Genomic DNA, 45,137 nt, shown 5'->3' with positions numbered 1-45,137 from the left:
GCTGGAATTTTGCGGGGAACATAACACCTCCAATTAAAGGGGGCTTATCATAACCAAACAAACTAAGGATTGCATGACCAGAATCGTTTTCCTTGATGCCGGCTCGATGGGTGACACAGATCTGACCCCGCTGCAATTGCCCGGTTGTCAACTGACCTGCCACGCCAGCACTGAGGCAGAGCAAATAATACCACGTTTAGTTAAAGCTGATATTGCTGTGGTCAATAAAGTAAAACTTACCGGCGATATTTTACGATCCCTGCCACAGCTGAAACTGATTTGCGTCGCGGCGACCGGTGTTAATAATATTGAACTGGCTGCAGCTGCGGCGCAGGATATTGCGGTCTGTAATGTCAGAGGCTATGCCGATACCGCAGTACCCCAGCATGCCATGGCATTACTTCTGGGTTTAACCAACCAGATCAGTCAATATCAACAGAGCCTGGCGCAGGGTGAATGGAGCCGCAGTCCGCATTTTTGTCTGCACAGCCACCGGTTAACAGAACTTGCCGGCAAACGTTTTGTGGTGGTCGGATACGGTGCGCTGGGGCAGGCAACCGCGCGGCTCGCTGCAGCCTTTGGCATGCAGGTTATCGTCAGTGAGCATAGAGGCCAGCAGCATTGCCGACCGGGCAGATTAACCTTTGAGCAGGCTTTACGTCAGGCTGACGTGCTGTCATTGCATTGTCCGCTAACCCCTGAAACGACCCACCTGCTTAACTCAGCGCATCTGGCACTGCTGCCAGATGGTGCCATAGTGTTGAATACGGCTCGTGGCGATCTGATCGATGAGACAGCGTTGCTGACTGAACTTGTCTCAGGCCGGCTGGCCGCCGGGCTGGATGTTCTTAGCAGCGAACCTCCTCCTGTTAACCACATGCTGTTACAGCAAGCACTGCCAAATTTGTTACTGACCCCGCACATTGGCTGGGCCAGTTCAGCCGCCAGAGACCGGATGGTAGTGCAGCTGGCTGAAAATATCAGTGCGTTCTTAGCAGGTAAAGTGCTGCGTCAGCTATAGCGCGTTAGCCGCTTTCGGGCTACACTGGCAGAAAAAAATGAGCTGTTAATCAATGAGATTAAACTGCAGTAAACCATTGCTCTGCATTCTGTTTTTCTGTTTGTTAGGAGCCTTTAACACAGCACGGGCAGACGAGTTGACGGCACGTTTGCGCCATGCGTCTGAAAACTATGAAGAGGTTATTACCAGGCAACTTGCCAGTACCACGGTTGCTGATTTTCCCCATTGGCTGACGCTCAGCCAGGCCTATCTGAGTGCCGATAACAAAGATGCGGCAATTCAGGCTTTACAGCAGGCCAGTATTCTGGCTGCTAATGATCTGCAACATGCTCATGTCGCACTACTCAGGGCAAAGGTCTATGGCATTTTGTTCCGGGATACCCGCCTTGCCATTAACTTTTTACAACAGGCCGAAACCTTACTGAGTGACAAGAACAGCAACACAGAGCAACAATTATATAGTGAAGTACTCACCAATTTTGCCCAGGCCTACAACCAGCTTGGCGAATTAGCCAAAGCCGAGTTTTTTGCAACTCAGAGTTTGAATATCGCAATCAGCCTTGCTGATCCAGCCAAAGAGCTGGCCGCACATATTATGCTCGGACGGATCGCCCTGCAAAATAATCGCTTTACCCAGGCACATCAGCATCTGCAACATGCCATGGTACTGGCTGAAAAACTGAATGATACCGAGTCTCGTGCCTCCATTCATTTCCGGCTGGGTATGGCATTTCGTAAAGTAGAAGAGCATGGTGCGGCGCTGGAGCATATGCAGCAGGCGGCAGCTCTCTATCAGAGCCTGAATAATCTGTCCAGCTACAGCTATGCTCTGGTATATATAGCTGAAAGTTATCTGGAAAGCCCGGAAGGTATTACCGAGGCTGAGCAATATCTGTTCAAAGCTCTGGCGATTAGTGAGCAAATTAACAATGTGATGCGCACCGCCATTATTAAGCAAAGTCTGGGCAGAGCCAGCAAGCTGCGCGGTGACCATACCCAGGCCGCACGATACTACAATGAGGCTTTACAGCAATTCCGGCAAATTGGTGTTCAGACCTATGTACAGGAGAGTGCACTGGCTTTAGCCGAGCTATTATTTTTACAGCAACAATTTGTGCAAAGTCAGCAAATCATCACAGAACTGAGTCCGGCAATCACCCAGGCCGCAAACTACCTGCAGGCCCGCTATTACGATCTCAGTGCCCGCCTGGCTGAGCAGCAACAGGACTGGCAGCAGGCTTATCGGCTTTATCAGCGGGCCAGCGAGCTGCAGTTTAACGAACTGAGCGCCTCGACTACGGAAAAACTGAATGATCTGAAAGAAAATCTCGCCCAGAGTAACACCCGGCAAGACAGCGCGGTTATGCATAAAACCGAACTTCACGCTATTCAGCGCTCACTGTTACACTGGCAAATTACGGCGCTGATACTGTTGGTACTGTTGGTTGTTGCCGCTTATTCATTCTGGCGGCAACGTGAACAATATCAACGGACACCACCGGCACTGATGAGCCGTCTGCTGTCAGCCAGCTGGAATCGCTTTTGTGAAAAGCTCCAGCAGGATAACCGAAATAAACTGCCTGTACAGATACTGGGTTTTGCTTTAGAAAATAGCCAGCAGCTTAAGCTTGATATCGGTGAAGCCCAATTACGGCGGCAAGTACAGCAGGTACTACAAAACATAACAGATCAACAGGTCATCACGTACTGCATCAACAGTGATGTATTGTGGCTCGGCTACCGGGCTGATCCCGGACAAGCGGCATGCTTTGCAGAACAACTCAAATGTGAAATACACCAGGCGCTGGCACCGTTATCAGCAACTGGCCGGCTGATCTGTTTACAGCTGGATGTATCTCAGCTACTGGGAGCTCGCTGGCAGGCGGGTGATCTGACGGCAATGCGCGAAGCGTTATGGCTCGGCTGGAAGCTTGCCACTATGTTTGATGAGCAGGCACCCGGCTGGCAGTTAGCGCTTAATGCCGAACAGCCAAGACCCTGTGAATGGCACAGCAGCAATGTTAGGCTGGATATGCTTAATGCCCTGCAGCTGGGTGCGCTTAAGCTGAGCGTAAATCAGCAGAACGTGCCGGCAACATTAACTGCGTTGCTGGCCGCTGAGACTGTTGAATCCGGCAAGTAATAACTCAGCAGGCAAGGTAACCAAGCGCTGATGGTGCTGCTGCGGACAGGTAAAACCAATAGCGCAGGCCTGTAATGCCAGGCCGCTCTGGTTTTTGTTATCTTCACCGTAGCGCGGGTCGCCCATCACCGGATGGCCAATAGCGGCGAAATGACGACGGATTTGATGTTTACGGCCACTAATCAAATCAATTTCCAGCCAACTGGTGTCTGACGCTGCATCATAGGCACGTTGCTTAAACCGGGTTAAGCAAGCCTTGCCGTCCAGCGGTGTGCTGAGCTCACCCACTGATAAAATATCCACGGCTATTTTGCCCTTAACCTGGACCAGATAAGTTTTACTTATTTGCTGCGCTGCAATAAGTCTGCTGAACGCGCTGGCCGCTGCTTTGGTATGAGCAATCAACATCAGACCGCTGGCCTCACGGTCGAGCCGGTGCAGCAGAAAAACCGGCCGGCTGGTAAAATGTTGTTCGGCAAACCGAAGAACGCTGAGATGGTCTCCCCATTCGTTACCCTGTGACAACATACCTGGCGGTTTAAACCAGACACTGTATGCACGGTAATCAGCAATCAGACGGGCTGGCGGGCAGCTGCGACTCAGAACATCTGAATCATAATTTAAGTGCAGTACCTGCCCAGATTGTAATGCATATTGGGCCCGACGTAATCGTTTAACCGGTCTGCCCAATAGCTGAACAGCGCCTTTATTCATGGCATCTTTCAGCCGTCCTTTGGCCAGTTCCGGTATCGCAGCAGCTAAAATAGCAATGGCCTGCCCCGCAGCCTGCACTTCAATCCGGCGTGACAACTTCATACCTTTACTTTCCCTTTACTGACAAGTTCAGCTGAAATTCAGCGCTGTGGCCTTTAATAGTAACAAATCTCAAGGAGATCTGCTTATGAAAACCCTATTGAAAACAGCAACTGGTTTACTGCTTCTATTACCTGTGTTTAGTTGGGCTGAAGCCATTAGCTCTGAACTTAGAAGCGGGCAACATACGCTAATCCAAAGTGGTAAAGTGCAAAGTCATGCGGTTAATCAGAGCTATCAGTCTGACGTCTGGTTTCAGCGGATTGATATCAGCCTGACGCGGGACGATAATGCTAACGGCTACTTTCACCGGTTGTATGTTGAATTTGATGCTGATACCGACTATGCATACCAGCAAGTATTTGCAGAGCTGAGTCTGACGCCTGATTTTGGCAGTGAACGGATTTACTATACCAGTTCGGTATTTGAATTGTTCAGTGACCGCAGCAGTGACTGGCTGGGTATTGAGACAGACCTGCAACAGCAGTATCCTGCAAACCTTTACCTGCTTACTATCAGGCTGTTTGATGCGCACACCGGCTATTTATTAGCAGAAGCCTCAGGCTATGATATAAGCGCGCTGGACGCGCTGACGCTGGAGGATTTTCAACGCGATCAAATCTTCAGCAGCAGTGTCGAAGTATCTGCCGGTAGTATTGGCCTGCTACTGATAATGGCACTAGGCTTATTACAGTGGCGACGGTTGGAGAGCGCGTGATTGAATAAAGTGATGTTACTGATGTTATTGTTTCCAGGGCTGCTGCCGGCAGCAACACTGGTGATGCATCAGCAAGTAGACAACACACAACGGCGGTTCAGTTACCAGTTACTGACCGCTGAGCAACAGTTCCGTTTTGCGTTTTCGCTGCAATCCGCCAGCATTGTCCGTAATGCCAATCTGGTACAGCGATATGTACCCGGCGTTCTGCGGCAGCAACTGGAACAGCAGTTACAGCAGCAGACCCGACAGGCAGGCCCTTACCGGGTAGTACCGGGCCCTGGACAAGACTGGCTGAATTTTGAACTTACCCACGCTTATCCGGCCGGTTCGCCCGAGGCGCAGCTGGCAGAGGCACAGCGGTTACAATTATTGAAGCAGCTGCAACGGCTCAGCCAGCAGTTTCAGCAACAGTATCTGGATACAACAGGCTATCAGCAGCTTTCCCTGCCTGATAACCGGCAGCTGATTATTGTCGATCACCAGAAAATCGTTGAACAGAGCCTGGCTGATATTGCTCCGCTCGCGCAGGCGCTGGTGAGCCAGCTGGAGCTGAGCGATCAGCGCCAGCTGATATCGGTTTTATTAAGCTGGATCCAGTTGATCCCATTACACCCGGCCGAACAGGCAGAATATGGCGCAAGTTATACTCCGCCATTGCAACTGTTGCGACAACATCAGGGCGACAGTGCCAGTAAAACGGTATTACTGGCGACTTTGCTCAAGATTATCCTGCCAAAGGTACGCCAGGCCATCTTGTACCTGCCAGAGCGAACCATGCTGGCACTGGCAATTCCAGCCGGGCCTGAGGATCTTACCGTCAGTTTGCAAAACATTGATTACCTGGTAGCAGACCCGTCAGGGCCTGAACTAATCCGGCTTGGCAAAGTAGCGAAACTACAGGAAGTATTTATTCGTAATCAGTTTTTTGACTTCCGGCAGTTTTAAGCTGACTGACTCTATCAAATAAATCCTGCCATCCGTCCGGGATATGCCTCACACCCGCCTGCTGATTCGCCAGCCGCTCAATGTGGGTTGACAACCGTTGTAACGGGCCAACAATCTTACGTTTATAGCGCCTTGCCAGCAACCAGGCCAGCACCAGCAAAACCACAATATAACTGAGCCAGTGTAGTATAAAAGTTCCAATACCAGCACTTAAGGCTGTACCACTTTTATCAATCAGCGCCAATGACCAGGGCAAACCGGCCAGTCTCTGGATCTGCAACGGGTATTGCTCAAGATTGTCGCCATTAATGAATTTAGAGCTGGCGACAATATTACCGGCCTGATCCAGCAGCAGAAAATAACGATCGGGATTATTCCGCTCCAGGTTTGCCAATAGAGGTGCCAGCTCCAGTGCCAGGACAAACCGGCCAATCTTGCGCTCGTTAACATAAAAAGGAACACTCATTGCAGCTTGCTCAAGAATAAAATCCCGGTAAAAAACCGGATTACGATCATAGCCATTGTCCGAGCGCTGATGACGTTGCAGCCAGGCAGTAAGTTGTTCGATGACATAATCAGACCATTTTTGCCGGCCGTTAAAGCCGTAGCCCTGTTCTGATATATAGTACAAGTCTTTCAGAGGACTGATACTGCCAGGCGCAATATCAAAATAAGGTTGCAGCTGCAGTAACATCTGCAGCTCCTGATTTAACGGTATAGCATCGACTGTTACCTGCTGGTGCAACACATCACCGGTCGTCAGCGACAATACCGGCACCTGGTTGGTCTCGGTAACAGGCATTTGTGAACTAAGCTGAGCCCGGTTGATCACAGCCTGAGCAAATTGTAACACCGGGTTTAGCTGAGCATCCATTTGCTGGGTAAACATCTCCAGTTGTCGCTGGCTGTGCTTCAGATTATTACTAAATTGCAGTAAAAACTGGATAAATGCGGCGGCAAAACTCAGTAGTATTATTATCAGTATCGAATATCTGACTGTGCTGTTATAAACAGCTAAAGCGGGACTGGACATGCAACTCCTTTGCATTTTGCTGAATTTTTAGTTTCGAAAATCCTAGACTATTTCCACTCAGAAGCAAACAGTGGCAGGGGCTTTTTTGCCCCCGCCGCAGCAAATTACAAATTAGCTTCAGCAAAAGAAGCCAGCCGACTGCGTACAACGCCATTGAGGTTGATGGTAGTACTCCCTTCAAAGTTTTTAAAACGCTCAACGATATAGGTTAAACCCGACGTTACAGCTGTCAGATAATTGCTGTCAATCTGTGACAAGTTTCCTGAGCAAATCAGTTTAGTGCCCTCACCACAGCGGGTAATAATGGTTTTTAACTGAGCCGCACTGAGATTCTGACATTCATCCAGAATGACAATGGCGTTCTGAATACTGCGACCACGCATAAAATTAACAGACTTAAACTGAATATTGGCTTTTTCCATAATGTAATTCACACTGGCATGGGGATGTTCATCCGTTTTATGCAACACTTCTAACGAGTCAGTGATTGCTGCCAGCCAGGGCGCCATTTTTTCCTCTTCCGTTCCGGGTAAAAAACCAATTGATTCAGCAATTTCAGGAGTATTACGGGTAACAATAACTTTATCGTACTGGCCCTTCTCAATGACCAGCTCAAGGGCAGCAGCCAGCGCGATCAGCGTTTTGCCGCAGCCCGCGGGTCCGGTAAGAATCACCAGATCCATTTGCGGGTCAAGCAAGGCCTGCAATGCCATTGCCTGATATATGTTCTTTGGATGAATGCCCCAGGCATGGCGGTGCATCAGCCGCTCATATCCAAAATCAAGGATCTTAATTTCGTGTTCAGTCAGTGCCAGCACCCTTCCGGCGAAGGTTTCAGCTTCATCAATCAGATATTCATTGATATAAGCGTTGGGTAGTACTTTACGACTGACGTAGTGCACCGTGTCACGGCCTTCGTTTTCAGTGCGGCATTCACCTACCTGACTCCAGAACTCACCGCTGAATTTAAAATAGCCCTTATACAAAAAGCGCACATCATCAATTAACTGATCGGTTCGGTAATCTTCAACCAGTTTTAAGCCCGCCCCTTTTGCTTTAAGCCGCATATTAATATCTTTGGTAACCAGAATAACCTTAACAGGGCCTTTTTCACGTTGCAGAAACAGTGCCGTGTTAATAATCAAATGATCGTTTTCACCGCCGGGCAACCCAGGTATTTCGTCCTTAATATGATGATCATTGATAATAAATAAATGGCCGCCAGTCAGGTTTTCATGCTGACGGGGCAAAGCTACCCCCTGCAGCATTTGTTCAGGCGAGGCGTCCCTGAGAATATCTTCCAGCGCCCGGATAGCAACCCGGGCGTCACGGCTGACGTCTTTATTGCGGTCTTTAATATGGTCCAGTTCTTCAAGGACGGTCATCGGAATGACAACATCGTGTTCTTCAAAATTCAGAAAGGCGAAAGGTTCATGCAGCAGGATATTGGTATCTAACACATATATTTTCTTTTCTTTGCTCTTTTTTCGCGCCATACGCAGCTCCTTCAGATAAAACTAAGGTGACCTGTTATCAACGGTATTATTATCAGCTTAACTAAGCATAGTGCACTTGGGTCATCCGGCGCTGAATTCTTGAATTAAAAATGTCATTTGCCGTTAATTTACTCTGCGACATGTCGATGACAAGGGCATGACATAATCCGGATTTAAAATAATGCCGCTGGCAGATGCAGTTTGTGTCATTTACTAGTACCATAGCGCCCCGATTTTATGATGGTAGCTGTGATATGAATTTTGCTCTGGGACAACGCTGGATTAGCGATACGGAATCTGACCTGGGTTTAGGTACTCTGGTGGCGATTGATGGTCGGATGTTAACCGTTTTGTTCCCCGCTTCAGGTGAAACCCGGCAGTATGCGCAGGCTGAAGCCCCCCTGACCAGGGTGATTTTTAATATTGGTGATGAAGTTAAAAGTGCTGAAGGCTTCAGTTTAATTGTTAGTGAAATAAAAACCTCACACCACACCCTGACCTACCTTGGTAAACGCACCGACAATGGCGAGTCAGCCGAACTGAAAGAAACCTTTCTCGACCACTTTATCAGCTTTAATAAGCCGCAAGACCGCTTATTTGCAGGGCAGATTGATCGTTTTGATAATTTCACTTTGCGTTTTCAGGCATGGCAGCAGCAAAACAGGCTGCAGCAAAGTCCGTTACGTGGTCTGCAAGGCGGGCGAATGAGTCTGATACCTCATCAGCTGCATATAGCGTCAGAAATTGCCAGCCGCCATGCACCAAGAGTATTACTGGCCGACGAAGTGGGTCTGGGTAAAACCATTGAAGCAGGTCTGATTATTCATCAGCAGCTACTGTCGGGTCTGGCCACCAGGGTACTGATTGTGGTACCTGAGTCACTGCAGCATCAGTGGCTGGTGGAAATGCTGCGCCGGTTCAACCTGCACTTTTCAGTTTTCGACGAAGAGCGTTGTCAACAGTCGCAACTGGATGTCAGTAATCCGTTTGATAGTGCGCAGCTGGTTCTTTGTAGTCTTGAATTTATCAGCAATAACAGAAAATGGCTGGAGCAGGCGCAAAGTAGTGACTGGGATCTGCTGGTTGTTGATGAAGCGCATCATTTAGCCTGGTCAGCTGACTTTGTCAGCAAGGAATACCGCAGTATCGAAAGCCTGGCTCAGGATACCGCCGGTGTTATCCTGCTGACAGCGACTCCTGACCAGCTGGGCCAGCAAAGTCATTTCGCCCGTTTACGGCTGCTCGATCCGGATCGCTTTTACGACTATCAGCGATTTATAGATGAGCAGCAGCAGTTTGCACAAATCGCGGTGACGGCTGCCAGGCTGCTTGAAACCACAGCGCTTGATAACGATTCAGGCACTGCCTTGCAGCAACTCATCCACGAAGAAGACATCAGTGAGCAACTGGCATTATTACGTCAGCCAGAACAAACGGCAGCAGTGGCAACTGCCCGGCAGCAGCTTCTCGCTAAACTGCTGGACCGCCATGGCACCGGCCGCATTTTATTTCGAAACAGCCGGGCCAGTATTCAGGGCTTTCCGGTACGGCAGGTTCAGCCTTGTGCGCTTGAATTACCAGAACAATATCAGAACGCACTTAAGGTCTTCCACAGCCTGAACCGGAACGGCCAGCCTGCCGAGCTGGCGCATGCAAATCTATTTCCCGAACAGGTATTTCAAGCATTTGAGGGCAGCAGCAGCCAGTGGTGGCAGTTTGATCCGCGGATTGACTATCTCACCACCCTGATAAAACAGCATAAACCGGCCAAATTTCTGGTTATTTGTGCCTCCGCAGCCACAGCTTTAGCGGTGGAAGAAGCGTTAAGGCACAGAGAAGGGATCCGGGCAGCGGTATTTCATGAGGGAATGTCGATTGTAGAGCGAGACAAAGCCGCAGCCTACTTTGCCCAGGAAGATTACAGTGCCCAGGTCCTGATTTGTTCTGAAATCGGCAGTGAAGGTCGTAATTTTCAGTTTGCCCATCATCTGGTGTTGTTTGACCTGCCGCTTAACCCCGACTTACTGGAGCAACGAATTGGCCGGCTGGACCGGATTGGCCAGCAGCATGATATTCAGTTACATCTGCCGTACTTTCAACATAGTGCTCAGCAAACATTACTGGAATGGTACCAGCACGGACTGAATGCGTTGGCTAAAACCTGTCAGACCGGACGCGTTATATATGAGCAACTGGGCGCTGAACTGCTGAGCCTGCTGGCGCCTCTGCAGGTGGATACCGGCAAAGTGGCCGAATTAATAACACAAACCCGGCAGCGGCATCAGCAGTTACTGCAACAGCTGGAAAACGGACGTGACAAGCTGCTGGAGCTAAACTCAGCTGGCGGGAAAAAAGCCCGGCAACTGGCGGCTGAACTTGCCAAAGCCGACGCCGATGTTCAGTTACCCATGTTGATGTTTCAGGCTTGGGATCTGCTGGGCGTTAATCAGGAGGACCGATCTGATACCAGCATAGTACTGACCCCTGCCGAGCATTTACGTTGCGCTTATCCAGGTCTTGATGATGAAGGCGTCACGGTGACCTTTGATCGGCAAACTGCTCTGGCACAGGAAGATATCCAGTTTTTAAGCTGGGATCATCCTATGGTCACAGGCACTCTGGATATCATACTGAATGATAATCTGGGCAATACAGCGGTGGCATTGCTGCCGAATAAAGCGCTGCCGGTGGGCAGCTATTTTATCGAACTGATATATATTGTGGAGGCAAGCGCTCCGGCCGGATTACAGATAGGTCGCTATTTACCTCCAACTCCCATCCGCTTGCTGCTGGACAAAACAGGTAAAGATTTAGCAGCCAAGGTACCGTTTGACAATTTTAACCGTCAGTTAAAGCCGGTTGGCCGGCAGACAGCGAGTAAACTGGTTAATGCATTACAAAACCTTATTCATCCGTTGCTGAATGACAGTGAAAATACAGCAACACAACAGCTGACCGTTCTGCGCCATAATGCAATGGCCAAAATGCAGCAGGCCCTGCAGGCTGAACAACAGCGAATGACTGCATTAAAGCAAATTAATCCGCTTATCAGGCAGCAGGAAATTGATATGATAAGCAGCAGGCAGCAGCAACTGGCAGATTATATTGATAAAGCCCGACTGAAACTGGATGCTATCCGGCTTATTGTGGTAAGTCACGATTAGTATGGCATTGTTTGATTATAGCCCCCCGCTGGTGCCCTATCTGGATATTATTTATCAGGATAATGACATTGTGGTGGTGAATAAACCAAGTGGCTTACTGTCAGTGCCGGGTAAAGCGCTTGCACACCGCGATTGCCTGGAATACCGGATTAAACTTGTGCTGCCGACAGCGCGAATTGTCCATCGGCTGGATATGGCAACCTCGGGCGTCATGGTGCTGGCATTGCATGCAGAGGCGCACCGCCAGCTCAACCGCCAGTTTCAGTTGCGCCAGACCCAAAAACACTATATTGCCAGAGTCACTGGCCGGATTGGTGCAGATCAGGGCACGGTGTGCCTGCCGCTGATTTGTGACTGGCCCAACCGGCCGAAACAAAAAGTCTGTTATCAGCATGGCAAAGCCTCTGTTACTCATTTTAAAGTGCTGGAACGCTCTGACGGCGTCAGCCGGGTGTTACTGACCCCGGTAACCGGCCGTTCTCATCAGCTTAGGGTTCATATGCAGATGATAGGGCATGCCATATTAGGCGATAAATTCTATGCAAATGAAGCAGCGTTTAATGCTGCGGACCGCCTGCAACTGCATGCCCAGACATTAACCCTTACTCATCCTGGCAACGGAACAATAAATACATTTTCAGTAAAATGTTCTTTTTGACTTCTTTTCACAAATATTAACCCCATATTCAGTTAACTGGATTATGATACGCAGTATGTTAGGTTGCTAAATAACAAATTACTGTACTATTTTTACTATTCAACGAAATTAATAACAAAACGGTTTTTAATAAAGATTGCATAGCGGTATGCTTATAACCAAACATTTTGCTACTACTATGCCGGATAAATCTAAGGAGAAATGGATGAAACTTAAAATAACCGCGCTTGCTGTGCTGACTGCCCTGCCTTTTATTAGCTCACAGGCTTTGGCTCAATCCCCGTCAGCAGCTGAATTAGAACGTAAAGTCTTTGGCTCACTGTTTGGTGAATATTACTGGTCCCACGAGAATAAATCATTATCAGCTGAGTGGGATAATGTTGAGCATGGCCCTGGGATTGGCGCAGAATTAGGTTACCGGGTAAATCAAACCTGGGGTGTCCGTTTAGAATATGCAAGACAACGGCTGGATTCTCTGACCGGCGGCGACGTTGGTGTTGATCGTTTTGGTGTTGATGCCATGTATCATCTGGCCAATACCAACTTTTATATTTTGGGTGGCTGGAAGCACTTTGAAGGTAATGTCAGTTCAGATGCATTAAACGTTGGTGTAGGTTACCGGCACTTTGTTCGCAATGATGTCGCGTTGTTTGCTGAAGCCAATCGCTATGAAGGTATTAATAATGGCTCCTGGTATGATGCGGGTATTAAACTGGGTGCAAGCTGGATTTTTGGTGCTGCTGCCGCAGCTGAACCAACGCCAGCACCAGCGCCAGCTCCGGCACAACCGGTTAAGCCCGCAGACAGTGATAACGATGGCGTCGTAGACAGCGATGATCGCTGCCCTAATACAGCCGCCAATCATCAGGTTGATCCACAAGGCTGTACTGTATTTAAAGAAGTCATGCAACGGGTTGGTGACGTCGATGTCGAAGTAAAATTCGATTTTGATTCGGCTAAAGTGTCTGCTGATCAGCGTTCTGAAATCATCCAGTTGGCGGCGTTTATGAAGCGCTTCCCTGAATCAGAAGTGGTGATTGAAGGTCATGCTTCCAAACCAGGTAACGATGACTACAACATGCTGCTGTCAAAACGTCGTGCAAAATCAGTCGCCGACATTCTGATGAGCGAAGGTGTTGAATCATCTCGTATTACTTCAGTGGGCTATGGTGAAAATCGTTTAAGAATCGATGCCAGTACGCCTGAAGCGAATGCAGCGAACCAGCGGATTGAAGCAAAAGTAACCGCAAAAGTGAAAGAACCTGTATTGCGTTAACTTTCTTATGCTTAACAAAAAACCGCCAATTTAGGCGGTTTTTTTTATTGCTGCTTACAGAACTTCCTGCTAGCTTTAATCGACTTTAAGCCGTTTGAGGAAGTACCTATGTCTATGCAAGCTATTGGTCGTTACTGTGCGTTAACCACAGTATTAGCCTGTATTACCTTTAATGTGCAGGCTGAGCAGTCTGTATCATTGCTGCAGGCAGCACATGTCTGTACCGATGAAAATGAGACCCAGCGGTTGGCGGTTAACGAACAACTGCGGGAAATGGCCAAAGCGCTGGCCGAGTTCAAGCCGACTACCTTTTGTTTTATTATGCAACCCTCCATTGCTGTTCAACTACTGGAACAGGGCGAGACCTATGTCAAGTTCAGTCACGATGGCAAGGTTTTATATACGTTCCCAGAGTATATCCATGATAACAATACAGCTAACGTATTGACCGGCTTGGCCGATAACAGTCAATAACAGAGGTTTGGTTAAAGCAGGTGGAGTTTGAACAGTAAAATATGTTTAGGAGTAACCTGGCTTTTTTTAACATCAGTGCTGCAGATTTCTGCTGTCGCCCAGCAATTGCCGAGCCAAGAGCAATTGTGGCAGCAGGATTTGCAGCGACAACTGCCCGATACAGAGTTTCTTGAACTTAACACTAAAAGCAGCAGCTTTACCGTGTTACAACGCGAAGCCTTGTCAAGCTTTAACAAAGGTACAGCCATTCTGGTACCGGACTGGACGGAACATCCTGCAAGCCCTGATTATCTGGACACGTTGCGCCAGCAACTTAATGACTATGGCTGGCACACCCTGGCTATTCTGCCGCCGCCACCTGTAGAATTTAATATCGAACAGAATGCCATCAGTTATCAGCAACAACTTGCAGAACGGATGGTTGCAGTTATTACTCAGGCGCAAAAACAAGGCGGTAATATTATTGTTATCGCCAAGGGCAGTAATGCAGCCTTATTAAACCGGCTTTACACCTCAGACCAATTGCCCCGCCCGGCTGCATTAATCATGTTGGGCGTTTATCTGGCTGATGTTCAGTTAAACCGTGAATTAGCCAGCCATATCGCCACTCAATCTGTCCCTACACTGGATATTATCCATCGACGTGATAACCGTTTTGCTAATGCAAACCTAAAACTAAGGCAGCAGTTGGTAGACCGTAATCTGAAAGCGCAATATCGTCAGCGACAGCTAAGCGGAACCTTCTACGCTTCTGACACTGATGCCTGGGTGCTGAAAGAAATAACAGGCTGGCTGCACAGTATTGGCTTGTAAGGCTGACAGCTTAACGGCGATTCTTCAGAAGTTCATAAGCAGCCTGAATTTCCTGGGTCCGTTTTTTAGCCACATCAAGCATGGCTGACGGCACACCTTTGGCCATCAATTTATCAGGATGGTGCTGGGCCATAAGTTTGCGATACGCCCGTTTTAATTCTTTGTCAGTGCAGTCAGGAGCAACACCAAGCACTTTATAGGCATCCTGCACTCCATTTGTGGCAGAGCGCTGAGTGCCGCGCTGATTAAAGCGCTGCTGCGCCCGGTAAGCAGCCAACAACTGTTCAAACTGTATCTGTGAGACCGACAGTTGCATCGCAACCTGCTGTAACAACGAATATTGTTCGCGACTCATTGCGCCATCAGCGTTTGCTATCCCCAGCTGTATTTCAATAAAATACCGAATAACATCATTCTGACGACCATACTGCTGATAAAAAGCCTGAAGCTGAGCCTTCAGCGGAAAATTACTGGCTTTACCATCGCGAAAAGCTGCCTGTGCCTCTTGCTGCTGCGCGGCATTCAGCCCAAGCTGCGCCATAAATTGGCGCGCCTGATGGATGTGTGCCGGCGTGACCACCCCGGTTGCTTTCGCTACATGGCCCATAGTGGCAAAAGTGGTATACATAAACAGCCCCTGCTGGTCGGCTGCCTCTTGAAACATTCCTTGAAAACGCGCCAGACTTGCGCCCATCTTGATATCAAACCAATGCCCCAGAATCAGGCCAATGAGCAGCCCGGGCAATCTTAACAAAGCCAGGCCAAACAATGCGCCAAGTATTTTACCCCACAAAGTATTTCCCTCATAAACTGCATTACGCGTTATTGGCCGCTGTGACATTCTGAAACCAGACCGCAACAGCAGTAGCTTGGCACTATATCGGATTAGCAGGAAATCTAAAATTGATTTATCATAGCGGGCTAATCTTATCAAAAAAACATCATAAATCTGGGGCAGAGAATACTGGATGAAAGTTTGGCTCACTGGAATAACTGTCACGGGCTTGCTCTGTAGCCAATTGCAGGCTGACGAGCCCGTAATACCGATGTGTTATCAGCCTTTAACCCAGCCTGCTATATTAAGTGAACTGGATCCGGATGATAACAGGGTGCGGATTATCTCTGACAGTGCTGATCTACGCGGTAATCAAATGGCGGTGTTCAAAGGTGATGTCAGAATAATTCATCGTGATACATTGTTAAGCGCGCCCAATGCCCGCTTCAGCCGCAGCGAGCAGCGACTCTTTGCTGATGGCGGTATAGAATACTTTGACAGCAGTTTAAAGGTCTCTGCCAGTTCATTCATTGCGGACACCAATGATAATACTGCGGCCATCAGTGATGCTCATTATCAGTTTATTGCTCAGGCTGGCAGAGGTTATGCGGAGCGTTTACAAGCCAGTCCGGCGCAGGTAAGACTGGATCAGGCCTTATTTACGACCTGCCCGAGGCAGGACGATAGCTGGGCGTTACATGCCAGCGATATTAAAATCAACGAAGGGGAAGGCTGGGGTTCAGCCAGCAATGCCATTTTCAGAATTAAAGACATACCGGTTCTGTATCTGCCATATTTAACTTTTCCGGTTAATGACCAGCGGAAAACCGGTCTGCTTTTGCCTAAAATAGGTAGTTCCCAGCTATTGGGATTGGATTTTGAGCTGCCCTACTATGTGAATCTGGCCGAAAATTACGATCTGACGCTAACACCAAGATATATGAGTAAACGCGGCACTCAACTCAAGTCAGAATTCCGTTACCTGACTCCGGCACATCAGGGCATTCTGCAGCTCGAATATCTGGGTTCAGATAATGAAAAGCCAGAAAACTTTGGCAGCCGCTATCTCAGTCATCTGAGTCATCGTTCTGACTTCACCAGCAACTGGCGGGGTCATATTGATTTTACCGATGTCAGTGACGATGCCTATCTGACTGAACTTGGCTCCGATTATACCAATCAGAGTGATACCCAGTTATACCGGGAAGCCACACTAGCCTACTATGGCGAGAATATTGACAGTACGATCAGGCTGCAGGGTTTTGAAATTCTTGGTAACTTTGCCGAGGCCTATAAAGCCTTACCGGAAATCGAGCTCAGCTCTGCCAAACCCATGCCGGTTTTCAGCCCACTGGAATTTATCTGGCAAGCCAGTTACGCTCATTTCAAAAACGATAATGCCGTTATTAATTCAGCCAACCGACTGCATCTGCAACCTACGCTACGTTTACCCTTTGTCACTCCGGCGCTGGAGTTTACTGCTGAAGCCAGTATGTTATATACCTACTATCAGCAGCAAAGCGACCTGGCTGAAGCCAATATTGATACTTCTGTGCAACGGGCTTTGCCTAAAATACGACTTTACAGCAGATTAAATCTGGAGCGGGAATACGACTGGTTTGGTGAGGCAGCGTTACAGACCTTTGAGCCACAAATTCAATATTTATATATTCCGTATCGTCAGCAAAATAACATCGGCCTGTATGACACTACCCGGCTGCAGGATGATTACCATGGTTTATTCAGGCAAAACAGGTTTTCAAGCATAGACCGGATAAACGAGGCTAATCAGTTAACTGTCGGTTGGACTACCCGCTTTTATGACAATATTGACAACGAGCTGTTTCGCTTCAGTCTCGGCCAGATTTTTTTTCTGGAAGATCCGGTAGAGACTGCTGATAACCTGACCGACAATCAAACTGCGACCGACTCTGTGCTGGCGTCTGAAATGATCTGGCACTGGTACAGCAAATGGGTTTTCAGTGCGGCTGCGCAATATGACACTGATGGTCAGCAAATTGTTAAAAGTAATGCCAGCCTTGACTACCGTGGGGGTGAGAATACGCTGCTGCAATTGAACCATCGGTACAGTCGCGCTGTCTCAGGCTTGGAAATTCAGCAGCTGGGCGTGTTGGGCACGGTACCACTTGTAAAAAACTGGCAGCTGGTTGCCAGTTACTATCGTGATGTTACAAATCATCGTATGATAGATGCCAATTTCGGGCTGCAATATGAGTCTTGCTGCTGGGCTGTCCGGCTGGTCGCAAGACGCTATATCGTGGCAAACCTCGATACCAGTATCGACAATGCGTTGCAGTTTGGTGAGCTGGATAGCGGGCTTAGTCTGCAATTTGTATTAAAGGGTTTTGGCGATAAAGCCGGGTTTGGCGTCTCAGACATGTTGTCAAATGGCATTTTTGGCTATCGCCGGCCATATTTACTAACTAATTAGTGTAGGAATTTATGAAGTTACAGCAAGTTATCTGTCTGGCTTTTATTGGCTGTTTAAGTTTTTCCAATATCGCAGCCGAAAAGGAGATTGATCGGATTGCCGCTATTGTTGATAACAGCGTCGTTCTGCAGAGCGATGTGGATGAGGTGGTTAACCGGGTTAAGCGTAACGCGCAATCACAGGGCCAAACCTTACCGTCCGATCAGGTACTGCGGACACAGGCATTGGAGCGGTTAATTTTAACTAGTCTGCAATTGCAGTTAGCCGAGCGGATGGGATTGCAAATCAGTGATGCGCAGTTAGATGATACTATCCGTAATATTGCCCAGAGTGAGAATCTCAGCATCGAAGCGTTCCGGCGTCAGGTTGAGGCAGAAGAAGGAGATTACCAGCGTTTCAGAGAGAACCTCCGCGAAGAAATTATTACCAATGAAGTGGTACGGGGCAGTGTCCAACGCCGTATTTATATCAGCCCCCAGGAAGTTGACAGCCTGCTGAAACTAATGGAAGAACAAGGTGCCGTCAGCGAAGAATACAATCTGGGGCATATCCTGATCGCGATTCCCAGTCAGGCCACACCCGATGAGATCAGCGCAGCAAAAGACCGTGCTGATAAAGTAATGGAATTGCTGGAAAACGGTAGTGACTTTAAGCGAATCGCCATTGCCTCATCTTCTGGTGCCAAAGCACTTGAAGGGGGTGAGCTTGGGTTTATGAATATAAACGAAATGCCAACGTTGTTCTCTGAAAGTATCCGCGGTAAGAAAAAAGGGGACTTAATTGGACCGATGCGTTCTGGCGCCGGTTTTCATATTTTGACTATTTTTGATATCCGCGGTGAAAATGTTGCTGAAATCCAGGAGATTAAATCCCGGCATATCCTGATTAAGCCGTCAATTATTGTCAGTGAAGAACGGGCGCGTAATATGCTCAGAGAGTTTGTAGCCAAACTCAGGGCCGGTGAGGCCGATTTTGCTGAATTAGCAAAAGCCCATTCAGAAGACCCCGGTTCAAAGATGAACGGCGGCGAGCTGGGTTGGAGTGAACCGCAGATATTTGTGCCTGCATTCCGGGATACCTTATTACGGCTGGAACCTAATGAAATCAGTGAGCCGTTCAGAACGGAGCATGGCTGGCACATCGCCCAGGTCCTGGATAAACGGGTAGTGGATGCGACTGCTGATAAAAAACGCGAGCAGGTATACCGGATGATTTACAACCGCCGTTTTAATGAGGAATCAGCTAATTTCCTGAAAGAAATTCGTGACGAGGCCTTTATCGACGTCTTACCGGAGAGCTAAATGACCCTGCGCATTGCGATAACACCCGGTGAACCTGCCGGTATAGGCCCTGATTTAGTCGTGGCGCTGGCCCGTCAGGACTGGCCGGCAGAACTAGTGATATGTGGCAGTGCAACCTTACTGGCTGAGCGGGCCAGCGCACTGGGCGCAAATTTATCGTTACTGCCTTATGACAAAAGCGTACCGGCAAAAGCGCAACGTGCCGGTACGCTGACGGTTGCCGACTTTGCGCTTGAAGAGCCGGTTCAACCCGGCATCCTTAACGTTGCCAATGGCCGGTATGTCGTCAATACCTTGCAGTTTGCCGGCGAAAACGCTATTTCCGGCAATTTTGCAGCGATTGTTACCGGGCCGGTTCACAAAGGGATCATCAATAAGGCGGGTATTCCGTTCAGTGGTCATACTGAATTTTTTGCCCATCAGTCTAATACACCTTATGTTGTGATGATGCTAGCGACTGAAGGTTTACGCGTTGCCCTTGCAACGACGCATATCCCGTTAGCCTATGTCGCTAAAGCCATAACCCGGGATCGGCTGTTAAAAGTTATCACTATTTTGCACCACGACCTCCAGCACAAATTTGCGATTGGCAAACCCAGGATCTACGTTTGTGGCCTTAATCCCCATGCTGGCGAAGAGGGGCATCTGGGTCGTGAGGAGTTGGACGTCATCACGCCAACGCTTAATGAATTACGGGCGGAAGGCATTGATTTAATTGGCCCGCTGCCGGCAGATACGCTGTTTCAACCTAAGTATCTGGACGATGCAGATGCTGTGCTGGCAATGTATCATGACCAGGGTTTACCGGTACTTAAATATAAAGGCTTTGGCCGCTCGGTTAATATCAGTCTTGGCTTACCGCTGATCCGCACTTCCGTTGATCATGGCACCGCTCTGGATCTTGCCGGTAGCGGTAAAGCAGACCCAGGCAGCTTATTTCATGCGGTAAACCAAGCCATTACTCTGGCACAACAAGCGAACTGATATATGACTGACAATGTTCATCAGGGCCATCGTGCCCGTAAGCGATTCGGCCAGAATTTTTTACACGACCCCTACGTAATTGGCCGTATCGTCAAAGCTATCTCGCCTAAAGCTGATGATGTTCTGGTAGAAATTGGTCCCGGCCTCGGGGCTTTAACAGAGCCCGTTGCTGAAGCGGCTGGTAAACTTATTGTCGTAGAGCTTGATCGCGACCTTGCTGAGCGTTTAACCCGCCACCCTACCCTGGCCAGCAAGCTGACAGTGTATCAGGCGGATGCCATGAAATTCGATTTTGCCTCCCTGTTAGCAGCGGGACAAAAATTAAAAATATTTGGTAATTTACCCTACAATATTTCGACACCATTATTGTTTCATTTGTTTGAGTTTGCCGATCATATCGATAATATGCATTTTATGTTACAAAAAGAAGTGGTGCAGCGTATGACCGCCAGCCACGGTAGCAAAGCGTTTGGCCGGCTGAGTGTAATGACCCAGTATTACTGTCAGGCGATGCCGGTGGTTGAGGTCGGACCCGGTGCCTTTATCCCCCCCCCAAAAGTCGATTCCGCTGTCGTTAGATTATTACCCTATCCGTTAGCTCAGCGGGCACAGGTTGATCCGGCGGTGTTAAACAGGGTATGTTTAGAAGCCTTTAATCAGCGGCGGAAAACATTGCGTAACGGCTTTAGCAACTTTGCCACAGCAGACCAGATCAGTGCGCTGGGTATTGACCCTGCAATAAGGCCTGAACAACTACCCGTCAGTGATTTTATTAAGGTTGCGCAGTGGTTGGCAAAGCAGGAAAATACGGATGACTGAACCATTAGATATTCAGGTAAAGGTTGACAATTTTTATTTGGGCGCACAATCAGAGCCTGCAGAAAACCGCTTTGTCTTTGCTTATACTATTACTATTGAGAATCACAGTGAACAACAGGTCAAACTGCTTAAACGTTACTGGTTGATCACTGACGCCAATGGCAAGCAAGCAGAAGTATATGGTGATGGCGTAGTCGGAGAGCAACCGGAACTTGCCCCCGGTTCAAGTTATAGCTATACCAGTGGTGCAGTGCTGGAAACGCCGGTTGGTACTATGCAGGGCCATTATGAGATGATCAGTAGTAGCAATCAGACATTTAATGCCGCTATTCCGGTGTTCCGGTTAGCGATGCCTAATATCCTTAATTAATGGCGACCTATGTTATCGGCGATGTGCAGGGGTGCTATGATGCCTTGCAACGTTTGCTACAACACATCTGTTTTAATCCCAGCCATGACCAGCTTTGGTTCTGCGGTGATCTGATAGCACGGGGTCCTGATTCGCTGTCGACATTAAATTTCATTAAATCTCTGGGTGACAGTGCTAAATGCGTGTTGGGCAATCATGATCTGCATTTTCTGGCCAGCCATTTTGGTTTTGCCAAACTGAAGTCCAATGATAAGCTACAGCAGTTACAACAAGCCCCTAATGTAGGGGAGCTGGTAGACTGGTTGTTACAGTTGCCTCTGCTTTACCAGAGTAGTGACAAACAGCACCTGATGGTGCATGCCGGTTTATCGCCGGAATGGACCTTGCTGGAGGCCGAATCTGCCACCGCGGCTGTCAGCCGGCAATTAAAGCATCAGCCGGAGCAGATTTTTGCTACTATGTACGGCGACACTCCAGCTAAATGGCAGCAGGCTGAGACAGAGCAGCAACGATGGCGCTATACCATTAATGCCTGTACCAGAATGCGATTTTGCCTGCCAGACGGTTCATTAACTCTGCAGGAAAAGGGCAACCCGGCACAGCAGAGTTCACTGGTACCATGGTATGAGTTCTGGCGAACCAAACCCCATCCGCAGCTGTTCTTTGGTCACTGGGCGGCTTTAAATGGTTACAGTCCGGTCCGGCATATTCATGCCCTGGACACGGGTTGTGTCTGGGGTAACAGACTGACAGCTTACTGCATTGATCGCCAGCAACGTTATTGTGTCGCAGGCATAGTATAATAAGCTTTTTTTCGGGCGATAAAACTGCTGATTGCAGTCTTGTTAAGCCGGAAATCTTAAGCTAAGGTGCTTAAACAAAACACTTAAGGTGGGAGTTATTATGAAGTTAACTGTAGCGTTGCGGGTTATGGGTGGTTTTGCCATCATTTCTCTGTTACTGCTGTTTATTGGTATTACTGCTTATCTTAGTCTTAATAATATTAGCAATGCCACCACTGAAGTGAATGAAGTGTCTATTCCGGCACTTGAAAACAGTGCAACAATGAAGACCGAATTTGTGACGATGAGCCGGGCCAGTCTGCAGGGCTTTTATGCCGATACCCTGGAACGTACTGCGGCAGTCAATCAACGGTTCGCTGAAGAAAAAGCTATTTATGACAAAGCTGCTGATGCCTTAGAGCAGGCGATTGCCCAGCATCCTGAGTTAAAGGCAGGCGCAGAGCAAGTTGCTGAAATTTACAGCCGCTTTATAGACGCCAGTACCGATCTGCAACGTCTGTTAGACAACAATATCCGGCTTCGCACCACTATTGCCAGCAAAATAAGCGATTTGGAATTCAGTGCGGATGACCTGGCGTCGCTAATCCTTGACTTCACCGATGTGCGTGATGTACAACGTCGCTTCCCCAAGGCTTATCAGGCAGCAACCCAGATTGAAACTGGCATTAATACCCTGATTAATAATGTGATTGATTTAAATCGCACTGAGACCGATACCACTGTCGCGACCGTTAGTAACGAAATTGCGTTCCGGCTGCAGGAACTGCGTGAACACGTAGCGATTATTCAGCAGGACGCCGGTAACTCAGTACCGCTGACAGCCGATATTGCCGAAAAAGTGCAGCAAATATCAGACTTCTTAGAAGGTAGTGATGGTATCCCGGCATTAAAAGTAAAATTACTGGCCGGCTCTAGCGCCGCAGAAGCCCAGTTGACAGCAGCCAACCAGCTGACGCAAACGGGTATGGAAAGGCTTGATACACTGTTAGGATTAACCAGAGCGGCTGCCCATGAAATCGAGCAAAATGCCACTACCGGCGTCGACAACGCGATAACCTGGATATCTATTGTAGTTGTTATTTCTATTCTGCTCTCGATATTTATCGCTACCGTCACGGTCAGACGGATTGTCAGACCCCTGGCTGAGGTTAATACCATGCTGGGTGTGGTTGCATCAGGCGATCTGACTAAAACTCTCGATGCGTCTTCTAAAGATGAATTTGGTGAACTGGCGCGCAATGTCAATAAAGTTGTCAGTAACCTGCAACAACTAATCCAGGGCATTATTTCCCGCTCTACCCAGCTGGCAGCAGCGTCAGAGCAAACATCTGCGATTACCGTGCAGACCACTCAGGCAATTCGGGAGCAAAAGTCACAGGTAACGCAGGCTGCGACAGCGACCACTGAAATGAGCAGTACCTCGCAGGGTGTGCTGCAAAGCTCTAATGATGCTTTGGCGGAAATCAAGAATGCCGACAAAGAAGCGGAACGGGTCAAAGGTATTTCACTGGACAACAAAAGTACCATTATTCAACTGTCCAAAGAAGTTGAGCAGGCTTCAATCGTCATTAATAAGTTGCATAAAGACAGTGCCTCTATCGGCAGTATTCTGGATGTTATTCGTGGTATCGCCGAGCAAACCAATTTACTGGCGCTGAATGCGGCTATTGAAGCGGCCCGTGCTGGTGAGCAAGGACGTGGTTTTGCGGTGGTCGCAGATGAAGTACGTTCGCTTGCCAGTAAAACTCAGGCGTCGACACAGGAAATTCAGGCAATGATCCAGGTCCTGCAAGGCGGTGCGCAAGCGGCTGTTGAAGCAATGAATAAAGGCAAGAAGCAAGCCGAAAACTGCGTAACCCAGACCGAAGTAGCAACCTCGGCGCTGGACTCGATTACCCATGCCGTGCACTTGGCGCATGATATGAGTGAGCAGATTTCGGGAGCAGCCAAGGAGCAGAATCAGGTATCTAATGAGATAAGCCAGTTACTAGAATCGATCGTCGCCATCGCTGAAGAGACCGCCTCGGGCGCCGAGCAAACTTCTGACTCCAGTCATGAAGTAGCACGGCTGGCAGAAGAGTTACGGCAGTCAGTGGAGCAGTTCCGGGTATAACCGGAATACAGGGGTAAAAAAAAATCCGCTAAACAGCGGATTTTTTTATATCTGAATACCGTTAATCGCCCGCACCAGCCCGATCTTTTAAAGCGGCTAATAATGGCGAATCGGCATAGCCATTACTTTCTGCCCAGGCAATATCACCAGATTCAGCGACCTGTGAGCCTGGCAATTGCCGGACAATAAACTCCCCGACATCAGGAGCATTATTTTTAAAAGCATGACGAATTAACGTTTCGCCATCACAGACAACGCCATCATATATATTCCGTAAACGCAGCCGGTAATCACTGAGTACCTTACGCAAACGGTTTCTGTCGTTAGCTGCGACATAATCGCACATAGATGCTGCCAACTGCTGGTCGGCAACAGCTACCGGCGACATTACAACAGCGGCAGTCAGCGCGGCTGTGCATAATAAGGTTGGGACCAATCTCATTTACTACTCCTCAGCTGGATCGTTAACCAGCATCTTAGCAACATGTTACAACCTGTGCAAATACCACACTAGGTCTTATTTCGATGCAATGTAATAAAACGGTACTGGTATGGGTTGTTGGCGTCTGCCGGGTATTGTTGCTCAGCAACTAACTGCCAGGGGCCGGCAGCATGATAATCGGGAAAATAAGCATCGCCATCTGTAGCCAGCTCAATTTCAGTCAAATATAAAGTTTCTGCCAGTGGCAAGCATTGCCGGTATATCTCACCGCCACCGATAACCATTACCTCGGCATTGTCAGATACGGCAGCCAGAGCTTGCTCTACACTGTTAAACCACTCTACCCCCTGAGTATTTTCTGGTATTGCCCGGCTAATCACCAGGTTGCGTCGGCCAGGTAAAGGCCGCCCTATTGACTGAAAGGTTTTACGCCCCATCAATACCGGCTTACCCAGGGTAATGGCTTTAAAATGCTTTAAATCTGCTGGCAAATGCCATGGCATCTGGTTGTCTTTGCCAATAACCCGGTTGTTCGCCATGGCGGCTATCATCGCAACTTTCATGTCCCACCTTAGCGCTGATAGATGACTTCAACATCATAGTCGTCATCATCAAAGTCATCATCATCATCCAGATCGTCTGCCAGTTGCCTGGCTGCATCGTCGTGATAATCATCCCATTTAAAATGAACCGGATCAGCGACTTCAGATTCAACCTGCTCTGTAGGTAACTGCTCAATATAATTCAGGATCTCAGCAGCCAGACGTTCTGTATTCGTGCGCCCTGCGGCTGAAATTTTAAATACCGGCCCTTGCCAATCCAACGCGCTAGTCACGTCAGAAATAATCTGCTCCAGCTCATCATCTAACACTAAATCAAGCTTATTAAATACCAGCCAGCGCGGTTTGGCAGCCAGTTTACTGCTGTACTTATGCAATTCCTGAATAATCGTTTTAGCATTCTCAGCAGGATCAGAGCCATCTGCCGGTAACACATCAATAACATGCAGTAATAACCGGCAACGCTCCAGATGTTTCAAAAACTGTATCCCCAACCCTGCGCCTTCTGCTGCGCCTTCTATCAGCCCGGGGATATCTGCAATAACAAATGAACGGTGGGCTTCAACCCGAACCACGCCCAGATTCGGCACCAGGGTAGTGAACGGATAGTCTGCTACTTTGGGCTTAGCTGCCGAGACAGAGCGGATCAGGGTTGACTTGCCTGCATTCGGTAAACCCAGCAACCCGACATCGGCAAGCAGCAGTAACTCCAACCGTAAATTACGGATTTCACCTGGTGTGCCATTGGTTTTCTTGCGGGGGGCCCGGTTAGTGCTGCTGGCAAAGCGGGCATTTCCCAAACCATGCCAACCCCCTTTCGCTACCATCAGTTTCTGACCATTGGTTGTCAGATCGCCGATAACTTCATCAGTATCCATATCAACAGCACGAGTGCCTACCGGTACCCGAAGCTCCAAATCGCTGCCCCGTTTGCCGGTGCAATTAACGCTACCGCCATTCTGACCACGCTCAGCGCTGTGGTACTTTTCAAACTGAAAATCAACCAGGGTATTGAGGTTTTCATCAGCCACCAGGTACACGTCACCACCATCTCCGCCATCCCCTCCGTTCGGGCCGCCTTTAGAGATAAATTTTTCGCGTAAAAAACTGATAATGCCGTTACCGCCATCGCCGGCTTCAACCCGGATTACCGCTTCATCTACAAACTTCATGTGCTGTGTCCTGATCCACTGTAAAAACATCGGCGCGTGCCGTAGCCGCTAAGTATAACCCATGTCATTGTGAGGGGAGAAAATTTATAAAAAAACCCCGCACCAGGCGGGGTTTTTCCAATATATGTTGCTTATTCGCTAACGATGCTAACGAATTTACGGTTGTGCTCGCCTTTCACTTCAAACTTCACTTTACCTTCAGTTAAAGCGAACAAAGTGTGGTCTTTACCGATGCCGACATTGCTACCCGCGTGGAACTTAGTACCACGTTGACGAACAATGATGCTACCAGCTAATACCGACTCACCACCAAACCGCTTGACACCAAGACGTTTAGCTTCTGAATCGCGACCGTTACGAGTGCTACCTACACCTTTTTTACTTGCCATGTGTCGATACTCCTGTTACGCGCTGATGCTGGTAATTTTAACTTCAGTAAACCACTGACGGTGACCCATCTGTTTACGTGAATGTTTACGACGACGGAATTTAACGATTTTTAATTTATCGCCACGGCCATGATTGACCACTTCCGCTACTACCTTGCCACCTTCAACTAAAGGGGCACCAATACTGATCTCTTCGCCATTGGCGATCATCAGCGGGGTAAATTCAATCGTTGCGCCGGTTTCTAAGTCTAGTTTTTCTAGACGAAGCGTTTGACCTTCCGTCACACGGTGTTGTTTGCCACCACTTTGGAAAACCGCGTACATAGTTAACTCCGTACAAGCCACGCCTACGCCCTGTACAATATCAGGGGCATCAGAGGCGTGTTTAATTCAAATCACAGGGCGCGAATTGTACGCAATTTCCCAGATAGCCGCAAGCACAATTATAAAAAAGATCACCGGTGAAAGAAAAGGATCGATATTCTCTTTATGCCGGCGGCTACTATAGTGTAGAATTGCCGCCATTCCGGGGGTTCAGCAGTTGTTTTTTCATGACGCTTGACGACATACGCCAGCTCAGCGACGCTGATATGGCCGCAGTAAACCAGCATATCTTTTCCCAGTTGAAATCAGACGTAGCACTGATCAATCAGCTCGGTATCTATATCGTTAATAGTGGTGGTAAACGGCTTCGCCCTTTATTAGCGGTTCTTGCCGCCCGCGCTTTAGGTTATCAGGGCAGTAAGCACCTGAGCGTTGCAGCGATTATTGAATTTATTCATACCTCGACCCTGCTGCATGATGATGTTGTCGACGAGTCAACGCTGCGCCGGGGCAAGCAAACCGCCAATGCCGTATTTGGTAATCAGGCCAGCGTACTGGTCGGTGACTTTCTATACAGCCGTTCATTCCAGATGATGGTCGCGCTGGATGATATGCGCATTATGCGCATTTTGGCAGACGCTACCAATGTGATCGCTGAAGGCGAAGTGCTGCAGCTGATGAACGTCAATGAGCCTGATACCAGTGAACAGAACTACATGCAGGTAATTTACTGCAAAACCGCCAAGCTGTTTGAAGCAGCTACCCAGTTAGCCGGCGTTATTGCTGAACAGCCTGACGCTGTAATAAACAGCATGAAATTGTATGGGATGCATCTTGGCACGGCGTTTCAGTTAATTGATGATGTTCTCGATTATCAGGCAGATGCGGCAGAACTGGGTAAGAATATCGGTGATGATCTGGCTGAAGGTAAACCTACCCTGCCGCTTATTCATGCCCTGAAACACGGGAGTGCGGTACAGCAGGCGCTTATTCGCAGCGCCATCACTGAAGGTAATGGCATGGCTAATCTGGCCGAAATCCTGCAGGCAATGGAACAGACTAATGCCTTTGGTTACACCCGCCGTATTGCTGAGCAGGAAGCGGAAAAAGCACGTCGTGCGCTGGATAACATTCCGGAATCCGCTTATAAACAAGCGTTGCTTGCGCTGACAGAAATGGCGGTATCGCGCAGTCACTAGTTTTTTGTCAAATTATTCAAAATAAAAAGGCGCAGAATGCGCCTTTTTGCTAACTGAATAACGCTTAGTTATTTTTAACGAACTCTTCACCAAGGGTGATATCTGCTTTGAGCGTATCCAGCATATCATTCATTGCTTTTTGCTCGTAGCTGCTCAGCTTGCCAATTGACAGTAACTTTTCCACACCGTTTTTACCAAGCTGTAATGGCTGAGCAAAAAAACGGGCGTGCTCGCCGTCACCTTCAACATACGCGTATTCGGTGACTGACTCACCCTGTAAGCCCTTTATCAGAGAAAGACAGAACCGGGCAGCGGCCTGACCCATTGATAATGTTGCCGATCCACCGCCTGCCTTAGCTTCTACTACTTCAGTGCCCGCGTTCTGAATACGGTGAGTCAGTGACGATACTTCGTCATCAGTGAAACTGACGCCTTCAACCTGTGATAACAGCGGTAAAATAGTGGTACCACTGTGGCCACCGATTACCGGCACGGTAATGTCTTGCGGGTTCTTGCCTTTTAATTCACCAACGAAGGTTTCAGCACGAATAACGTCTAAAGTGGTAACACCAAACAGCCGCCGCGCATCATAAGTGCCGGCCTTTTTAAATACGTCAGCGGCAATTGCAACTGTGGTATTAACCGGGTTAGTAATGATACCGACCAACGCTTTCGGGCACTGTTGGACAATAGCTTCGGCCAGGGTTTTCACTACACCGGCATTGATATTAAACAGATCAGACCGATCCATGCCAGGTTTACGTGGCATACCCGCTGGGATCATCACGATGTCTGCACCGGCTAACGCTTTGTTTAAATCTTCTTTGCCATAACCGGTTACCGTTACTGCTGTTGGAATGTGGCTTAAGTCAACGGCTACACCCGGAGTAACAGGCGCCAGATCGTACAAGGCAAGATCGGTACCCGCAGGTAAATCTAATTTCAATAATAAAGATAATGCCTGGCCAATACCGCCAGCAGCACCTAATACGGCAACTTTCATGATTTTCTCCATATGTCAGGGTAAGATAAAACGCGCCAACAATACTGAACTGGCGCGACAATTACAAACGGCTTAAGCCTAAAGTCTAAGGTACGCTCTGGCATTTTAGCGAATTTTCCGCTTGTTTACCTGACAAACTGTACTGGCTGGCCGAATTTGTTACTATAAGCACGCAATCAACAACAAGAAAAAGCCATCATGACTAAACAATCGAAGCAGGAAGCCTTAATTCAGGCATTTAAAGCATTACTGAAAACGGAAAGTTTCGGCTCGCAAAGTGAAATTGTCGACGCGCTGAAAAATGACGGATTTGACAATGTCAGCCAGTCGAAGGTATCCCGTATGCTTAGCAAATATGGCGCAGTACGCACCCGCAATGCCCGCCAGGAAATGGTCTACACCCTGCCGCCGGAACTTGGCGTTCCCACCACGAAGAGCCCGTTGCGCCAGTTAGTGCTCGATATCGAACATAATGACGTGATGATTATTATCCGTACCAGTCCCGGTGCCGCTCAACTTATTGCCCGCTTACTTGACTCGGTGGGCAAAGCAGAAGGGGTATTAGGTACCATAGCCGGTGATGATACTATTTTTATTGCACCCATCAGCGTAAAAAACATTAATTTTACGTTGGCTAAAGTCACTGAGCTATTCGAAAAGGTCTAATGGGTTTACTGAGGAGCATCAGGCCGGCATGCCATTTCCAGAAAGCTGAGCGAAGGGGCAAAAAACGCAGCACATAAGTCGGCATGACAGTAATCAAAAAATAAGTCGTATTGCCGGGCAGGCTGTTGTTCGTGGAATTGACTGGCATGCTGATAGCCCAGCTGATAACCAAACAGCCGGCTGAAACTGTCAGGCTCACTGGCATAGCCCACACTGATCAGGCCATGACTGTTATGTTCTGCAAAGGGCATATTTTGCATCAGCAACAATGGCGGATTACTCTCTTCCCCTAACCGGCTACACAGCGCATGGCTATTTGGCAGCAACCGCGGTGGCTGCAACAGAGTACCCTCGATTTTGTTTATCCCCATTATCTCTTCCTGCTGGCTGATTTCCAGTTGCTGCCAGTGCAGTAAATCATAATGCCAGCGTTGCAAATAAAGGTAGCTGCCTGCAGCAAATACCGGCTGATTAAGCGGATCAACCAGCGAAAGTTTGCGTTTGAGGCTACCCTTAGGGTTTTGCGGCGCATCGATAAAGCCCGTTAAATCGCGGCCGTCCAGATAACGGAAACCTTGTAATTGCTCCAGTAAATCAACGTGAGGTTTTAATAACTGACCAATTTGCTGACACGCGATGTAGTTGACATCCTGTCTGTCAGAGCGCACGACTATTAACAGATCAGCCCAGATCTCTGCTAAAGCCAGACTGTCATTAGCGATAAACGGGAATGCTTTAAATCCCTGCGGCCGGGCTCCCGGATACAGGCTGTCCCAGTAGTCAGCACCGACAGCGACGACGCCACTTAGCTGTGCTTCAGAAAAATGGTCGGCCAGCCGGGCCAGCAATAAAGGTATCCGTGCCAACTTCTGCCGCAAGATGGCTTCCTGCCCTTCTAAAGCATTCAGTAGCAAATAGCTGGCATGTAAATTAGCCTCAGCGCATATGCCCAGTTGTTCTCTTGCCATGCCCTTCCCTGAATCTCGATTAATGTTACTTATTTTACGACAAATTATTGTCTGCTTGCTGAAAGCCGGGGCGAATACCTGATTGCCCTGTGAGATATATCTCACAAAAAGGTAAGTTTTAACGCTATTTTCAGCGGAGCGTTCAATAAAGTTTTTATTTATATTACTGATTTAAAAGCATTATTATAAATTTTCTGTGTCTTACAATATTATTACAGCAGGTTTATTTCTGAATCTATCACCCCTGCAATCGTCTTTCGTTGCATAATAACAACGTCAGCGGATGACAACTGACAGGAAGTCAGTAAGATTTACGGGAAGTAAATCAAGGCTAGGATAGCACAAGGAAGAATAAAGGACACGCTCCGGGATGAGCCGTCAATATCGGGATGATATTGCAGGAAGCAACGCCAGGATGGCACATTTGTAAGCTTCACAAGCGCAAAATGACAGGGATGATTTCAGGAGCACTCAGGACGAGTGAGCTACTACAAGGCGGTGGTAGTTAAGGATAGCAGGACCCGGCATGATGCCGCTGGACACTCCGGGATGGAGCCAGGGAAGAATGACTCAGGACGAGTAACAGCACGGATAAGCTGAAACAGAACCGAAAGTGGCCGCGAAGTTTGCGGCCTTTCGCTTTTCTGGCCCACAGTAAATTTCGCCCGTCAGCAACACCTCATATACCCAAAGTAGTTGACGCTGTAATGAGGGCGACCGAGAAGCCAGCGCCCATGAGCATAGCACAGCTATCTGATTAGGCCGGGCGAACAAGGTCAGCAAAGCGGCAGCTTCAGGCACCAAGGATATTAAAAAACCCCGCGATAACTACCACGGGGCGTCAGACACTAAGACAAAGGACAAGGATAGACGTAGTGTGGTGGTCAGTGTTCAGCTGACCGATGCTCTGACTGCCGGAGCAGCTATGGCATCATCAGCCCGCTCCCGGGAAGTCCCACCGGCTCTTCCCAGGCTGCTTACTTTACCGATGAGACAAACTCAGGATAGGCTTCAATGCCGCACTCCGACGCATCTACACCTTCATATTCGGCCTGTTCGCTCACCCGGATACCCATGACTAATTTCAACAGATACCACACCACCAGACTGGTGATAAATACCCAGAAGAAAATCGCCGCAGCGCCTGCCAGCTGGCCAACGAAGGTACTTCCTTCCTTGGTCAGTGGTACCAATAGCAGACCCAGTAAGCCAACGACACCATGGACAGAGATAGCGCCTACCGGATCATCAATTTTCAGTTTATCCAGGCTGATTATTGAGGCGACAACCAGTATACCGCCAATGGCACCAAACAACGTGGCTTGCAGTGGTGTTGGGGTAGACGGCTCTGCGGTTATTGCAACCAAACCTGCCAAAGCGCCATTAAGTGCCATAGTTAAATCAGCCTTACGAAACAGCACCACTGATAAAATTAGCGCAGCAACAGCGCCTGCGGCGGCAGCAGCGTTAGTATTAAGAAACACAACCGCCACGGCATTAGCATTACTGATATCACCCAGTTTCAGCACAGAGCCGCCGTTAAAACCAAACCAGCCCATCCATAGCACCAGCGTCCCTAGCGTCGCTAAAGGCATATTGGCACCGGGAATCGCATTAACCTTGCCATCTTTGCTGTATTTGCCTTTTCGCGCACCCAGTAACAGCACACCGGCTAATGCTGCTGCTGCACCGGCCATATGTACTATGCCAGAGCCGGCAAAGTCTGAGAATCCGAATTGGTCGTCCAGATTAATCCCAAACATCCCTTCCGCGCCCCAGGTCCATGAACCATGCACCGGGTAGATAAAACCGGTCATTACCACGGCAAATGCCAGAAAGGCCCACAGTTTCATCCGCTCAGCAACCGCACCCGAGACAATTGACATCGCCGTAGCAACAAATACGACCTGGAAGAAGAAATCTGAGGCACCCGAGTATATCGCGCCGCCGGTAAAACCGTCTTCCCGCTCAGCGAAGCCACTTAATGTCGAATCGACATCGACCGCATTAATACCACTGAGAAAGTATTCCCCGCCGTACATGAAGGCATAACCACACACCAGATACATGATGCAGGCTATTGAGTACAGCGCGACGTTTTTAGTCAGTATCTCAGTGGTGTTTTTAGAACGAACCAGGCCGGCCTCCAGCATCGAAAAGCCAGCTGCCATCCACATAACCAACACCCCACAAATCAGAAAGTAGAAGGTGTCCATGGCATATTGTAAGTGAAAAATTTGTTCTTGCATGACAGGGCTCCTTAAATCGCTTCAGCGTCAGTTTCGCCGGTACGGATCCGAACGGCACGTTCCAGCTCATAAACAAAAATTTTACCGTCACCGATCCGGCCGGTATGAGCCGCTTGCTGAATTGCCTCCAGCAAGCGATCAACCTGATCGTCCAGTACCGCAATTTCCAGTTTTACTTTGGGCAGGAAATCGACCTGATATTCAGCGCCGCGATATAATTCGGTATGTCCTTTCTGACGGCCAAAGCCTTTTACTTCGGTAACCGTTAAACCTTCTACCCCAATGTCTGCAATAGCTTCGCGAACATCGTCCAGTTTAAACGGCTTGATGATGGCACAAACAAGCTTCATGATGGTTTCCTTATGTACTAATCTTCTGCGATTGCACATAACACAAGAAAACCTTGTGCCACTTTTTAAATTTACCTTTGTTACAAAGACATAGCTTATTTTAGACACCGTTTAACGCACCAGACGCCCCATAATGGTGCGGCAATTCCCGTTGACTGTGCAAAGAAAATGCCGCCGCAGCGCTATTGCAACCGCGACAAATGCGGCTATGCTGTATATCAGATAAACACAATATTCGTTGTCTCAGCATCCAAGGTTTTATTATGTACCTGGCTTTCAGATGTTGCTGTTCTCTGTTACCTGTGCTGTTGGCTCTGCTTTCCCTGCCACTGTATTCAACATCATTTTCTGAAGTTCCGGCAGCCTCACGGTTTGCCAGAATTGATATTGGACAAGGATTATCTCAGACTACCGTCACTTCACTTGCCCAGGACCACAGCGGCAATATCTGGATTGGCACCCAGAGTGGCCTGAATCGCTATGACGGCTTTGCCGTTCAGGTATTTCTGCCTGAGCAGCAACTCAGTCAGTCTCTCAGTGATAACTTTGTCACGTCGTTGCTGGTGGATAACCAGGGAATGCTCTGGGTTGGCACCCTTAATGGTCTGAATCACTTTGATCCGGTCGCTGGCACCTTTAAAAACATCAGCCTGGCACATAGCGGCAGGGATTCAGAACCGCTGGTACTGGCGCTTCATCTGGACACACAACAACGACTGTGGATTGGCACCAATCAGGGGCTGGCGATGTGGCAGCACACCAGCCAGCAGGCACAATGGTTTGGTGATACCAATCAGTATATCACTGCATTATCGGCCGATAATGCAGGCAACTTATGGCTTGGCACCCCGCGTGGTCTTATTCGCTTTGATCACCAGACAGAGCAGCTTATCACTGTTAAAAACTTTCCATATCCCGATGCCTCTGTCATGACGCTCTATCATGATAAAGCGGGCCGGTTGTGGGTGGGCCTGGAGCGCGAAGGGCTGCTGATGCAGCAGCCAGGGGCAGCCGACTGGACTGAACTTGACATTACCAGCTACAGCAATGGGGTAAGCAGTAAGGAAATTCGCAGCATTATTATGGACAATGCCGGTGATATCTGGGTAGGCACCCAACATGGGTTGAGCCGGTTATCGCAGCATAACGGGCGCTGGCAACAGCAGGTTTCCTATCATCACCAGCGCAATAATCCATCCAGTCTTGGCAATGGCAAAGTCACGGCACTGTTGCAGGACCAGGACGACAGTATCTGGATTGGCACCTGGAATGGCGGCGTATCCCGGCTGAATCTGGCCAATAACCTGTTTATCAGTATCAGCCGCGATTTAGCGCTGATGGACAGCGCCAGAAACCCCGCTACGATCAGCCTCGCCGCCTATAACACTACCTTATGGGCAGGTACCGCTGATGGTCTGTTTACCCTGGACTTAGCAGGGGTAAACTTTAGTCTGGCCACCGCTATCAGCAAAGGCTTAACCTTCTATTGCAGTCTGCAACGTTCTGACGAGATATGGTTTGGTCATGGTCAGGGTATTGTCGCAGTTAATCCTGCCAATGGCGATTACCGGCAAGTGCCATTGCCGGCTGACGTACCGCCGGGTCCGGTGCGCCGTTTATGGTATTCAGATAATCTGCTGTGGCTGGCCATTGATCAATTCGGGCTGGTGGTGCTTAACGAAGCAAGCCAGCGCATCGTGGCCCAATATCCGTTCAGCCGAGCTATTACGTTTATTGAGCCTGTCGGCCAGCACTATGTCCTGGTGGGATCTTATCAGGGGCTGTCCTGGTTTCAGGCAGCGGATGCCAGCCTGATCTATGAACATTCACTCGCCGCCGGCGATAGCGCCGTGCTTACCACCTTGCCTGCCGCCCCCATGGCTTATCTGAAAACGGCTGATGATCGTCACTGGCTGGCAACTAATGGTACCGGCTTATTTGAATTAATATTGCCCAGACCATTTCATGACCCCGCTTTGGCCCGTTTCAGACAATATTCTGAGGCCGGGGGCTTAGCCAGTGGTCAGTTAAAAGCAGCAGAACTCGATGAGGCCGGCAACATCTGGTTAAGCAGTGCCTTCGGTATTTCAGTATTCAGTCCTGCCTCTGAACGCTTCCGGAATTTTGGTTACCGGCATGGCGCCCTGCGCAGCGACTATATTAATGCCTCCAGCACTACCATGGCTGATGGCACTATTGTCTTTGGTGGTATGGATGGTTTTACCTTATTTCAGCCACAGCAGGTGCTGAACTATTCTGCCGGTACCATTGCAGCACCTGCTATCCTGGATATTGAGGTGAATGGCCGGAAAATAGCACTGCCGCAAGCAACGTTAACAATACCGGCCACGGATAATCGCCGTTTCAGTGTGCATTACTCCACCCGCGAATTTATTGAAACCACCCAGGTACAATTTCAGTACCGGCTCGATCCGGTAACGTCTGACTGGATCACCCAGAATGATACCGGACGCAGTGCCAGCTTTGAACGGTTACCCCCGGGTGATTATCTGTTCCGGCTGCGGGCCGGGTTAGCCGAATCTGGCTGGAGCAATGAGACCACGCTGAAAATAAAGGTGAAGCCGCTGTGGTGGGAAACCTGGCTGGCCAGAACCCTGCTGGCAGGCCTGTTGCTGGGCATGCTGTACGGACTGCATTTATTCCGCTTAAAACATCTTCGCAAACAGCAGGAAGAAATGGCCTGGCTGGTTGAGCAACGCACTGAGGCTTTAAATGAACGTAGCCGCGCGCTGCAGGAATCCAAAAATAAAGCCGAGCAAACCTTGCTGCAGCTTGAATCAACGGTCAAGGAGCTGGTCCGAACCGAAAAAATGGCAGCATTGGGCCAGCTGGTTGCCGGGGTGGCTCACGAAGTTAACACGCCATTAGGCGTGGCACTGACCGCTAACAGTGTGGTGACAGAAGAAAGCCAGCTGTTACAGCAAAAACTGGCCAGCGGCAATATCCGCCGGCAGGAGCTGGATAACTACCTGAGCAAACTGGTGCAGGCCGGACAGTTGCTTGACAACAATCTGCAGCGTGCTGCCCAGTTGGTTGCCAATTTTAAGCAGGTGTCTGTTGACCTTACTGCGGACAACCAGCGCCAGTTTAATCTTGCCAGGTATCTCGATGAATTGCTTGATAGCCTGAGCTTGATGTGGCGCAACCGCAAAGTCCGGTTACAGATGGATTGTCCCGACACCATTGTAATGGACAGCTTTCCCGGCACCATTGGCCAGATAATAACCAACTTCACCCAGAATGCGGTAATTCATGGCTTTCAGGGGCGGGACAGCGGTGAAATTACTATTGAATGCCGCCGCCTCGATGATCAGGTAGAAATCCGTTTTGCTGATAACGGTACCGGCATCAGCAACGAGAATATTGAACGGATATTTGACCCTTTTTTCACCACGAACCGGCAACAGGGCGGCAGCGGCCTGGGCTTACATATTGTGTTCAATCTGATTACCCAGAAACTGGGCGGTACGGTAAAAGTCAGCAGCACACCGGGCAAAGGCACCTGTTTTACGCTACGGTTACCGTTAAAAGCCACGGTGGATTAGTCTGACAGGAACTGCTGCCACTGACGCAGCAGCTTCAGCAAATCTTCCAGTCCGCACTGGCTGCTCATGCTCTGCTGGTCTAACTGCAAATCATCTTCAGCCAAAGCTTGTTGCTGGTTAGTTTGCTCGTCGGCACTTTGATAAAACAGGCTGTTATGGCTAATTGTTACTTCACTGTTTTCAACTTCCAGCAAAAACTCCCGCCCATGATACTGCATGCTTTGTTGCGGTTTTAACGAGCTCAGCTGTTGTATTAATGATGAATAGGCTGCTGCCTGCTGGCCAAAATCGTCCAGCAAAAAACGGCCTAACACCTCATGTTCGCCAGCAAGCCGGATGCTGAACTGGCGGGTTGTGCGATCAAAAATAAAATCGTATTCCATTTTGTGATTCCACGTTTAACTGGCAGCAAGCGGCGCCTGCATACTCTGCCGGGCTCGCCACAGTAACTCGCGCCTGCAACGCTCAGACACCCTGTGTCGGCCCAACAGAGCATCCAGGCCCGCTCCACTATAGTTATATTTCGTCAATTATTGCATGCTAACTGTTCGCTGCTAATTAACACCTAGAAAAAAGGCCTGCAGTTGCAGGCCTTTAGCACAACAATGGCAATTACACCGCTTGCTGGATAATCACATTATCTGCTTTTTTGGTGTACTGCGGCATCTGATGGAAATTCAGATAACGGTAGGTATCGGCCGCGGTAGCATCAATTTGCTTCGCGTATTCCAGATACTCCGCTACTGTCGGCAGTTTGCCAATAATAGAGGCAACCGCTGCCAGTTCCGCTGAAGCTAAGTAAACATTCGCCCCCTGACCTAGCCGGTTAGGGAAGTTGCGGGTAGAGGTTGATACGACCGTTGAGTTCTCGGCAACGCGGGCCTGGTTACCCATACACAGTGAACATCCCGGCATTTCAGTGCGGGCACCGACTTTACCGAAAATACTGTAGTAACCTTCCTCAGTTAACTGTGCCTGGTCCATTTTGGTCGGCGGCGCTATCCATAACCGGGTCGGTAACTGGCCTTTGTATTTATCCAGCAACTTACCAGCAGCCCGGAAGTGACCGATATTGGTCATACAGGATCCGATAAATACTTCGTCAATGTTATCGCCAGCCACCTCAGACAGTAAACGGGCGTCATCCGGATCATTTGGTGCACACAATACCGGCTCTTTAATATCCGCCAGGTCGATTTCAATCACTTCAGTGTATTCAGCATCAGCATCGGCTGACATCAGCTGCGGATCTTTTAACCAGGCCTGCATCGCCTGAATACGGCGCTCAATGGTACGGACATCACCATAGCCTTCTGAAATCATCCATTTCAGCATGACGATATTCGATTCTAAATACTCAGCAATAGACTCCTGCGACAGCTTGATAGTACAACCTGCTGCTGAGCGCTCGGCAGAGGCATCGGATAACTCAAACGCCTGCTCCACCGTTAAGTTTGGTAAACCTTCGATTTCCAGAATACGGCCAGAGAAGATATTCTTCTTGCCTTTCTTATCCACGGTTAATAAACCTTTCTGAATCGCCACGTACGGAATGGCATGCACTAAGTCACGCAGGGTAATACCAGGCTGCATTTCGCCTTTAAACCGCACCAGTACCGACTCCGGCATATCCAGTGGCATAACACCGGTCGCAGCAGCAAAGGCTACTAAACCAGAACCGGCCGGGAATGAAATACCGATCGGGAAACGGGTATGGGAGTCACCACCGGTACCTACGGTATCTGGCAGTAACATCCGGTTTAACCAGCTGTGGATAATACCATCGCCCGGACGCAGTGCCACGCCGCCACGGTTCATAATAAAGTCTGGCAGGGTATGGTGGGTATCTACGTCTACCGGCTTAGGATAGGCGGCAGTGTGACAGAATGACTGCATGGTTAAATCAGCAGAGAAACCTAAGCACGCTAAGTCTTTTAACTCATCGCGGGTCATCGGGCCGGTGGTATCCTGTGAACCAACGGTCGTCATCTTCGGCTCACAATAGGTGCCAGGCCGGATCCCTTTTACACCACAAGCTTTACCAACCATTTTCTGGGCCAGGGTAAAACCTTTGCCAGAATCAGTTTTGGGTAACGGCCGGCGGAATTTATCTGACGGGCCTTTGCCTAAAAATTCACGGGCCCGGTCAGTTAAGCCCCGGCCGATAATCAACGGAATACGGCCGCCGGCGCGAACTTCATCAATTAATACGTCTGTTGCCAGGCTGAACTCGGCCAGTACTTCGTCAGTACCATGGCGAACAATTTTGCCCTCAAATGGCAGAATATCAATGACATCGCCCATTTCCAGGTTGCTGACATCGACTTCTATCGGTAAGGCACCGGAGTCTTCCATAGTGTTAAAGAAGATAGGGGCAATTTTGCCACCTAACACAAAACCGCCACCGCGCTTATTTGGCACATAGGGAATATCATCCCCCATAAACCACAGTACAGAATTTGTCGCTGATTTACGTGATGAACCGGTTCCTACCACATCGCCAACATAGGCCAGTGGATAACCTTTCTGATTCAGCTCTTCTAATTGCTTGATCGGGCCAACAGTACCGGGCTGATCCGGGTTAATGCCTTCGCGGCTATTTTTCAGCATTGCCAGGGCATGCAGCGGGATATCCGGCCGTGACCAGGCATCCGGTGCCGGGGATAAATCGTCAGTGTTGGTTTCGCCTGATACTTTAAATACCGTAACGGTAATTTTCTCTGCCAGCGCAGGCTTGGCTTCAAACCACTCGGCATCGGCCCAGCTTTGCAGTACCTGTTTGGCATAGGCATTACCGGCATCAGCTTTTTCGGTCACATCGTGAAAGGCATCAAAAATCAGCAGAGTATGTGACAAGGCTTTCGCCGCAATCGGGGCCAGCTTTTCGTTATCCAGCAAACTGATTAACGGCTCGATATTGTAGCCACCCATCATGGTGCCTAACAGCTCGGTTGCCCGCTCAGCAGTGATCAGGCTGCAGCTTGCTTCACCTTTGGCCACAGCGGCTAAGAAACCGGCTTTCACATAGGCCGCTTCATCCACCCCGGGTGGTACCCGGTTTACCAGTAAATCAACCAGGGTGTCTTCTTCGCCTTTTGGCGGGTTTTTTAACAGTTCAACTAAGGCGGCTACCTGCTCGGCATTGAGCGGTTTTGGCGGGATACCTTGCGCTGCGCGCTCGGCCACATGTTCGCGATATTGTTGTAGCACAGTATGATCCTCTTGGTCGTTGCCGGCAGTCTTGCTACTGCGGCGTCATTCTTAGAATGAATGGGCGCGATTATATGAAAATTCGGGCCAAATTGACATCAGGCCGTTAACCACGCCACTTATAGTGGGTATAAATGGCGTGAATGGGAAACCGGATGTTATATATTCTTTGTTATAGTGGTCAGACCTCAGCATCTCGGTGTTGCTGCCGATTTGAGTGCAAAGATGCCGGTTACAACGCCCGCTCTGGCTCGCCACAGCAATTACTTCGGGCATCCTGCCCTTCGCGAGCCAGCAAAGCTGTTCAAATTCGTTCCCGACGAATTTGTCGCCTGTTGCCTGTAGCAGAGGTTAGAATCCCGAACTGGGCGCCACAGAGTGTCTGAGCAAATGCGCGAGCATTTGTGAGTTGCTGTGGCGAGCCAGCGCGGGAATTGTAACCGGCGCCATATCACTTGGCTATTGGACACTCATATACAAAAAAGGCTGAGCAGTTGCGTGCTCAGCCTGTGTAGTCTAGCAGAAAAATATTACCCTATGGTTTTCAACATGCACGTAGGCAGCAAGACCGTCAATCTCCATGAGCTTAGCGTTACTAAGTGATTGGAGTTGATGGTCGCAGCTAACACCCGTGCATTTTGAAAGACGACGGGTAAATTACCAGATCTTAACGCGCTGCTCCGGCGCGATATACATCGCATCGCCTTCTTTAATATCAAAGGCCGTGTAAAACTCAGGAATATTTGGCAGTACGCCAATTACCCGGTAATGTGCCGGCGAATGTGGCCCGGTACTTAACTGGCGGCGCAGCGCTTCTTCGCGAAACTTAGTGCGCCATACCTGGGCCCAGCTGATAAAGAACCGTTGCTCGCCGGTATAGCCATCCATTACCGGTGCGTCTTTACCGTCCAGCGATAACTTGTAAGCTTTTAATGCTACCGTCATGCCGCCTAAGTCACCAATGTTTTCACCCAGCGCGACGGCACCGTTAACATTAACGCCCGGCAGCGGTTCAAACTTATTGTACTGACCTATTAACTTCGCACCACGCGCCTGAAACTGACCTTTATCCTGCTCGGTCCACCAGTTCCGTAAATTGCCGTTACCATCATACTTGGCACCCTGATCATCAAACCCATGGCCAATTTCATGGCCAATCACGCCACCAATACCACCATAGTTTACCGCGTCATCCGCATCCATATTAAAGAACGGAGGCTGCAATATTGCCGCAGGAAACACAATTTCATTATTTACCGGGTTATAGTAAGCATTAACGGTCTGCGGGGTCATAAACCACTCGCTTTTATCAATCGGCTGGCCCAGCTTCGCCACCATCTGATCGTAATTCCAGTGGCTGGCCCGAATAAAGTTACCGACTAAATCATCGGCTTTTATTTCTAAGGCCGAGTAATCTTTCCATTTATCCGGGTAGCCAATTTTCGGTGTGAACTTGCTTAGCTTATCCAGCGCTGCCACCTTGGTATCTTCAGTCATCCATTCCAGTTCTTTAATGGAAATTTCATAAGCCTTAATCAGGTTGGCTACCAGTTCCTCCATCCGCGCCTTGGCTTCAGGTTTAAAGTGGCGCTCCACATAAAGTTTGCCGGTCAGTTCACCCAATACCTGATCTGACGCATCTACCGCCCGTTTCCAGCGTGGTTGCTGCTGCTCGGTACCACTTAACGTAGTGCCATAAAACGCAAAACGACGGTCAGCAAAGTTGCTGCTCAGTTTGTCGGCATAACCATGGATGGTTTTTAAGGTCAGGTAGTCCTGCCAGCTTTGTATGTCAGTGGCGTCGACAACCTTGGCAAATCCGGCAAAGTAGCTCGGCTGGCGCACGATAATGTCAGTGACGCCGGCCAGTTTGACGCCATCTGCAAACGCGGCCCAGTCGAAACTGCCCATGCTGCTGTTAAGCTCAGTCACGGTAACTTTATTGTAGGTCTTATCTGCATTACGGTTGTCTAACCGGGTCCAGTGGTGCTCTGCCAGGGCTTTTTCAAGCGTAAACACGCGCTCAGCGGCAGCCGCAGGTTCAGCATGACCTGCCAGGCTGAACATATCGGTTAAGTACGCTTTGTAATCGGCAATAAGTTTTAGCGATTTTTCGTCATCATTAAAATAGTAATCACGGTCTGGCAGCCCCAGGCCACCCTGGCCCAGATAAACAGCATACTCAGTAGAGTTTTTGGCATCGTTGTTAATAAACCAGCCAAACGGAATGGCAATACCATCACGTTGTAACCGGGCAAATAATGCGGGTAACTGTGCTTTGCTGTCCAGTGAGTTAATCGCATCCAGTTGCGGCTGGAGTGGTGATAAACCCAGCTGTTCAATGGTCGCTTCGTCCATAAAACTGTTATAAAAATGGCCTAATTTCTGCTCGTCAGAGCCGGCCTTTAAATCAGTACGGGCCGACACTTCATCAATAATCGCTTTAACCGCCTGCTGTGAATTGTCGTTTAAAATATGAAAGGATCCGTAAGATGACTTATCAGCCGGAATGTCAGTCTCGGCCAGCCATTTACCGTTGACGGCCAGAAAGAAATCTTCACTGAATTTAACCGCCGGGTCGAAATACTGGCTGTCCACGCCAGACACCCGTGGGGCCTCAGCCTGAGCAACCGCCGGCTCACTGGTTTTGGTGGCAGCAGGTTCGCTGCAAGCGGTTAAACCTAGTGCCAGCGCAACGCTGGCAGCAATAATACTGAGTTTTTTCATTATCTGTTCCTGAAATACGCGGATAGAAGTAGGTTATGGTGATATTATCGGGGCTATCTTAGCGCTGTCATCAGCCAAAGCCAAATATCGGTGGCGGCCAAGTTGTAACAGAATATATTCGCTAGGCACACTGATAACAGCCGGGACTGCGCGGGCAGCTGTTGCCCCTGGCGCAAATTAACTGGGCCGGTTTCTGCAAGCTTCTGGCCACCCAGTTGATATTTAAAATATTAGCGACACTGGTTAGTGAGGTCTGAATAGCTTTTGGCACTCTGGCACCACCGGCACTGCTAATGCACAGCTGCTTAAGCTCACCGGCCATTGTATCGGCATCCACCCCCTGTGCCAGTAGTGCCGGATTCAGGTCAATGCCGGCGCACAATACGTGACGATTACCTGCCAGATCAGTGACTTTAGTCGACTCACAGCAGTAAATCCGTGGCTGGCCGTTGACATCCAGTAACGACAACTGGGCTGAGCTTGCCACCCCGTCCACATCAAACATCCGAAATACTGCCCAGTTCTGACACGGGTCTTCCACCTTGCGCATATTGCCCCATGGCAACGGAATACCGTTACCACGATATACGGCTTTCAGTTTACCCGGGGTATAAGCATCAAAATAATGCCAGTGCGTATAAGGCGAGACGGCTGTCATGCGACGCATGGCGACCGACGCGGATACACCTGCCTGCTGGTGGCTGCTGATCTCATACCCCTGCCGGTCGAGTAACTGGCGAAACGGTAGCTTGGGACACAGCAGCGCACCGGCAAAAAAGCTCGATTCAAAATCGCGCCAGGCATGCAGAATATCCTGCGGCTGCACGCCACTTGAATGTGACAGCTCATCATCATGAGTACCCCCTACTGTCATACTGCTTTTGACGCCATCTTTATTATGCAGCACCGCATGACCAATATGGACTGCCAGCTCGTATTTTAAGCGGGTGGAAAACTGCTGCAGCAAACGGTTTAAATGCAAGGTGGCGGGCGGGGTGAAAAACGAGGTGGACACGTTTTTCGACAACACACCTAGTTCATCCAGAATATCTTTGGGTGGCTCGTCAAACCAGCATACTTTCAGTCCCAGCTGTTTAATAATGGCCAGCAGCTCATCGACACTCAGCGGCATCCGTTTCTGACCGACCTCTTCTGCTGCCCTTTCCAGTTCAGGGAAGTGGTTCTGATGATGCTCCTGATGCGCCCGGATCAGCAGCTGGGCAAACTGCTTACCACTGGTACCGGTTTGTGACAGCATCTCCGGAATAGCAATTTGCAGAATGTCATTCGAGAATAAAAAGCCCGGCTCCAGCGCCATACCACTGATACCACCACGGCTGCCTTTTTGCGGTGTCAGATCCTGTTCATGGTCCTCACCGTCCAGAAACCAGTCAATGTCTTTTTGAAATACTTCTGCTATTACCTCGAGCATTTCAATACCGGGCGTACGCTTACCCCGTTCAATCATTGACAGATAGGAGACTGACGGCGCCTGCTCCGGATTAACCCGGATGCAACGGGTAGACAAGTCCTCCATCGTTAAGTTATTGCGCTTTCTCAGGTTTCTTATTTTAGTTCCTAAAAAATGCGACTTTCTGAGCAGGCTTTTATTGGTTTTCATTTTGTAAAATTCACACTGTAAAATTTTTATTGTGAAATTATGCTGATTTTTAGCCTAGACTAGTTTTTAACCGATAGCAACTGGTCTGCGTTCTAAAAGACGCGCCGGTAACGAAGGTCCGGAATCCTGATAGCGCAGCCACAGAGTGTCTGAGCGAACGCGCAAGCGGCAGCGACAAATTCGTCAGGAACGAATTTGAACAGCGTCAGCTGGCTTGCGGAAGGCAGGACGCCTGCAGTAGTTCTGTGGCGAGCACAGCAGGAGTTGCGGGCCGAAGTGTTAAATAACTTTTGGTAAAAAGACCCGACAAAAACGAGGATAACAACATGACGACACTGGCCCCTACCCCCAGCCAACACACGCCAAACCAACCTGCCTGGATGGCGACCGAGCTTAGCGTTATCAATCAGCTGAACGAGCGCCATGTCAAGCAGATCATGGATTACTCAAAAGGCTTTCTGGATAAAACGTTTCCGCTTGCTGCAGGCTCGCATAAAGATGTTGTCTGCTACATGGT

Annotated in this window: 36 protein-coding genes and 1 pseudogene; 20 read left to right on the top strand and 17 right to left on the bottom strand. The window is 49.1% G+C overall.

Features of this window, described 5'->3' with window-relative positions:
* Positions 1 to 73: 73 nt before the first annotated feature.
* Positions 74 to 1,021, top strand: a complete 948-nt coding sequence (locus R3177_RS01830; RefSeq protein WP_318969335.1) for a D-2-hydroxyacid dehydrogenase — start codon at positions 74 to 76, stop codon at positions 1,019 to 1,021.
* Positions 1,022 to 1,157: 136 nt separating this feature from the next.
* Entirely contained in the window at positions 1,158 to 3,164 is a 2,007-nt protein-coding gene (locus tag R3177_RS01825; protein ID WP_318969334.1) for a tetratricopeptide repeat protein, read from the top strand.
* Here R3177_RS01825 and R3177_RS01820 read toward each other — a convergent pair.
* Positions 3,120 to 3,980 carry an RNA pseudouridine synthase gene (locus R3177_RS01820; protein ID WP_318969333.1) on the bottom strand — a complete coding sequence of 287 codons (861 nt, stop codon included), beginning with the start codon at positions 3,978 to 3,980 and terminating at the stop codon, positions 3,120 to 3,122. The genes R3177_RS01825 and R3177_RS01820 overlap by 45 nt on opposite strands.
* 85 nt (positions 3,981 to 4,065) lie before the next feature.
* On the opposite strand from R3177_RS01820, the gene R3177_RS01815 reads away from it, so the two are divergent.
* Entirely contained in the window at positions 4,066 to 4,695 is a 630-nt protein-coding gene (locus R3177_RS01815) for a choice-of-anchor H family protein (protein WP_318969332.1), read from the top strand.
* Positions 4,696 to 5,643: a hypothetical protein gene (locus R3177_RS01810; protein ID WP_318969331.1), complete on the top strand. Its 948-nt coding sequence runs from the start codon at positions 4,696 to 4,698 to the stop codon at positions 5,641 to 5,643. It begins immediately after the preceding gene.
* Here R3177_RS01810 and R3177_RS01805 read toward each other — a convergent pair.
* Complete coding sequence (locus tag R3177_RS01805) at positions 5,606 to 6,676, bottom strand: hypothetical protein (protein ID WP_318969330.1); 1,071 nt, start codon at positions 6,674 to 6,676, stop codon at positions 5,606 to 5,608. The two genes, R3177_RS01810 and R3177_RS01805, sit on opposite strands and share 38 nt — an antisense overlap.
* A 104-nt stretch (positions 6,677 to 6,780) precedes the next feature.
* Positions 6,781 to 8,172, bottom strand: a complete 1,392-nt coding sequence (locus R3177_RS01800) for a PhoH family protein (protein ID WP_318969329.1) — start codon at positions 8,170 to 8,172, stop codon at positions 6,781 to 6,783.
* Positions 8,173 to 8,375: 203 nt separating this feature from the next.
* Here R3177_RS01800 and rapA point away from each other — a divergent pair, with 203 nt between their 5' ends.
* The 5 genes from rapA (at position 8,376) to R3177_RS01775 (ending at position 14,557) form a co-directional block, all read left to right on the top strand.
* On the top strand, positions 8,376 to 11,336 hold the full coding sequence (gene rapA, locus R3177_RS01795) for an RNA polymerase-associated protein RapA (protein WP_413229053.1): 2,961 nt from the start codon (positions 8,376 to 8,378) through the stop codon (positions 11,334 to 11,336).
* 1 nt (position 11,337) lies between these two features.
* Positions 11,338 to 11,994, top strand: a complete 657-nt coding sequence (locus R3177_RS01790) for an RluA family pseudouridine synthase (protein WP_318969328.1) — start codon at positions 11,338 to 11,340, stop codon at positions 11,992 to 11,994.
* A gap of 205 nt (positions 11,995 to 12,199) precedes the next feature.
* Positions 12,200 to 13,270 carry an OmpA family protein gene (locus R3177_RS01785; protein ID WP_318969327.1) on the top strand — a complete coding sequence of 357 codons (1,071 nt, stop codon included), beginning with the start codon at positions 12,200 to 12,202 and terminating at the stop codon, positions 13,268 to 13,270.
* A gap of 108 nt (positions 13,271 to 13,378) precedes the next feature.
* A complete protein-coding gene (locus R3177_RS01780) occupies positions 13,379 to 13,744 on the top strand; it encodes a hypothetical protein (protein ID WP_318969326.1) in 366 nt (121 codons plus the stop codon).
* A gap of 27 nt (positions 13,745 to 13,771) precedes the next feature.
* Positions 13,772 to 14,557 carry a DUF3530 family protein gene (locus R3177_RS01775; protein WP_318969325.1) on the top strand — a complete coding sequence of 262 codons (786 nt, stop codon included), beginning with the start codon at positions 13,772 to 13,774 and terminating at the stop codon, positions 14,555 to 14,557.
* Positions 14,558 to 14,567: 10 nt separating this feature from the next.
* Here the strand turns inward: R3177_RS01775 and djlA are convergent, their stop codons facing one another.
* Positions 14,568 to 15,350 carry a co-chaperone DjlA gene (gene djlA / locus R3177_RS01770; RefSeq protein WP_318969324.1) on the bottom strand — a complete coding sequence of 261 codons (783 nt, stop codon included), beginning with the start codon at positions 15,348 to 15,350 and terminating at the stop codon, positions 14,568 to 14,570.
* Between the two features lie 253 nt (positions 15,351 to 15,603).
* Between djlA and R3177_RS01765 the strand changes: the two genes are divergently transcribed.
* From R3177_RS01765 to R3177_RS01735, 7 genes are all read left to right on the top strand, one after another.
* Entirely contained in the window at positions 15,604 to 17,784 is a 2,181-nt protein-coding gene (locus R3177_RS01765; protein WP_318969323.1) for an LPS-assembly protein LptD, read from the top strand.
* An 11-nt stretch (positions 17,785 to 17,795) separates the two neighbouring features.
* A complete protein-coding gene (surA, locus tag R3177_RS01760; RefSeq protein ID WP_318969322.1) occupies positions 17,796 to 19,085 on the top strand; it encodes a peptidylprolyl isomerase SurA in 1,290 nt (429 codons plus the stop codon).
* Positions 19,086 to 20,069 carry a 4-hydroxythreonine-4-phosphate dehydrogenase PdxA gene (pdxA, locus tag R3177_RS01755; protein WP_318969321.1) on the top strand — a complete coding sequence of 328 codons (984 nt, stop codon included), beginning with the start codon at positions 19,086 to 19,088 and terminating at the stop codon, positions 20,067 to 20,069.
* 3 nt (positions 20,070 to 20,072) lie between these two features.
* The gene (gene rsmA / locus R3177_RS01750; RefSeq protein WP_318969320.1) at positions 20,073 to 20,888 is read left to right on the top strand and encodes a 16S rRNA (adenine(1518)-N(6)/adenine(1519)-N(6))-dimethyltransferase RsmA; all 816 of its coding nucleotides are present in this window, start codon (positions 20,073 to 20,075) and stop codon (positions 20,886 to 20,888) included.
* Complete coding sequence (apaG, locus tag R3177_RS01745) at positions 20,881 to 21,258, top strand: Co2+/Mg2+ efflux protein ApaG (protein ID WP_318969319.1); 378 nt, start codon at positions 20,881 to 20,883, stop codon at positions 21,256 to 21,258. Before rsmA ends, apaG begins: the two co-directional genes overlap by 8 nt.
* Positions 21,258 to 22,061, top strand: coding sequence for a symmetrical bis(5'-nucleosyl)-tetraphosphatase (locus R3177_RS01740; RefSeq protein ID WP_318969318.1), 804 nt, complete (start codon positions 21,258 to 21,260; stop codon positions 22,059 to 22,061). The genes apaG and R3177_RS01740 overlap by 1 nt, the downstream gene beginning before the upstream one ends.
* Before the next feature lie 100 nt (positions 22,062 to 22,161).
* Positions 22,162 to 24,174 (top strand): methyl-accepting chemotaxis protein, encoded by a 2,013-nt coding sequence (locus R3177_RS01735; RefSeq protein ID WP_318969317.1) that lies wholly within the window; start codon positions 22,162 to 22,164, stop codon positions 24,172 to 24,174.
* A gap of 61 nt (positions 24,175 to 24,235) precedes the next feature.
* Here R3177_RS01735 and R3177_RS01730 read toward each other — a convergent pair whose 3' ends face one another.
* The 5 genes from R3177_RS01730 to rplU all read right to left on the bottom strand — a co-directional run bounded on the left by R3177_RS01730 (position 24,236) and on the right by rplU (position 27,061).
* On the bottom strand, positions 24,236 to 24,616 hold the full coding sequence (locus R3177_RS01730) for a DUF3718 domain-containing protein (protein ID WP_318969316.1): 381 nt from the start codon (positions 24,614 to 24,616) through the stop codon (positions 24,236 to 24,238).
* A 68-nt stretch (positions 24,617 to 24,684) separates the two neighbouring features.
* A complete protein-coding gene (folA, locus tag R3177_RS01725; protein WP_318969315.1) occupies positions 24,685 to 25,179 on the bottom strand; it encodes a type 3 dihydrofolate reductase in 495 nt (164 codons plus the stop codon).
* An 8-nt stretch (positions 25,180 to 25,187) separates the two neighbouring features.
* Positions 25,188 to 26,348 carry an Obg family GTPase CgtA gene (gene cgtA / locus R3177_RS01720; protein ID WP_318969314.1) on the bottom strand — a complete coding sequence of 387 codons (1,161 nt, stop codon included), beginning with the start codon at positions 26,346 to 26,348 and terminating at the stop codon, positions 25,188 to 25,190.
* Positions 26,349 to 26,479: 131 nt separating this feature from the next.
* Positions 26,480 to 26,737, bottom strand: a complete 258-nt coding sequence (gene rpmA, locus R3177_RS01715; RefSeq protein ID WP_217668692.1) for a 50S ribosomal protein L27 — start codon at positions 26,735 to 26,737, stop codon at positions 26,480 to 26,482.
* Positions 26,738 to 26,752: 15 nt separating this feature from the next.
* Positions 26,753 to 27,061 carry a 50S ribosomal protein L21 gene (gene rplU, locus R3177_RS01710; protein ID WP_019675068.1) on the bottom strand — a complete coding sequence of 103 codons (309 nt, stop codon included), beginning with the start codon at positions 27,059 to 27,061 and terminating at the stop codon, positions 26,753 to 26,755.
* A gap of 227 nt (positions 27,062 to 27,288) precedes the next feature.
* Between rplU and ispB the strand changes: the two genes are divergently transcribed.
* The gene (ispB, locus tag R3177_RS01705) at positions 27,289 to 28,260 is read left to right on the top strand and encodes an octaprenyl diphosphate synthase (RefSeq protein WP_318969313.1); all 972 of its coding nucleotides are present in this window, start codon (positions 27,289 to 27,291) and stop codon (positions 28,258 to 28,260) included.
* Positions 28,261 to 28,324: 64 nt separating this feature from the next.
* Here the strand turns inward: ispB and mdh are convergent, their stop codons facing one another.
* Positions 28,325 to 29,263 carry a malate dehydrogenase gene (mdh, locus tag R3177_RS01700; protein ID WP_318969312.1) on the bottom strand — a complete coding sequence of 313 codons (939 nt, stop codon included), beginning with the start codon at positions 29,261 to 29,263 and terminating at the stop codon, positions 28,325 to 28,327.
* A 198-nt stretch (positions 29,264 to 29,461) separates the two neighbouring features.
* Here mdh and argR point away from each other — a divergent pair, with 198 nt between their 5' ends.
* Positions 29,462 to 29,929, top strand: coding sequence for a transcriptional regulator ArgR (gene argR, locus R3177_RS01695; protein ID WP_318969311.1), 468 nt, complete (start codon positions 29,462 to 29,464; stop codon positions 29,927 to 29,929).
* 5 nt (positions 29,930 to 29,934) lie between these two features.
* Here argR and R3177_RS01690 read toward each other — a convergent pair whose 3' ends face one another.
* The 3 genes from R3177_RS01690 to glnK all read right to left on the bottom strand — a co-directional run bounded on the left by R3177_RS01690 (position 29,935) and on the right by glnK (position 33,496).
* Positions 29,935 to 30,897 carry a Dyp-type peroxidase gene (locus R3177_RS01690; RefSeq protein WP_318969310.1) on the bottom strand — a complete coding sequence of 321 codons (963 nt, stop codon included), beginning with the start codon at positions 30,895 to 30,897 and terminating at the stop codon, positions 29,935 to 29,937.
* A 977-nt stretch (positions 30,898 to 31,874) separates the two neighbouring features.
* Positions 31,875 to 33,146, bottom strand: a complete 1,272-nt coding sequence (locus tag R3177_RS01685) for an ammonium transporter (RefSeq protein WP_318969309.1) — start codon at positions 33,144 to 33,146, stop codon at positions 31,875 to 31,877.
* An 11-nt stretch (positions 33,147 to 33,157) separates the two neighbouring features.
* Positions 33,158 to 33,496, bottom strand: a complete 339-nt coding sequence (gene glnK / locus R3177_RS01680; RefSeq protein ID WP_046552658.1) for a P-II family nitrogen regulator — start codon at positions 33,494 to 33,496, stop codon at positions 33,158 to 33,160.
* Between the two features lie 302 nt (positions 33,497 to 33,798).
* On the opposite strand from glnK, the gene R3177_RS01675 reads away from it, so the two are divergent.
* A complete protein-coding gene (locus R3177_RS01675) occupies positions 33,799 to 37,062 on the top strand; it encodes a two-component regulator propeller domain-containing protein (protein WP_318969336.1) in 3,264 nt (1,087 codons plus the stop codon).
* On the opposite strand, the gene R3177_RS01670 is transcribed toward R3177_RS01675, so the two are convergent.
* The 4 genes from R3177_RS01670 to R3177_RS01655 form a co-directional block, all read right to left on the bottom strand.
* The gene (locus R3177_RS01670) at positions 37,059 to 37,445 is read right to left on the bottom strand and encodes a YacL family protein (protein ID WP_318969308.1); all 387 of its coding nucleotides are present in this window, start codon (positions 37,443 to 37,445) and stop codon (positions 37,059 to 37,061) included. The two genes, R3177_RS01675 and R3177_RS01670, sit on opposite strands and share 4 nt — an antisense overlap.
* Before the next feature lie 229 nt (positions 37,446 to 37,674).
* Complete coding sequence (gene acnB / locus R3177_RS01665; RefSeq protein WP_318969307.1) at positions 37,675 to 40,272, bottom strand: bifunctional aconitate hydratase 2/2-methylisocitrate dehydratase; 2,598 nt, start codon at positions 40,270 to 40,272, stop codon at positions 37,675 to 37,677.
* A 657-nt stretch (positions 40,273 to 40,929) separates the two neighbouring features.
* Complete coding sequence (locus tag R3177_RS01660) at positions 40,930 to 42,999, bottom strand: M13 family metallopeptidase (protein ID WP_318969306.1); 2,070 nt, start codon at positions 42,997 to 42,999, stop codon at positions 40,930 to 40,932.
* 121 nt (positions 43,000 to 43,120) lie between these two features.
* Complete coding sequence (locus R3177_RS01655; RefSeq protein WP_318969305.1) at positions 43,121 to 44,620, bottom strand: DUF3612 domain-containing protein; 1,500 nt, start codon at positions 44,618 to 44,620, stop codon at positions 43,121 to 43,123.
* A gap of 326 nt (positions 44,621 to 44,946) precedes the next feature.
* Between R3177_RS01655 and R3177_RS01650 the strand changes: the two are divergent.
* Positions 44,947 to 45,137, top strand: a pseudogene (locus R3177_RS01650) (malate synthase); the annotation flags it as partial.

It is taken from the genome of Arsukibacterium sp., assembly GCF_033722355.1.
Classification (GTDB): domain Bacteria; phylum Pseudomonadota; class Gammaproteobacteria; order Enterobacterales; family Alteromonadaceae; genus Alishewanella.
This window is presented reverse-complemented; position numbering and strand designations above follow the sequence as displayed.

What these genes read in the sequence shown, in the direction of transcription:
- cgtA (WP_318969314.1), bottom strand. Translation starts at nt 26,348, where the DNA reads ATGAAGTTTGTAGATGAAGCGGTAATCCGGGTTGAAGCCGGCGATGGC.
- R3177_RS01690 (WP_318969310.1), bottom strand. Translation starts at nt 30,897, where the DNA reads ATGGCAAGAGAACAACTGGGCATATGCGCTGAGGCTAATTTACATGCC.
- R3177_RS01820 (WP_318969333.1), bottom strand. Translation starts at nt 3,980, where the DNA reads ATGAAGTTGTCACGCCGGATTGAAGTGCAGGCTGCGGGGCAGGCCATT.
- R3177_RS01830 (WP_318969335.1), top strand. Translation starts at nt 74, where the DNA reads ATGACCAGAATCGTTTTCCTTGATGCCGGCTCGATGGGTGACACAGAT.
- R3177_RS01785 (WP_318969327.1), top strand. Translation starts at nt 12,200, where the DNA reads ATGAAACTTAAAATAACCGCGCTTGCTGTGCTGACTGCCCTGCCTTTT.
- R3177_RS01730 (WP_318969316.1), bottom strand. Translation starts at nt 24,616, where the DNA reads ATGAGATTGGTCCCAACCTTATTATGCACAGCCGCGCTGACTGCCGCT.
- apaG (WP_318969319.1), top strand. Translation starts at nt 20,881, where the DNA reads ATGACTGAACCATTAGATATTCAGGTAAAGGTTGACAATTTTTATTTG.
- ispB (WP_318969313.1), top strand. Translation starts at nt 27,289, where the DNA reads ATGACGCTTGACGACATACGCCAGCTCAGCGACGCTGATATGGCCGCA.
- rplU (WP_019675068.1), bottom strand. Translation starts at nt 27,061, where the DNA reads ATGTACGCGGTTTTCCAAAGTGGTGGCAAACAACACCGTGTGACGGAA.
- pdxA (WP_318969321.1), top strand. Translation starts at nt 19,086, where the DNA reads ATGACCCTGCGCATTGCGATAACACCCGGTGAACCTGCCGGTATAGGC.
- R3177_RS01685 (WP_318969309.1), bottom strand. Translation starts at nt 33,146, where the DNA reads ATGCAAGAACAAATTTTTCACTTACAATATGCCATGGACACCTTCTAC.
- rsmA (WP_318969320.1), top strand. Translation starts at nt 20,073, where the DNA reads ATGACTGACAATGTTCATCAGGGCCATCGTGCCCGTAAGCGATTCGGC.
- R3177_RS01790 (WP_318969328.1), top strand. Translation starts at nt 11,338, where the DNA reads ATGGCATTGTTTGATTATAGCCCCCCGCTGGTGCCCTATCTGGATATT.
- R3177_RS01800 (WP_318969329.1), bottom strand. Translation starts at nt 8,172, where the DNA reads ATGGCGCGAAAAAAGAGCAAAGAAAAGAAAATATATGTGTTAGATACC.
- R3177_RS01735 (WP_318969317.1), top strand. Translation starts at nt 22,162, where the DNA reads ATGAAGTTAACTGTAGCGTTGCGGGTTATGGGTGGTTTTGCCATCATT.
- R3177_RS01780 (WP_318969326.1), top strand. Translation starts at nt 13,379, where the DNA reads ATGTCTATGCAAGCTATTGGTCGTTACTGTGCGTTAACCACAGTATTA.
- R3177_RS01765 (WP_318969323.1), top strand. Translation starts at nt 15,604, where the DNA reads ATGTGTTATCAGCCTTTAACCCAGCCTGCTATATTAAGTGAACTGGAT.
- glnK (WP_046552658.1), bottom strand. Translation starts at nt 33,496, where the DNA reads ATGAAGCTTGTTTGTGCCATCATCAAGCCGTTTAAACTGGACGATGTT.
- folA (WP_318969315.1), bottom strand. Translation starts at nt 25,179, where the DNA reads ATGAAAGTTGCGATGATAGCCGCCATGGCGAACAACCGGGTTATTGGC.
- R3177_RS01815 (WP_318969332.1), top strand. Translation starts at nt 4,066, where the DNA reads ATGAAAACCCTATTGAAAACAGCAACTGGTTTACTGCTTCTATTACCT.
- mdh (WP_318969312.1), bottom strand. Translation starts at nt 29,263, where the DNA reads ATGAAAGTTGCCGTATTAGGTGCTGCTGGCGGTATTGGCCAGGCATTA.
- R3177_RS01655 (WP_318969305.1), bottom strand. Translation starts at nt 44,620, where the DNA reads ATGAAAACCAATAAAAGCCTGCTCAGAAAGTCGCATTTTTTAGGAACT.
- surA (WP_318969322.1), top strand. Translation starts at nt 17,796, where the DNA reads ATGAAGTTACAGCAAGTTATCTGTCTGGCTTTTATTGGCTGTTTAAGT.
- R3177_RS01660 (WP_318969306.1), bottom strand. Translation starts at nt 42,999, where the DNA reads ATGAAAAAACTCAGTATTATTGCTGCCAGCGTTGCGCTGGCACTAGGT.
- rpmA (WP_217668692.1), bottom strand. Translation starts at nt 26,737, where the DNA reads ATGGCAAGTAAAAAAGGTGTAGGTAGCACTCGTAACGGTCGCGATTCA.
- R3177_RS01670 (WP_318969308.1), bottom strand. Translation starts at nt 37,445, where the DNA reads ATGGAATACGATTTTATTTTTGATCGCACAACCCGCCAGTTCAGCATC.
- R3177_RS01805 (WP_318969330.1), bottom strand. Translation starts at nt 6,676, where the DNA reads ATGTCCAGTCCCGCTTTAGCTGTTTATAACAGCACAGTCAGATATTCG.
- R3177_RS01740 (WP_318969318.1), top strand. Translation starts at nt 21,258, where the DNA reads ATGGCGACCTATGTTATCGGCGATGTGCAGGGGTGCTATGATGCCTTG.
- argR (WP_318969311.1), top strand. Translation starts at nt 29,462, where the DNA reads ATGACTAAACAATCGAAGCAGGAAGCCTTAATTCAGGCATTTAAAGCA.